This window comes from Paenarthrobacter sp. NPDC090522, from assembly GCF_044769225.1.
Taxonomy (GTDB): domain Bacteria; phylum Actinomycetota; class Actinomycetes; order Actinomycetales; family Micrococcaceae; genus Arthrobacter.
In genome coordinates, this window is the sequence record NZ_JBIVXL010000001.1 from 1 (window position 1) to 56,696 (window position 56,696).

At 63.8% G+C, this 56,696-nt stretch carries 53 protein-coding genes (1 of these 53 running past the window's edge); 21 read left to right on the forward strand and 32 right to left on the reverse strand.

The window, feature by feature from the left end:
- The first annotated feature begins 303 nt into the window (after positions 1–303).
- Together hxlA and ACIQT2_RS00010 are read left to right on the forward strand one after the other, a co-directional pair.
- Positions 304–942 (forward strand): 3-hexulose-6-phosphate synthase, encoded by a 639-nt coding sequence (gene hxlA / locus ACIQT2_RS00005; RefSeq protein ID WP_402942340.1) that lies wholly within the window; start codon positions 304–306, stop codon positions 940–942.
- A 32-nt stretch (positions 943–974) separates the two neighbouring features.
- Entirely contained in the window at positions 975–1,598 is a 624-nt protein-coding gene (locus ACIQT2_RS00010) for a helix-turn-helix domain-containing protein (protein ID WP_402942343.1), read from the forward strand.
- Between the two features lie 64 nt (positions 1,599–1,662).
- Here the strand turns inward: ACIQT2_RS00010 and ACIQT2_RS00015 are convergent, their stop codons facing one another.
- The 3 genes from ACIQT2_RS00015 to ACIQT2_RS00025 all read right to left on the reverse strand — a co-directional run bounded on the left by ACIQT2_RS00015 (position 1,663) and on the right by ACIQT2_RS00025 (position 5,134).
- Positions 1,663–2,952, reverse strand: a complete 1,290-nt coding sequence (locus ACIQT2_RS00015; protein WP_402942346.1) for an ammonium transporter — start codon at positions 2,950–2,952, stop codon at positions 1,663–1,665.
- A gap of 107 nt (positions 2,953–3,059) precedes the next feature.
- Positions 3,060–4,193: a tyramine oxidase subunit B gene (locus ACIQT2_RS00020; RefSeq protein WP_402942349.1), complete on the reverse strand. Its 1,134-nt coding sequence runs from the start codon at positions 4,191–4,193 to the stop codon at positions 3,060–3,062.
- 128 nt (positions 4,194–4,321) lie between these two features.
- Positions 4,322–5,134: an MBL fold metallo-hydrolase gene (locus ACIQT2_RS00025; protein WP_402942352.1), complete on the reverse strand. Its 813-nt coding sequence runs from the start codon at positions 5,132–5,134 to the stop codon at positions 4,322–4,324.
- 267 nt (positions 5,135–5,401) lie between these two features.
- Here ACIQT2_RS00025 and ACIQT2_RS00030 point away from each other — a divergent pair, with 267 nt between their 5' ends.
- Positions 5,402–5,608, forward strand: coding sequence for a DUF2945 domain-containing protein (locus ACIQT2_RS00030; protein ID WP_400332577.1), 207 nt, complete (start codon positions 5,402–5,404; stop codon positions 5,606–5,608).
- A gap of 79 nt (positions 5,609–5,687) precedes the next feature.
- The gene (locus ACIQT2_RS00035) at positions 5,688–7,436 is read left to right on the forward strand and encodes a pyruvate dehydrogenase (RefSeq protein WP_400332574.1); all 1,749 of its coding nucleotides are present in this window, start codon (positions 5,688–5,690) and stop codon (positions 7,434–7,436) included.
- 19 nt (positions 7,437–7,455) lie between these two features.
- On the opposite strand, the gene ligD is transcribed toward ACIQT2_RS00035, so the two are convergent.
- Together ligD and ACIQT2_RS00045 are read right to left on the reverse strand one after the other, a co-directional pair.
- The gene (gene ligD / locus ACIQT2_RS00040) at positions 7,456–8,700 is read right to left on the reverse strand and encodes a non-homologous end-joining DNA ligase (protein ID WP_402942355.1); all 1,245 of its coding nucleotides are present in this window, start codon (positions 8,698–8,700) and stop codon (positions 7,456–7,458) included.
- A 77-nt stretch (positions 8,701–8,777) separates the two neighbouring features.
- The gene (locus tag ACIQT2_RS00045; RefSeq protein ID WP_402942358.1) at positions 8,778–9,194 is read right to left on the reverse strand and encodes a Rid family hydrolase; all 417 of its coding nucleotides are present in this window, start codon (positions 9,192–9,194) and stop codon (positions 8,778–8,780) included.
- 98 nt (positions 9,195–9,292) lie between these two features.
- On the opposite strand from ACIQT2_RS00045, the gene ACIQT2_RS00050 reads away from it, so the two are divergent.
- The 5 genes from ACIQT2_RS00050 (at position 9,293) to ACIQT2_RS00070 (ending at position 14,594) form a co-directional block, all read left to right on the forward strand.
- On the forward strand, positions 9,293–10,165 hold the full coding sequence (locus tag ACIQT2_RS00050) for an ABC transporter ATP-binding protein (RefSeq protein WP_402942360.1): 873 nt from the start codon (positions 9,293–9,295) through the stop codon (positions 10,163–10,165).
- Positions 10,162–11,136 carry an ABC transporter substrate-binding protein gene (locus tag ACIQT2_RS00055; protein WP_402942362.1) on the forward strand — a complete coding sequence of 325 codons (975 nt, stop codon included), beginning with the start codon at positions 10,162–10,164 and terminating at the stop codon, positions 11,134–11,136. The genes ACIQT2_RS00050 and ACIQT2_RS00055 overlap by 4 nt, the downstream gene beginning before the upstream one ends.
- A gap of 12 nt (positions 11,137–11,148) precedes the next feature.
- Entirely contained in the window at positions 11,149–13,278 is a 2,130-nt protein-coding gene (locus tag ACIQT2_RS00060) for an iron ABC transporter permease (RefSeq protein WP_402942365.1), read from the forward strand.
- 104 nt (positions 13,279–13,382) lie between these two features.
- Entirely contained in the window at positions 13,383–14,015 is a 633-nt protein-coding gene (locus ACIQT2_RS00065; protein ID WP_402942368.1) for a dihydrofolate reductase family protein, read from the forward strand.
- A 96-nt stretch (positions 14,016–14,111) separates the two neighbouring features.
- Positions 14,112–14,594 carry a pyridoxamine 5'-phosphate oxidase family protein gene (locus tag ACIQT2_RS00070; protein ID WP_400332555.1) on the forward strand — a complete coding sequence of 161 codons (483 nt, stop codon included), beginning with the start codon at positions 14,112–14,114 and terminating at the stop codon, positions 14,592–14,594.
- A gap of 8 nt (positions 14,595–14,602) precedes the next feature.
- On the opposite strand, the gene ACIQT2_RS00075 is transcribed toward ACIQT2_RS00070, so the two are convergent.
- Complete coding sequence (locus ACIQT2_RS00075) at positions 14,603–15,421, reverse strand: hypothetical protein (RefSeq protein ID WP_402942371.1); 819 nt, start codon at positions 15,419–15,421, stop codon at positions 14,603–14,605.
- A 119-nt stretch (positions 15,422–15,540) separates the two neighbouring features.
- Between ACIQT2_RS00075 and ACIQT2_RS00080 the strand changes: the two genes are divergently transcribed.
- Positions 15,541–15,870 (forward strand): hypothetical protein, encoded by a 330-nt coding sequence (locus ACIQT2_RS00080; protein WP_402942373.1) that lies wholly within the window; start codon positions 15,541–15,543, stop codon positions 15,868–15,870.
- Between the two features lie 62 nt (positions 15,871–15,932).
- Here the strand turns inward: ACIQT2_RS00080 and ACIQT2_RS00085 are convergent, their stop codons facing one another.
- Both ACIQT2_RS00085 and ACIQT2_RS00090 read right to left on the reverse strand, forming a co-directional pair.
- Positions 15,933–17,744 (reverse strand): glycoside hydrolase family 15 protein, encoded by a 1,812-nt coding sequence (locus ACIQT2_RS00085; protein WP_402942376.1) that lies wholly within the window; start codon positions 17,742–17,744, stop codon positions 15,933–15,935.
- Positions 17,745–17,783: 39 nt separating this feature from the next.
- The gene (locus ACIQT2_RS00090; protein WP_400332545.1) at positions 17,784–17,930 is read right to left on the reverse strand and encodes a hypothetical protein; all 147 of its coding nucleotides are present in this window, start codon (positions 17,928–17,930) and stop codon (positions 17,784–17,786) included.
- Positions 17,931–18,101: 171 nt separating this feature from the next.
- On the opposite strand from ACIQT2_RS00090, the gene ACIQT2_RS00095 reads away from it, so the two are divergent.
- Positions 18,102–19,523, forward strand: a complete 1,422-nt coding sequence (locus ACIQT2_RS00095) for an FCD domain-containing protein (RefSeq protein WP_402942379.1) — start codon at positions 18,102–18,104, stop codon at positions 19,521–19,523.
- Between the two features lie 23 nt (positions 19,524–19,546).
- Here the strand turns inward: ACIQT2_RS00095 and ACIQT2_RS00100 are convergent, their stop codons facing one another.
- A complete protein-coding gene (locus ACIQT2_RS00100; protein ID WP_402942382.1) occupies positions 19,547–19,822 on the reverse strand; it encodes a hypothetical protein in 276 nt (91 codons plus the stop codon).
- Between the two features lie 285 nt (positions 19,823–20,107).
- Positions 20,108–22,501, reverse strand: coding sequence for an ATP-binding cassette domain-containing protein (locus ACIQT2_RS00105; protein ID WP_402942385.1), 2,394 nt, complete (start codon positions 22,499–22,501; stop codon positions 20,108–20,110).
- Between the two features lie 206 nt (positions 22,502–22,707).
- Here ACIQT2_RS00105 and ACIQT2_RS00110 point away from each other — a divergent pair, with 206 nt between their 5' ends.
- Genes ACIQT2_RS00110 through ACIQT2_RS00120 form a run of 3 tightly spaced genes read left to right on the forward strand, consistent with a single transcriptional unit; the run spans position 22,708 to position 25,695 of the window.
- Entirely contained in the window at positions 22,708–23,844 is a 1,137-nt protein-coding gene (locus tag ACIQT2_RS00110) for a type III polyketide synthase (protein ID WP_402942388.1), read from the forward strand.
- 47 nt (positions 23,845–23,891) lie between these two features.
- The gene (locus tag ACIQT2_RS00115) at positions 23,892–24,569 is read left to right on the forward strand and encodes a class I SAM-dependent methyltransferase (protein ID WP_402942391.1); all 678 of its coding nucleotides are present in this window, start codon (positions 23,892–23,894) and stop codon (positions 24,567–24,569) included.
- The gene (locus tag ACIQT2_RS00120; RefSeq protein ID WP_402942394.1) at positions 24,559–25,695 is read left to right on the forward strand and encodes an FAD-dependent oxidoreductase; all 1,137 of its coding nucleotides are present in this window, start codon (positions 24,559–24,561) and stop codon (positions 25,693–25,695) included. Before ACIQT2_RS00115 ends, ACIQT2_RS00120 begins: the two co-directional genes overlap by 11 nt.
- A 12-nt stretch (positions 25,696–25,707) precedes the next feature.
- Here the strand turns inward: ACIQT2_RS00120 and ACIQT2_RS00125 are convergent, their stop codons facing one another.
- Positions 25,708–26,112 (reverse strand): nuclear transport factor 2 family protein, encoded by a 405-nt coding sequence (locus ACIQT2_RS00125; protein ID WP_402942397.1) that lies wholly within the window; start codon positions 26,110–26,112, stop codon positions 25,708–25,710.
- A gap of 72 nt (positions 26,113–26,184) precedes the next feature.
- Between ACIQT2_RS00125 and ACIQT2_RS00130 the strand changes: the two genes are divergently transcribed.
- The gene (locus ACIQT2_RS00130; protein ID WP_402942400.1) at positions 26,185–26,859 is read left to right on the forward strand and encodes a peptide deformylase; all 675 of its coding nucleotides are present in this window, start codon (positions 26,185–26,187) and stop codon (positions 26,857–26,859) included.
- Between the two features lie 4 nt (positions 26,860–26,863).
- Here the strand turns inward: ACIQT2_RS00130 and ACIQT2_RS00135 are convergent, their stop codons facing one another.
- Complete coding sequence (locus ACIQT2_RS00135) at positions 26,864–28,876, reverse strand: S9 family peptidase (RefSeq protein ID WP_402942402.1); 2,013 nt, start codon at positions 28,874–28,876, stop codon at positions 26,864–26,866.
- A gap of 68 nt (positions 28,877–28,944) precedes the next feature.
- On the opposite strand from ACIQT2_RS00135, the gene ACIQT2_RS00140 reads away from it, so the two are divergent.
- From ACIQT2_RS00140 to ACIQT2_RS00155, 4 genes are all read left to right on the forward strand, one after another.
- A complete protein-coding gene (locus ACIQT2_RS00140) occupies positions 28,945–29,799 on the forward strand; it encodes a methyltransferase domain-containing protein (RefSeq protein ID WP_402942404.1) in 855 nt (284 codons plus the stop codon).
- 80 nt (positions 29,800–29,879) lie between these two features.
- The gene (locus tag ACIQT2_RS00145) at positions 29,880–30,341 is read left to right on the forward strand and encodes an NfeD family protein (protein ID WP_402942407.1); all 462 of its coding nucleotides are present in this window, start codon (positions 29,880–29,882) and stop codon (positions 30,339–30,341) included.
- 90 nt (positions 30,342–30,431) lie between these two features.
- On the forward strand, positions 30,432–31,412 hold the full coding sequence (locus tag ACIQT2_RS00150) for an SPFH domain-containing protein (protein WP_400332510.1): 981 nt from the start codon (positions 30,432–30,434) through the stop codon (positions 31,410–31,412).
- Between the two features lie 256 nt (positions 31,413–31,668).
- On the forward strand, positions 31,669–32,016 hold the full coding sequence (locus ACIQT2_RS00155) for an RNA polymerase-binding protein RbpA (RefSeq protein WP_397321881.1): 348 nt from the start codon (positions 31,669–31,671) through the stop codon (positions 32,014–32,016).
- An 83-nt stretch (positions 32,017–32,099) separates the two neighbouring features.
- Here the strand turns inward: ACIQT2_RS00155 and ACIQT2_RS00160 are convergent, their stop codons facing one another.
- The 18 genes from ACIQT2_RS00160 to ACIQT2_RS00245 form a co-directional block, all read right to left on the reverse strand.
- Positions 32,100–32,843 carry a polyprenol monophosphomannose synthase gene (locus ACIQT2_RS00160; RefSeq protein ID WP_400269490.1) on the reverse strand — a complete coding sequence of 248 codons (744 nt, stop codon included), beginning with the start codon at positions 32,841–32,843 and terminating at the stop codon, positions 32,100–32,102.
- Positions 32,844–33,196: 353 nt separating this feature from the next.
- A complete protein-coding gene (locus ACIQT2_RS00165; protein WP_402942411.1) occupies positions 33,197–34,837 on the reverse strand; it encodes an amidohydrolase in 1,641 nt (546 codons plus the stop codon).
- Positions 34,838–34,882: 45 nt separating this feature from the next.
- On the reverse strand, positions 34,883–37,834 hold the full coding sequence (locus ACIQT2_RS00170) for a DEAD/DEAH box helicase (RefSeq protein ID WP_402942414.1): 2,952 nt from the start codon (positions 37,832–37,834) through the stop codon (positions 34,883–34,885).
- A 24-nt stretch (positions 37,835–37,858) separates the two neighbouring features.
- Positions 37,859–38,653, reverse strand: a complete 795-nt coding sequence (gene tatC / locus ACIQT2_RS00175) for a twin-arginine translocase subunit TatC (protein ID WP_400332501.1) — start codon at positions 38,651–38,653, stop codon at positions 37,859–37,861.
- A gap of 50 nt (positions 38,654–38,703) precedes the next feature.
- Entirely contained in the window at positions 38,704–38,982 is a 279-nt protein-coding gene (tatA, locus tag ACIQT2_RS00180; RefSeq protein ID WP_400332498.1) for a Sec-independent protein translocase subunit TatA, read from the reverse strand.
- Between the two features lie 35 nt (positions 38,983–39,017).
- Positions 39,018–39,368 carry a hypothetical protein gene (locus ACIQT2_RS00185; protein WP_402942417.1) on the reverse strand — a complete coding sequence of 117 codons (351 nt, stop codon included), beginning with the start codon at positions 39,366–39,368 and terminating at the stop codon, positions 39,018–39,020.
- A gap of 9 nt (positions 39,369–39,377) precedes the next feature.
- The gene (locus ACIQT2_RS00190; RefSeq protein ID WP_402942420.1) at positions 39,378–41,384 is read right to left on the reverse strand and encodes a helix-turn-helix transcriptional regulator; all 2,007 of its coding nucleotides are present in this window, start codon (positions 41,382–41,384) and stop codon (positions 39,378–39,380) included.
- Between the two features lie 93 nt (positions 41,385–41,477).
- On the reverse strand, positions 41,478–41,873 hold the full coding sequence (locus tag ACIQT2_RS00195; protein WP_397321868.1) for an FKBP-type peptidyl-prolyl cis-trans isomerase: 396 nt from the start codon (positions 41,871–41,873) through the stop codon (positions 41,478–41,480).
- A 67-nt stretch (positions 41,874–41,940) separates the two neighbouring features.
- Positions 41,941–42,870 carry an FKBP-type peptidyl-prolyl cis-trans isomerase gene (locus tag ACIQT2_RS00200; protein WP_402942423.1) on the reverse strand — a complete coding sequence of 310 codons (930 nt, stop codon included), beginning with the start codon at positions 42,868–42,870 and terminating at the stop codon, positions 41,941–41,943.
- A 124-nt stretch (positions 42,871–42,994) separates the two neighbouring features.
- Positions 42,995–44,359, reverse strand: a complete 1,365-nt coding sequence (gene pafA / locus ACIQT2_RS00205; RefSeq protein ID WP_397321866.1) for a Pup--protein ligase — start codon at positions 44,357–44,359, stop codon at positions 42,995–42,997.
- A gap of 1 nt (position 44,360) precedes the next feature.
- Positions 44,361–45,068, reverse strand: a complete 708-nt coding sequence (gene prcA, locus ACIQT2_RS00210) for a proteasome subunit alpha (protein ID WP_400332487.1) — start codon at positions 45,066–45,068, stop codon at positions 44,361–44,363.
- A gap of 1 nt (position 45,069) precedes the next feature.
- The gene (gene prcB / locus ACIQT2_RS00215) at positions 45,070–45,879 is read right to left on the reverse strand and encodes a proteasome subunit beta (protein ID WP_400332484.1); all 810 of its coding nucleotides are present in this window, start codon (positions 45,877–45,879) and stop codon (positions 45,070–45,072) included.
- 79 nt (positions 45,880–45,958) lie between these two features.
- Entirely contained in the window at positions 45,959–46,162 is a 204-nt protein-coding gene (locus ACIQT2_RS00220) for a ubiquitin-like protein Pup (RefSeq protein WP_400332481.1), read from the reverse strand.
- A 118-nt stretch (positions 46,163–46,280) separates the two neighbouring features.
- Positions 46,281–47,900, reverse strand: a complete 1,620-nt coding sequence (dop, locus tag ACIQT2_RS00225) for a depupylase/deamidase Dop (protein WP_402943096.1) — start codon at positions 47,898–47,900, stop codon at positions 46,281–46,283.
- 50 nt (positions 47,901–47,950) lie between these two features.
- Complete coding sequence (arc, locus tag ACIQT2_RS00230) at positions 47,951–49,759, reverse strand: proteasome ATPase (protein WP_402942428.1); 1,809 nt, start codon at positions 49,757–49,759, stop codon at positions 47,951–47,953.
- 97 nt (positions 49,760–49,856) lie between these two features.
- Complete coding sequence (locus ACIQT2_RS00235) at positions 49,857–50,912, reverse strand: tRNA (adenine-N1)-methyltransferase (protein ID WP_402942431.1); 1,056 nt, start codon at positions 50,910–50,912, stop codon at positions 49,857–49,859.
- Positions 50,913–51,023: 111 nt separating this feature from the next.
- The gene (locus tag ACIQT2_RS00240) at positions 51,024–52,187 is read right to left on the reverse strand and encodes a site-2 protease family protein (RefSeq protein ID WP_402942434.1); all 1,164 of its coding nucleotides are present in this window, start codon (positions 52,185–52,187) and stop codon (positions 51,024–51,026) included.
- Positions 52,188–52,907 carry an HAD family hydrolase gene (locus ACIQT2_RS00245; RefSeq protein ID WP_402942436.1) on the reverse strand — a complete coding sequence of 240 codons (720 nt, stop codon included), beginning with the start codon at positions 52,905–52,907 and terminating at the stop codon, positions 52,188–52,190. It abuts the gene before it with no gap.
- Between the two features lie 122 nt (positions 52,908–53,029).
- On the opposite strand from ACIQT2_RS00245, the gene ACIQT2_RS00250 reads away from it, so the two are divergent.
- A complete protein-coding gene (locus ACIQT2_RS00250) occupies positions 53,030–53,935 on the forward strand; it encodes a PAC2 family protein (protein WP_400332464.1) in 906 nt (301 codons plus the stop codon).
- Between the two features lie 85 nt (positions 53,936–54,020).
- Here the strand turns inward: ACIQT2_RS00250 and mshC are convergent, their stop codons facing one another.
- Positions 54,021–55,301 (reverse strand): cysteine--1-D-myo-inosityl 2-amino-2-deoxy-alpha-D-glucopyranoside ligase, encoded by a 1,281-nt coding sequence (gene mshC / locus ACIQT2_RS00255; protein WP_402942439.1) that lies wholly within the window; start codon positions 55,299–55,301, stop codon positions 54,021–54,023.
- A 15-nt stretch (positions 55,302–55,316) separates the two neighbouring features.
- Positions 55,317–56,150, reverse strand: a complete 834-nt coding sequence (locus tag ACIQT2_RS00260; protein ID WP_402942442.1) for an undecaprenyl-diphosphate phosphatase — start codon at positions 56,148–56,150, stop codon at positions 55,317–55,319.
- Between the two features lie 51 nt (positions 56,151–56,201).
- Here ACIQT2_RS00260 and ACIQT2_RS00265 point away from each other — a divergent pair, with 51 nt between their 5' ends.
- A protein-coding gene (locus ACIQT2_RS00265) for an aldo/keto reductase (protein WP_397321849.1) crosses the window boundary here: on the forward strand, positions 56,202–56,696 show its 5' portion. The gene runs 432 nt beyond the window's last position; only the first 495 of its 927 coding nucleotides appear in the window; it begins with the start codon at positions 56,202–56,204; its stop codon lies beyond the right edge, outside the window.

Here is a 56,696-nt window from a genome sequence, read left to right on the forward strand (position 1 = left end):
CCCGCCAAAACATCGGCTTCATGCTCGAACCCCACGGCTTCTTCAACCAAAACCCCACCCTCAACCTCCCCACCACCACCAGCACCACCCAAACAAGTGACAGCGACACCTGCTGCCACAACGGGAACCAGCACCCGCACGGAAGCAAGTAAGTACGCAAGGGCGCCGGCGCGGAGCCACCACGGCTCCGCGCCACGTCCGTTTCAAACTTCCGGTCCCCGGTGCGGCAGCGGCAAAGTCGTCCGCTGCCGCTCCGGGGACCGGTTTCATTTCCACAGCCGTATCCCCTTTAGGAGCCACCTCATGAAACTTCAGGTAGCCATCGACCTCCTCACCACCGAAGCCGCGCTCGAACTGGCTGGCAAAGTCGCCAGGTATGTGGACATCATCGAACTAGGGACATCCCTGATTAAGTGCGAGGGGCTTGCGGTCATCACGGCCGTCAAGGAAGCCCATCCGGACAAAATCGTCTTTGCTGACATGAAGACCATGGACGCGGGTGGGCTGGAAGCCGACCTGGCATTCAGCGCCGGCGCGGATCTGGTCACTGTGCTTGGTGCCGCGGACGACTCCACCATCGCAGGTGCCGTCAAAGCCGCAAAAGCCCGGAACAAGGGTGTAGTAGTTGACCTGATCGGCGTCGCGGACAAGGTTGCCCGTGCCAAGGAAGTCTGGGGCCTGGGTGCATCATTCGTGGAGATGACCGGTGGCCTGGACGAGCAGCGAGCCCCGGGATTCGACTTGGATGCGCTGGTCCGTGCCGGTGTCGCATCCGGCGTACCGTTTTCGGTTGCCGGTGGCGTCAAGCCACGTACCATCGACGCCGTTCAGCAGGCGGGCGCGGATGTCGCCGTCGTCGGTGCCGCTATTCACGCAGCGCCCAACCCGACTGAGGTCGCAAAGGACCTCCGCTCGGCCATTATGTGGCGGCCTGCCGCCTAAGGTGTGGGCGGGACGCATCTATACTCAAACGCATGACAACTGGGCGGGCGGAAAAGGCCGAAGAAACCGTAGGGCACCAGGAATCAGAAGCCGCTCTCGGCGCCTTGGAGGGCGTTATCGCTGTCCAGGTGAAACGGCACAGGGTGGACGCAGGGATGTCGGCAGCGGAACTGGCGAACCGCACAGGTTTGTCCAAGGCGATGATCTCGAAGATCGAGTCGGCCAGCACTTCGTGTTCGTTGACTACCCTGCAGCGCCTGGCCCAAGGCTTGAACGTACCGGTGACGGCGCTGTTCCAAGGCGCGGACACCGAACGCGAAGCCACCCTGACCCGGGCCGGGGAAGGAAGCGTCACGGTCAGGAGCGGTACCCGGCACGGCCATGAGTACCGTTCCCTCGGTTCACTCAAGCGCCGCGAGCACGCCATTGAGCCCAGCCTCGTAACGCTGACCAGTGCTTCCGATGTCTTTCCGCAGTTCCAGCACCCCGGAACGGAGTTCATTTACATGCTCGAAGGTCGGATGGTCTACGGGCACGGGTCTTACGAGTACGAGCTCGCCACCGGGGATTCGTTGGTCTTCGAGGGCGAAGGTCCGCACGGTCCGCTGCGTCTGGTGGAGCTGCCTATTCGCTTCCTCGCGGTTGCAGCCCGCTGAAAGTGCATGAAGAGGGCGGCCTGGATGATTCTCCAGGCCGCCCTCTTCATGAACGCGACGCGCTTTAGGAACGGGAGGGGGAGCCGAGCATTTCGGGCTCTTCATCCACCAGGTAGGCCTCTTCGGCGTGGGCAGCAATGTCGATGCCGCGCAGTTCGTCTTCCGGCCGGATGCGCAGTCCCACGGTCACCTGAACGAGTTTTGCCACGAGCCAGGTTGCGGCGAAGGAGTACAGCAACACGGCTCCCGTAGCGAGGGCCTGGGTGCCGAGGAGGTCAAAACCGCCGCCGTAGAGCAGTCCGACCGCCTTGTTCGGAGCTGCTTCGGTGGCGAAGACGCCAATCAGCAACGTGCCAATGACGCCACCCACCAAGTGCACTCCCACCACGTCCAGGGAGTCGTCGAAGCCCAGGCGGAACTTCCACTCCACCGCCAGCGAACACACCGCACCGGCGATGGCTCCGATGGCGATGGCACCGATCGGGCTGACTGCGCCGCACGCAGGAGTGATGGCAACAAGACCGGCCACCAGCCCGGAGGCGGCGCCGATGCTGCTGGCGCGCCCGCGGCGGAGGCGCTCGACGGCGATCCAGCCCAGGAGCGCAGCGGCACCTGCCACTGAGGTGGTCAAGAAGACGACGGAGGCTGTGTTCCCGGCTGCGAGCGCTGACCCGGCATTGAAGCCGTACCAGCCGACCCAGAGGAGTCCTGCACCGACGAGGACCAGGGGCCTGCTGTGGGGGCGGACGTGTTCGCTCTTGGGCCATCCGGCGCTTCGGCCAAGGACCAGTGAGAGAGCGAGCGCGGCGACGCCTGCGTTGATGTGAACTGCTGTGCCACCGGCGAAGTCGATGGCTTTGAGCCCGTTGAGGATCCAGCCGCCGGTGATGCTGCCGTCGGGAGAGTTCAGGGCGAAGACCCAGTGGGCGACGGGGAGGTAGACCACTGTTGCCCAGAGTGCGGCGAACAGCATCCACGCGCCGAACTTCATGCGTCCAGCTGCGGCGCCGGCAATGATGGCGGTGGTGATGCCGGCGAAGAAGAGCTGGAACGCGGCGAACAGGGCCGGTGGGATGGCGGCGTTGGGGTCCTCGGCAAGGAGTTGTTCCAGTCCGAGGTACTGGGTGGGGTCACCGAGCAGCCCGGCGCCGCCGAGGGAGTTCCCGAACACCGCGGAGTAGCCGAACGCGGCCCAGAGGACGGCGACGATGCTGACGCCGCCGAAGCACATCATCATCATGTTCAGGATGCGTCTGGAGCCGACCATTCCTCCGTAGAAGAGGGCCAGGGCGGGGATCATGAGACAAACCAGGGCCGAGCTGACCAGCAGCCAGGCGACATTTCCCGTATCCATGGGAAACCCCTTTCGAACGGTTCTTGTTGGGTGCGGTGGATGGGGTTGGGTGTGTTGGTGTGCGTTGGGGGCGGGTGACTGCCGCCCCCAACGCAGGTCTGGAGGGGTTATGCGAGGGCGGGGGTTTCCCAGAGGTTCAGGACGGTGCCGATGTTCTTTTCGTCGGCGGTGCGGTAGAGCTCGGTGGCCCAGGCGACGTCTTCGATGGGCATGCCGCCGACGGAGTAGAGGATGATTTCTTCGTCGTCGCGGCGTGCGGGGAGTTTGCCGGTGGCGATGTCGGCGATTTCTTCGATCTTTGAGGCCGGGAGCTTCCCTTCTTCAAGGAGCCCGAACCAATGGGATCCCGGGATGCCCAGGATCTGGTAGGCGGTGGGGCCGTATTCTTCGAGCCAGGCCTGGTAGAGGCCTTCGGCGTCGATGACCAGGCGGGCGTCGCCTTGGAGGAAGTCGTCATCGAAGCGTGCCGCGGCAGGCAGGAGCAACAGGGCGCCGGGCTTGATGGCGTGCTTGGGGAAGTAGGGGAAGGCCTCGCTGCCGGCGGCGTCGGTGGAGGTGGTGGCCATGACGACGTCGGCGTCGGAGATCGCGTCCTCAATGGTTGCAGCCGGGGCAACCTTGGTGAGCTGGGGGAAGGTGGCCTGGGCCCAGTCGACGAACGCCTGGGTGCTGCCTTCGCTGCGGCCCTTGACGTAGAGGGTGTCGATGGAGGGGCGAAGGGCCAGGGTGGTCGAGAGGACGGAGCGGGCGATCACGCCGGGACCGACGACGGCGGCGACCTTCGCGTCGGCCTTGGCAAGGTGCTTGACCCCGACGCCGGGAACGGCACCGGTGCGGTACGCGCTGAGTAGGTTGGCGCTCATGATGGCCAACGGGGCGCCGGTGTCGCTGTCGTTCAGGACGAACACGTGGATGGAGCGGGGGAGGCCCTTGCCGCGGTTTTCGGTGTTGGAGCCGTACCACTTCACCCCGGAGGTACCGAAGCGTCCACCAAGGTAGGCGGGCATGGCCATGAAGCGGCGGTCCGGGCCGTCCTTGGGCATCCCTGTGAATTCGGGGGCTGCGGGGAACGTGATCATGGCCCCGTGGGAGTTGCCGTTCTCGCCGGCCATCCGGTAATCGCCTTGCCGGAGCAGGACAAGGGCTTCCTCCATGACGTCGGTGCAGCGGACCAGGTCGCCGACGCCGGCGTCGATCATGTCGGGTTCGCTGAGGTAGCGGAAGTTGATCTCGGTGGACATTGGTACTCCTTCGTGGATCATGTCATGAAACATTGATAACTGACATTCAACCCACATGGCGTTTCCGATCCATCAAGCGGAAGTTTCCGGCGTGTAACTTCTCCGCCCGGGGCGGACGCCAGGCCGCGCTACGTCAGATGGTCGAAATCCCCCCGCGCCCACGCGGCATGCCTCTCGGCAGACTTCCTCAGCACTGCCTTCGCTCCGGATGCAATGACGTTGTTGAAGTTTCCGTACATGCGGTCGAACTCAAGCCCACCCAGATCCTCCGCCAGGCGCAACGCCACTGTGCCGGACAAGGGAAGATGGTTTGGGTAACTGCGCATGAAAGCTACCGATCGGCGGTCCGGGTTGGGGAACACCGTATCGCCCGTCAGCAGAACGCCCCTCCCGTCAGCTCCGGCCGCCCAATGCACCACGGCACTGCCCGGAAAGTGGCCTCCGGCCTGATGGAGCGTCAGCCCCTCCGCGAGGCGCCGGCTCCCCGCCCACGAAACAACGTTCGGGTCATCGCGGCCCAGCCATTGCCGATCAATCTCCGGCACCAGGATGGGAACTCCACCAAGCCTGCGGGACCACTCCACCTGCACACCGAACATGTGCGGATGGCTCGCCGCAATTGCCAGGACGGGCCCGCGATCAAGCACGGCCCGCACGGCGGCGTCATCCACATAGCCAACCGGGTCCCAGATCACGGACCCCTCCGGAGTGACAACCCATTGGGATGTCTGTCCAATGCCAACTTTGGGTTCTACCCGAATACCCCAAAGGCCCGGCTCGTTTTCTCCAAACACCACCCGATGACCAGCCGCCGCCAGCCCGTCAAGGCCAAGCCACCGCTGGCCTTCCTCCAGGACGTACTGCCGCTCGTCGGCACAGATAGGGCACAGCTCCGGCGTGGGCTCCTCGCGCTCAACCCCACAGGTTCCACAGACCAACATCCCAGCGTTCCCTTCCACCGATTCCCCTGCACCCTCCCGCAGGCTGGATGCCCCACACTATGGCACCCCACGTTGCGCAGGAAGAGGCTGCCATTGCACCCGCATATGCCTCCAACAGAAATGACGGAACTGCTGCTGGGGGCTGCCGCTTCGTCAAGGGAGCTTCCGCCCCCAGCCCAACTCCACTAGCGTCGTCTGCGAAGGCCCCCACAGGTGCGCCTTCCAGCTATCCAGGCCCGGACTGTCCAGACCAAGCAAAGGAACACCATGGCACTGAGCAAGGGAACACGAGTGGAATGGAACACCTCCCAAGGCAAGACGCACGGCAAGATCGTGGAAAAGAAGACGAGCGATTTTCAGCTTGATGGCAACACCCACCGGGCCAGCGAAGATGAGCCGCAATACGTCGTGGAATCCGCGAAAACGGGCGCCCACGCAGCCCACAAAGGATCCGCGCTGACTGAACTGCCGTAGACGCGGCCGGAACACCGTTGAGCGAAGGCGGCTATATTGGCCCTGTCAGCCACCAAGCAAAACAGGGGAGTCTGCACACATGGCCAAGGAACTCGCCACCCAGCTCATTGAACAACTCCAGGCTGCGGGGGTGCAGCGGATCTACGGGATTGTGGGTGACAGCCTGAACCCCCTGGTGGATGCCGTCCGGCAAACCGGAGGATCCGCAAAAGGCGGCATCGACTGGATCCACGTGCGCCACGAGGAGGCAGCCGCGTTCGCTGCGGCCGCGGACGCGCAGCTGACCGGGAAGCTGGCAGTGTGTGCTGGCTCCTGCGGTCCCGGCAACCTTCACCTGATCAACGGCCTCTATGACGCCAACCGGACAGGCGCTCCGGTACTGGCCATCGCTTCCCACATACCCAGCAAGCAGATCGGCAGCGGATTCTTCCAGGAAACCCACCCTGACCGGCTGTTCAATGAGTGTTCCGTCTACTCGGAACTGATCAGCACGGCCGAACAGGCCCCAAGGGTCATGCACAGCGCCATCCAGAGTGCGCTGGCACTCGGCGGAGTGGCCGTCGTAACACTCCCGGGCGATATTGCCGGCCTCGAAGCCACAGCGCCCTCGCCCCTGCCGGCCACCTTCCGCCCTGCCTCCCTGATCCCCGATCCCACGAGCGTGCAGGGGCTCGCCGATGCCATCAACGACGCCGGCAAGGTCGCCATTTTCGCCGGGGCGGGCGTTGAGGGAGCGCACAGTGAGCTGATCGCGCTGGCCGAACTCGCCAAGGCGCCCATTGGACACTCCCTGCGGGGCAAGGACTTCGTCCAGTACGACAACCCGTTCGATATCGGCATGACGGGACTGCTTGGATATGGCGCGGCAGCGGAGGGAATCGAGGACGCTGACCTGCTGATCCTTCTCGGGACCGATTTCCCCTACGACCAGTTCCTGCCGGACACCCGCACGGCCCAGGTGGACAGGGCAGCACAGCGGCTGGGGAGACGGACCGACGTCGATCTCGCCGTACACGGCGATGTCCTGCCTACCCTCACCGCCCTGCTGCCCCTGGTGAAGCCGAAGACCAACCGACGTTTCCTGGACCAGATGCTCAAGAAGCACGATCGCTTGATGAACAAAGCCGTGGGTGCCTACACGCGGAAAGTGGAGAAAAAGCAACCGATCCACCCGGAGTACGCGGCATCGCTGCTGGACCAGACGGCGGCCGAAGACGCCATCTTTACTGCCGACACCGGAATGTGCAATGTGTGGACGGCCCGGTACATCAACCCCCTGGGCACGCGCAGACTGATCGGCTCCTTCCTCCACGGCTCCATGGCGAACGCCCTGCCGCACGCCATCGGAGCGCAAGTGGCGTTCCCGGAACGCCAGGTGGTCTCGGTTTCGGGGGACGGCGGCCTCTCCATGTTGCTGGGGGAACTCATCACGGTCGCCGCGCTCAAGCTTCCGGTGAACGTGGTGGTGTTCAACAACTCCACGCTGGGCATGGTGAAGCTGGAGATGCTGGTGGACGGCCTGCCTGACTTCGGCGTTGACGTTCCCGACGTCAACTATGCGGCAGTGGCCGCCGCCTTGGGATTCCATGCTGTCCGGGTTACGGACCCCGCGGACATTGAAGGGGCGTACCGCTCGGCATTCGCCCACCCCGGGCCGTCGCTGGTTGAGCTGATCACCGACCCGCAGGCGTTGTCCCTCCCGCCCAAGATTTCGGGCTCCCAGGTCATCGGCTTCGCCACCGCAATGTCCAAGGTGGTGCTGAACCGTGGGGCAGGGGAGGCGGTCAGCATGGCCCGGAGCAACCTCCGCAACATCCCACGGCACTAGCGGAACAAGGGGACCGGGCTCACGCTCCGGGCCGGCCGGGCCATTCCTTTCCGGCCCAGGGATCGTAGTTGGCGATCAGCTCTTCCTGCTCCGGGCGTTGTGCCTCCGGAACGTGCTGGAGGTTGATGCGGACGCGGTACCACAGGGAGCTTGAGCCGCGCATGCCGTCCACCAGGACATCGGCGGGGTGCAACTCCGCCACAACAGCTGCGTGGCGCGCCTTCCACTCTTCCAGCGCTTCGAGGGCTTCGGCCTTGGTCTTGGTCCGGGCCACTTCAATGAGCGGCATGACCGACTGCCGCCGTCCCGAACCATCACCCGAACGCGGAGCTTTCTCAGCCGGTCCCAGCTCGGCGGCCAAGGCGAGGAGCCGGTCCAGGCTACCTGCAGCGCCATCGATCCCTGCATGGGGATCCCCTTGTTTCGCGAAGCGCGCCGGTACGGTCAACACGGTGAATTGGCCGGGCCTGGCCGTCGCCAGCTCGTCCCAGGTAAGGGGAGTGGAGACCCTGGCGTCGGGGAGCGGCCGCACCGAGTAGGCGGAGGCCACCGTCCGGTCCTTGGCGTTTTGGTTGAAGTCAACGAAGACGCTCTCTCCGCGCTCCTCCTTCCACCATCGGGCAGTGGCGAGTCCGGGCGCCCGGATCTCCACTTCCCGGGCGAGCGTTTCGGCGGCGAGGCGCACGTGCTTGTGGTCGTGGTCCGGCGCAATCCGGACCAGGATGTGCAAACCCCGGGATCCGCTGGTTTTGGGCCATCCCACCAATCCAACGTCCTCCAGCACTTCCCCCGCAACGTAAGCAACATCCACGATTTGGGACCAATCCACTCCCGGCATGGGATCCAAATCGATCCTCAGCTCGTCCGGGTGGTCAAGGTCCTCGGCGCGTACAGGATGCGGATTGAGGTCGAGGCACCCCAGGTTCACCACCCACGCCAATCCTGCAGCATCCCGGATGACCGCTTCCTCCGCCGAGGTCCCGGACGAATAATGCAGGGTTGCCGTGTCGATGAAGGGTGGATGGTTCTCAGGAACCCGTTTTTGGAAGAACGGCTCGGCGTTGATGCCCTTGGGGAAGCGCTTGAGGACCATCGGACGGCCGCCCGCACCGCGCAATGCTCCTTCCGCGACGGCAAGGTAGTACCGCACCAAGTCCAGCTTGGTGATCCCCGGTTCCGGAAATACCACCTTGTCCGGACTTGAAATGCTGACATCCCAGTCGTCGATGGCCAGGATCTCGGGCGGGGTCTTTGACGGACTCATGGCGTCACGCTAGCAACGTTCGGACCCGTGAACCAGAGGAGTTGCCGAAGGCACCTCGCGGCACCCTCACGTAACAGTCAGTGCACGACGGCGGCTACCGCACTGATCTCCACCAGCGCCCCGGGAACACCGAGGCCAGCCACCCGTGCGGCCATGACCAGCGGTGGTTCATCCGACGCAAGCTCGGAAGCGATGGCGCCGTATCCCGCCCCGAGGTCCGCACCGTCCACAAAGAGCACGGTCCACTGCACCACGTCGGAAAGGGTTGCTCCGGCTGCGGCCAAGGCGGTGCGGGCGTTGGCCAAGGCACGGGCCGACTGTACTGCAACATCGTCCTGTCCAACGAGGTGGCCGTCCGCATCCACAGCATTCTGGCCTCCCACGTAAATGGTGGTTACGCCAGGCGGCACGATCGCGACATGGCTGAAAGCAGGGCTGTTCACGAGCCCTTGGGGACGAAGGCGCTGGACTGTAGGGAGCTGGTCAGAAGACATGCACGTAATGATGCCACCACCAGGCCTGGGTGTGACCTCGATAACAGATGAAGCCGCCGTTTTCTTAAATAAGGTAAGGCTAAGCTAATCTTCCATCTGTGATTGAGCAAACTGTGTTTGAGCAGGGAAAACAGGCCGGCCTCGAGGCCCACGACCTTGTGCTGCGCTACGGCGCCAAGGACGTGGTCCACGGTGCGGGCCTTAACCTGGAGCCCGGGCGGATAGTCGCCCTGGTGGGCCCCAACGGCAGCGGAAAGTCCACGTTGCTGCGGGCCTTGGCACGTTTGCATGCCACATCGTCGGGAAGTGTTACCGTCAGCCCCTCGGACGGTGAGGCAGTTGATGCCCTCATGATGAAGCGCAGCGATTTCGCCCGCCACGTGACGTTGCTCTCGCAGAGCCGCCCGGTGCCCCACGGCCTGAGCGTCCGTGACGTGGTCGAATTCGGCCGCCATCCGTACCGCGGACGGTGGCGGGCCGCCGACCCCGAGGGGGCTGCCGCCGTCGAACGCGCCATGCTGCTCACCGGCGTCGGCGACTTGGCCGGCAGGGGAGTCCACGAGCTTTCGGGAGGGCAGCTCCAGCGCGTGTGGCTGGCGAGCTGCCTGGCCCAGGACACCTCGGTGCTTCTGCTCGACGAACCGACGAACCATTTGGACCTTCGCTACAAGGTGGAAATCTTCGATCTGGTGTTCGACCTCGCCCGCGTCCATGGCGTAGCCGTCGGCGTCGTGTTGCACGACCTCGACGAGGCCGCGGCGTTGGCCGACCAGGTGGTAGTGCTCTCCAAAGGCCGCATCGCTGCGGCGGGTCCTGCACACGAGGCCCTCGACCCCGCCCTCCTCAGCGAGGTCTATTCCATCCCCATCGTTACCCATACTGATCCGCTGACCGGAAGGCTGCGCACCCGCGCAGTGGGCCGGCACAGCGAAACCCAACCCCTCACCAAGGAAAGGACCATGCGTCCATGAAAATCCCCAAGGCTTTGGCCGCTACGGCTGCTGCCGCGCTTCTCCTCACCGGCTGCGGCACTACAGAAGCACCTGCCGGTTCGGCCTCCAGTGGCGCCGCAGGCGGCGGTGCCATCACCGTGACCGACGCCCGCGGTACGGAGGTCAAACTCGACGGACCCGCCAAGCGCGTAGTCGGCACCGAATGGAACGTCGTGGAAAACCTCACGACGCTCGGCGTCATGCCCGTGGGTGTGGCCGACGTCAAGGGTTACAGTGCCTGGGTCACGGCCGGCAAGCTGGACAGCACGCCCAAGGACATCGGAACCCGCAGCGAACCCAGCTTCGACACCATCGCTTCCCTGGATCCCGACCTGATTGTCGCCACCACAGACCTGGCCGACCCGGTCATCAAGCAGCTTGAGGAGCTCGCTCCCGTTGTGGTGGTCAAGTCCGCCGACGCGAGCCGCCAGATCGCCCAGGCAGAGGACAACCTCAAGCTCGTCGCCAAGGCAACAGGCACGGAGAAGAAGGCCGATGAAGCCATCGCCGCGTTCGATGCAGCGGTGGCAAAGGGCAAGGCCGACCTTGAAAAGGCCGGGCTCGCAGGAAAGCGCGTGGCCTTCGCCGACGGTTGGGTGGCCGACGGCAAGGTTTCTGTCCGGCCGTACGTCAAGGGATCACTGCTGGCAGACATCAACACCGAACTTGGCCTGGTCAGCCCCTGGCCCATGGAAGGCGATCCCGCATACGGCCTGGCGTCCACCGACGTCGAGGGATTGACTGCCATCAACGCTGACAGCTTTGCCTACATCACCAACAACGCCGACGGCGACTTCACCGATGAGCTGACCAACAATGCGGTCTGGAAGTCCCTTCCGTTCGTCGCTTCCGGAAGCGTCCACCGCCTGCCGGACGGCATCTGGATGTTCGGTGGCCCGGCTTCGATGACGCAGTACGTCGACGCCCTGGTGGCATCCCTCACCAAATAGCACCGCCGCATCATGACCCAAACAGCACGGAGGCCCGCCATGACCGCTGCCACGGCCGTGGCGGGCGCTCCCGCCCCCGCTCCTGCAGGTTCCCGGCGCTGGTCCGGAACCGTCCTCGCCGCCGTGGCCGGCCTGCTGCTCCTGGTGGCCTTTTCGCTGATCCACCTGACGCAAGGGACGGCCGACGTCGGCCCTGACAAGTTGCTGGGGATGCTCACCGGCAGCGGCTCGGACCAGGCGACAGCGGTGTTGATCGCCTCCCGCGTGCCCCGACTTGTCGCAGGCCTCCTGGTGGGCGTCGCCCTGGGCGTTGCCGGGGCTGCACTGCAATCGGCAACCCGTAACGTCCTGGCATCACCGGATACCTTGGCAGTCAACGCCGGCGCGCATTTCGCGATCGTAGGCGTAGCGGCGTTCGGCTTGACCTTGCCCGCGCTCTTGTCCGGTGGAGTTGCCTTCCTTGGCGGCCTCGCCGCAGCCGTGCTCGTGCTGGCGCTCTCCGGTGGTGGAGCCAACGGCAACGGTGGCCCCATTCGCCTGGTCCTTGCAGGGACAGCGCTGGCGCTGGGGCTTCATTCGGCGACCAGCGCCCTCCTGCTGCTTTTCAGCCAGCAAACAACCGGGCTGTACGCCTGGGGACAAGGAAGCCTTGCCCAGTCCCGCAGTGATGAATTGCTGCAGTTCACGCCGGTGGTAGTGGTTGCTGTCGCCTTGCTCCTGGTACTGTCCCGCAGGCTTGACCTCCTGGGCTTGGGAGACGATGCCTCGAGGCTGGCGGGCGCGGATCCGCGCGTCGCCCGAGTGGCCGCCGTCGTGCTGGCTGTTGTCCTGTCCGCAGCGGCGGTGACCATCGCGGGACCCATCGGTTTTGTCGGGCTATGTGCCCCGGCCATCGTCCGCTTGCTGGCCAGCCGCCTCCGCGGCCTCGGCAGACACCGTTCCCTCCTGCCCGTTTCCGGGTTGGCCGGGGCGATCGTCGTGGTTGGCGCGGATGTCGCCGTACGAGGGCTGTTCGGCGCCCAGGCCGGCGTCGAGGTACCAACGGGCGCGGTGACCACCGTCTTTGGCGCAGTGTTCCTGGTGGCCTTGGCGTTGCGCATGACCGACGCCGGTCTCAGCGCGGCCGGGGATGCCCTGGCACGATTGCGCTCGCGCAGGTTTTTCAGGGGCGTCCTGGTGGCCTTGCTGGTGCTGCTGGCAGGGCTGCTGGTGGCCGGAGCTTTGCTTGGCGATGCCAAATTGCTGCTGGGGGATCTGACCAATTGGTTAACGGGGCAATCCGGAAACCGGGTCAATGCCATCCTGGGCACCCGGATGCCGCGGGTCCTGGCCGCGGTCCTGGCGGGTGCGGCGCTGGCCCTTGCCGGCGCCCTCATTCAGGCAGTTTCCCGGAACTCCTTGGCCGAGCCTGGCATCCTGGGTGTCTCGGGCGGCGGCGGTTTGGCAGCCATTGCGGTGATCACCACAGCACCACTGGCTGGAGCGTGGGTGGTTACCGGCTCGGCCTTGCTGGGCGCCGCGTTGTCCGCCGCCTTGGTCTTTGGCCTGTCCTTCCGCGGAGGCCTGCAGCAGAACCGGCTTGTCCTGATAGGAATCGGCGTCTCCGCGGGACTCGCAGCCATCATCACCGTCCTGCTCGTTTCAACGGATCCGTTCAACCAGACCAAGGCTCTGACCTGGCTTTCCGGGTCAACGTACGGGCGAAACTTCGCGTCGGTCCTGCCTCCGCTGCTTGCGCTGGTGATGGCCGTGCCCGTGCTGGCCGCCCTGCGGAGGGACCTCGACCTGATTGCCGTGGACGACGATTCGCCCCGCGTCCTTGGCATCCAACTGACGCGGTCCCGGTTGATTCTCCTCTCCGTGGCAGTGCTCCTGACCGCCGGGGCGGTTTCGTCGGTGGGCGTCATTGCTTTCGTGGGCCTCGTGGCTCCTCACGCTGCACGCACCTTGGTGGGCGCGCGGCACGCGCGCGTCCTTCCGGTGGCGGCCCTGATCGGCGCTTCCACTGTGGTCCTGGCTGACGTCATCGGGCGCACGATCATTGCCCCTGCCCAGATACCCGCCGGCATCACCACGGCGCTGGTGGGCGCGCCCTACTTTGTCTACTTGCTGTGGCGGTCCCGCGTGGATCGGAGTGCCTGAAACCGGCAGCGGTGGCCTGGCGGTGGGAGTCCTTGAAGGGCGCACGGCGGCGGCGGTAGCATAGCCGCCACCACACCCGAACGCAGCCAATCGAGGAGCCAACCATGGGTGAAAGTGCAGCGGAGAAAACGTCAGCCAAGTTGATGGTGGATCTCATCATTTCCTTGGACGGCTACGCCTCGGGCGAAGGCTGGCCCGGCTGGTGGGGGCTGGAAGGACCGGAATATTTGGCTTGGCTGGACGAAGAAGGAAAAAAGGACATCACCCTTCTTATGGGGGCCAACACGTATAAGGTCATGTCCGGCCTTTCCCAGCAGGCGGAGGACGGAGGCTCAGGGTTTTCCGACGACGAAGGTGCAAGCCTGACAGGGTTGGCAGCTATGCCCAAAATCGTCTTCTCCAAATCCGTGGAGGAACCGCTGGCCTGGCCAAACACCGAGCTTGTACGTGGGGATGCCGTGGAGGCCGTCCGGGAGCTGAAGCGCACCCGCACGGGAACCTTGAGTACCCTGGGCAGCCTCAGCCTGACCCGGTCACTGCTGTCTGCAGGACTGGTGGACCGTTACCGGCTGGTGGTCTTTCCCGTCATTACCGGCCGGACCGGGAGCGAGCGGATCTACGACGGATATCCGGACGTAGCCCTGGAACTCGTGGAGAGTCGCACCTTCGATGGGCGGTCCCAACTCCTCGAGTACGTTCCCACCCTGATCGAGGGACCGCCCCCGGGACGCCCGTGACCTGCCGCCTTCGCCTGCCCGACTAGTAAATAAGTAAACTTACTAATAGGCTGGCAAGCCGGGAGGGTCCCGGACAAACGGTGGAATGAGGCAACCATGAGTGAAGAGCAGGGCATCGCAAAAGTCACGGACATCATCAACCACACCAAGATTGGCATGTTGACCACCATCAACGAATCAGGGGCATTGGTCAGCCGCCCTTTGGCCGTCCAGGAAGTCCGTGATGACGGTGACCTCTGGTTCTTTACAGGCTTGGGCACCTCGCAGGTAGCCCACATCCGGGGCGACAGCAGGGTCAACGTCTCCTTCGGCAAGAACACCGAGTGGGTCTCCGTGGCCGGCACCGCGGAAGTGGTCACGGACAGGACTACCATCCGTGAACTCTGGAACCAGGCCGTAGAAGCATGGTTCCCTGACGGCCCCGAAACTCCTGAGGTCTGCCTGCTTCGGGTGGACTCCGACTCCGCGGAGTACTGGACCACTCCGGGCGGAACCGCTGCCACCGTCCTTCAATGGGTAAAGTCCAAAGTTTCCGATTCGCGGATGAGCGTCGGCGAGAGTGGGACGGTGGACCTCTAGGACCCCGGCTATTGCGGCAAGACGAGCATGTAGCCGGTAGGCAGGTCGGTGCTCCACCGCCGCGGTTCGCGGACCACGAACTGCGTGGCCAATTGTTCCGGATTCAGCAACGTGTCAGGGGCAGGTGAAGGGCCCCATTGGCCACTGCCGTAAGGGTACAGCGGATCCATGACCCTGATGCCGGTTACCTGGAACTCCGAATGCGACCGGGGATCGCCTACTGACTCGAACCCGCTCATCACCCATGCGTGGCGTCCACTCCACATCACCAGGCCAACTGGCCTGCCGGTGTAGGCCATGGCCCGAGCAGCGGTTCGCAGTGCGTCCTCGTAAGCCGGAATGCTCACCACCTTGTAGGGGCCCATGCCCACCTCCCCAAGCACCGCCGCCCAGCCCATGGGGTTGGCACCGTTGAAGGCGTTGGACGAACGCACCCGGGCCATCTCCCACAATTCGCCTTGTTGGGCCTGCCCTGCCCACGTGCCCTCGCCGCCCTTCCGGACCAGGTTGTGTGCCATCTGGATGCTCGCGGCCACGCACCACTCGAAGGTGTACTGCGGTACGAAATCGCCGTCCTCATAGAGGTTGAAGGTGAAGGGCTGCGGTTCAGCTATCTGGGTTGGCGCGGGAAGCGGTGCCGGGGTTGCCGCGGCGGTGGGTGACGCGTCGCCTGCCATGGCCGCTGCGGATTCGACCGGACCGGGCTGGCTGGCTGAGGCTGCCTGCGCGGGCGGGGGAGAGGGGAGGTCGACAGCCGGTGAGCAGCCCGACGTCAGGAACGCTGCAACAGCGACTCCGACGAAGAGACGGGCTGGGGTACCGGTCATGGTCGAACCAGTCTATTCCTGCCCTTGTGATGCAGGACAGGTATGCGTAGCGTGGAGGGATAGGCTCTTCGCCGATGCAGCCCGGCGGTTCCTGCCTTTCATCCCCCTTGGAGGCCGTCATGGCCACAGACAATTTCGCGCGCTTTATCCAGGAATCCCTGGTTATTGAAGAAGACACCGACGACGGCATGGATATCGATACCCTCTACGGCCTGTACATCAGCTGGTGTCGGATAACCGACATAGCGCGGGAACCAGAAACGCGATTCCTCTCCACTTTGCGCCGGCATCGGCTCCGTTGGGGCCGTCAGGACGGCGGCTGGGTCCTCGTGGGCCTGCGCATGATCGGTCCCGCTGCCCGGGACTATGTCACGTCCGGTGCAGTTCTTTCCCACGCCGGAAATGACGAGGTGTGGGAGCTTCCCTTGGAACCTGGCGCGGCCGCCTGACCGGCCGCCTCCGGCGGGTCAACCCACTCAGGAACCGTGCCGGAGCGCTCAGGGTGACGTACTTACACGGTCCTGGCCAGGCTGAGTAAGTCCACACCGTGGAGCGCATCCGCAGCGCGGACCAAGGCCAGATGCGAGAAGGCTTGGGGATAGTTCCCGGCCATCCGTCCTTCTTCTGTGTCGTACTCTTCGCTGAGCAGGCCAAGTTCATTGCTGAGCCCCACCAGCTGGTCCATGAGGCGTGTGGCATCGTCTTCCCTGCCTGTTCGGGCGTACTGTTCCACCAGCCAGAACGAGCAGGCCAGGAAGGGGTGTTCTCCGGGTTCCAAGCCGTCCACACCCGTCTCCGTCCTGTATCGCAGCAGCAGGCCGCCGTCGTTCAGCAGTTCGTCTTCCAGGCGTGCCACCGTACCCAGCATCCGTTCGTGGCGGTACGGCAGGAACCCAACCTGGGGCATGACCAGGAGGGCTGCGTCCGTTTGGGTTCCGCCGTAGGTCTGGGTAAACGAATTGAGCCCAGGGTTGAAGGCCCGGTCCATGATCTCTTCGCGCAGCTTTTCGCGGAGGTACTCCCAATGCTCGGCCGGGCCGTCAAGGCCGTGATCTCGAACTGCACGAATGCCGCAGTCGAAGGCGGCCCACATCATCACCCGTGAATGGGTGAAGAACCGTGGCTCACCCCGTATTTCCCAGAGGCCGTAGTCCTTGTCATCAAGGTGTTTCTCGACGAATCCCAGCAAGATCTGTTGCAGGGTCCAGGAGAAATGGTCCTCCTTGCCGCCAGCCATACGCAGTCTTTCCAGAGCCACCATGACTTCGCCAACCACATCGGCCTGGAACTGTGCCACGGCCGCATTTCCGATCCGCACGGGCCGGGAATCTGCGTACCCCGGAAGATGATCGAGAACCCGCTCCGGCAGGTCCCGTTCGCCTCCGATGCCGTACATGATCTGAAGGTCCTCCGGTTGGCCGGCCAGCGCCCGCAGCAGCCAGTCACGCCACTGCAATGCTTCGGTTTCGTAGCCATGCGTCAACATCGATTCCAAGGTCAACGCAGCATCACGCAACCAGCAAAACCGGTAGTCCCAGTTCCTGGAGCCGCCAAATTCCTCCGGGAGGGAGGTTGTGGGGGCGGCGACAATCCCGCCCGTTTCGTAGTTCGTCAGGGCACGCAGGACCAAGAGGGACCGCTTGACGGCTTCTCCGTAGTCGCCGTTGGAGCGGCAGTGGCTGCCCCACGTTGTCCAATAGGCAGTGGCCTGCTGCAGGGCGGCGTCCACATCGATTCTTGCCGGCGCCGGACGATGCGACGGAAACCAGGTCAACTCGAAGTCGACAATGTCCGACGCCGATACCGTGAACCCTCCTGCGTGACCGTGTGTGTGCGGTTCCGGAAGGTGCGGGCCGCGAAGGGCCAAAGCGTCCGGCCCGGCCAAGGCCTGGAGCATGGTCCCGCCGGAATCAAGGTCGTGGACTCGTCGCGTCCAGGGGACGATCTTCGCGTAGCCCGGACGAATGACCAGTTCCTGGTGCATTTCCACCACGCCCTCAAGCCCGGTGATGCGGCGCAGAACCGACGAGGTGGTGTGCCCTACCGGCATGAAGTCTGTGACCCGGACGGAACCCGTGGACGTACGCCAGTGTGTTTCCACGATGAAGGTCGAATCAACGTATGAGCGGCTAGTCACCACGGCTTCCGGGTCACCCGGGGCGAGCAACCACCGTCCGTGTTCATCAGTGCCCACCAGGGCGCTGAACTGCGCGGGGGAGTCGAACCTCGGGAAACATGCCCAATCCAGGCTGCCGCTACGGGAAACCAACGGCCCGGTCAGGAGATCCGACAGCAGTGCATAGTCCTCGATGGGATCGGCCATGGCTTTACTAAAACACACCCGGAAGCGTGAGGGGAGGGGCTACCTGGCGGCGCTCAGCGCCAACGGCGAGCAGACAAAGAACTGTGGCTGCTCAACCTGGGCGAACGGAACGACGATCCAGCGGCCACCATAAAACTCAACATAGGAGTCCTGGTTGCATTGTGCGTAAGCTTCTTCCCGCGTCATCGTCTTCTCCTTTCCTCATCTAGGTTTTAGACCACCACTACTGATCTGTGTCTGACCGGAACAGGTGCCCTTCTGCTCTTCGATTGGTACTCTTAACTATAGACTTTCATTGATAAGGGTCAATAGACATTCAAGGTTAAATGTCACTTTCTTCGAGGAGGACGAGTACCGGTGTCGACATGGAAAGAGCAACTGGCTTTCGCCCCGCTGGAGACTGCCGACAGGGGAGAGGAAGTCGCCCGGCGCCTTAGGCACGCCATAGAACTCGGCGTCCTCGAGGACGGATCCCAACTGCCGAGCGAAAGCTATCTGGCCACCAGAATGGGCGTGTCAACATTGACGCTTCGGGCAGCCCTGGCCGAATTGCGGGGATTGGGTCTCGTGGAGACCCGGCGCGGCAAGGGCGGGGGAAGCTTCGTCAAGGCCAACACGGGCGACGTCGCGCGGATGCAAAAACAGTCGGTCGGCACCTACTCCTTGGAGGATTTGCGCGACCTCCGCGAGTTCCGCGCGTTCCTGGCCGGCAGCGCCGCTGCGGCCGCAGCGGAGAGATCCAGTCGGCTGTCCCTGGCCCGCCTTGAGTACATGTCCGATGAAATCCGGACAAGCGAGCACCCGGCGGACGCGATCCGGGCCGACAGCAAATTCCACATTGAGCTTGCGGCGAGCTCCGGCTCCGTCAGGCTGACCAGGCAGGAAGCGGAGCTGCAAGCCGAGGTTGGCCCACTGATCTGGATGGACCCTGCACCCCGCAAGCAGGCCGCGGCCGACGATCACGCGCGGATCGTCGAGGCCATCAAGGCCGGCGACGTCGCGCTAAGCCGGCAGCTCGCCGAAGACCATGTGCGGCGGGACATGAACCTGGTCATCGACGAACGGTTGGAGCTGGACGTTTCGCCCATCGATACCAAAGGAAAGCCCCCGTCCGTGGACCGCGTCGTTACGGCCATCGAGACGCTTGCCGGCACTTTCCAGGGGATCGCCGCAGCCTCACTTCGAGACCTCGAGCAGGCAGTTCGCACCAGCATTTCCGCGGGCGTGAGCCGGGAGAAGGCGGATTCGGAGATTTATGCCGTGGCCAGAAGGTCACTGGCCATCGGGGTACCCCTCCTGTACGGCAACGGCTTCATGGCCGATCAGGAATTCTATGGGGAGGGATGGATAGCGTGGTGCTACGCGCCCACCGGCCCTGAGTCCCACCAACGGCTGTACATCGATATGGATCTCTATGAGGTGAACACCGTACCGTGGCTGCCGGGGGAGGACACGGAGGAGGGCGAGTACCACGTCAGCCACGCCTACGTGGACGCCAGCGGAACCAATGAGATTGTGATGACTTTCGGCAGGCGTATCACCGTAGACGGCCAGTACGCCGGGGTAGTGGGCGCCGATGTTTCGGTCAGCCAACTCCAGACTGCGTTCGAACCCCATCTGCGCGCATTGCCGCCCAACAGCTGCATCGTTGACCAGCATGGAGCAATTCTGGCAACGAACACCGGCCGCTTTGTAGGTGGAACCATACCCGTCGATTCCGGGGATTCACGTGAGCTGCCCGGCGTCCCATGGCGGCTCTGCATCGGCTACGCCGGTTAGACGCCGCGCGGGACTGACGGGAGTCAGTTAGCCCCGACCAACGCGTTGAGCCAAGCAACTTCGAGTTCCCTGCTGCTGCGGGGCTGGAACCTGGCGTATTCGCCACTGAATTTCGCGTCCGGTTCACTAAGACGCTGTCCATCCAACGTGACGAAGGGCAGCTCATCCAGGTACGCCACCCGCGGGAGCCGGGTGATGTTGAACTCCGTGATGCATTGCGAGCAGATCGGCGTCGCCCGGATGTACGCGTGGGCAGGGTTGGTCCAGCAGGTTTCGCAGTAGGCAATCTCGCCGGGCATGTTTTCCTCAGTGGTGGGCGCTGACGTGCACTGTCAATTCTCACAGCTGCCACCATGCGGTTTCGAGCAGGTGTGACCAGCCCCACGGTGTGACGTGGCACAACACGGAAGCACGTTCCGGGACAACTCAGAACGTTTGACCCAGACCCCGAGAGGCTGGACATGTCAGCGCCTCGGGGGATCCCAACTTCCCTCTACTTTACATAATGTAGATTATCGGCGTTTTAGACACATCACGGAGAGGGGCCGTCCCGCACAGCCGAAACGGCCCCAAATACGCTCGCGTCAGGCGCCTACGTAAGCCGCCAGGTGCTTCGCCGTCAGCGTCGACCTGCCAGCCACAAGCTCCGCCGGCGTTCCAGCGAAAACGATCTTGCCGCCGTCGTGCCCGGCCCCGGGTCCCAAATCGATGATCCAGTCGGCATGGGCCATGACCGCTTGGTGATGTTCGATCACTATGACGGACTTGCCGGACTCAACCAGGCGGTCCAGCATGCCGAGCAGATTCTGGACATCGGCCAGGTGCAGGCCCGTGGTGGGCTCGTCCAGGATGTAGATATCGCCCTTCTCGGACATCTGGGTGGCAAGCTTCAGGCGCTGGCGCTCACCGCCGGACAGCGTCGTCAACGGCTGGCCCAGCGTCAGGTATCCCAGTCCGACGTCGGCAAGCCGGTCCAGGATCTTGTGGGCTGCCGGCGTGCGGGCGTCGCCCTCGCTGAAGAACCTCTCCGCCTCATTCACAGACATTGCAAGCACTTCTGCAATATTGCTTCCGCCCAGCCTGTACTCGAGAACCGACGCCTGAAAGCGCTTTCCCTCGCATTCCTCGCACGTCGATTCAACGGTGGCCATGACACCCAGATCCGTGTAGATCACCCCGGCGCCATTGCATGTGGGGCAAGCACCCTCGGAATTGGAACTGAACAACGCCGGCTTCACGCCGTTGGCTTTGGCGAAAGCCTTGCGGATGGGTTCCAGGAGTCCCGTGTACGTGGCCGGGTTGCTGCGCCGCGAACCGCGGATGGCGCCCTGGTCGATGACAAGGACCCCGTCGCGCTTGGCCACCGATCCGTGCACCAGCGAGCTCTTGCCTGAGCCGGCAACTCCCGTCAGGACGCAAAGCACGCCCAGTGGAATGTCGATGTCGACGTCCTGCAGGTTGTTCGTCGAGGCGCCACGTACCTCAAACTGGCCCGTGGCAGGCCGGAATGTGTCCTTGATTGCGGCGCGGTCATCGAGGTGCCGCCCGGTAATGGTGTCGCTCCCCCGCAAACCGTCGAGGTCACCCTCGAAGCAGACGGTTCCACCTCCGGTACCGGCCCCTGGGCCGAGGTCTACGACGTGGTCGGCGATAGCGATGGTCTCCGGTTTGTGCTCCACCACCAGCACCGTGTTGCCCTTGTCCCGAAGCTGCAGCAGCAGCTGGTTCATGCGCTCAATGTCGTGCGGGTGGAGTCCAATGGTTGGCTCGTCGAAAACGTAGGTGATGTCCGTCAGGGACGAACCCAGGTGACGGATCATCTTTGTCCGCTGCGCCTCTCCCCCGGACAAGGTACCGGCGGGACGGTCCAGGGACAGGTAGCCGAGCCCGATGCCGGTGAAGGAGTCAAGCAGGTGCTGCAGTCCCTTCAGGAGGGGTGCAACGGATGGTTCGTCCAATGCCCTGATCCAGCCCGCGAGATCGCTGATCTGCATCTTGCAGACGTCGGCAATGCTCTTGCCCTGGATCTTGGACGATCGGGCCTCGGGACTCAGGCGCGTCCCTTCACACTCCGGGCACGTGGTGAACGTGATGGCGCGCTCCACGAACGCCCGGACATGCGGCTGCAGGGCATCCACATCCTTGGACAGCATCGACTTCTGGATCTTGGTAATGATGCCTTCGTAGGTGAGGTTGATGCCTTCCACCTTGACCTTGGTGGGTTCGCGGTAGAGGAGGTCGTGAAGTTCCTTCTTGGTGAACTTGGCGATCGGCTTGTCCATGTTGAAGTAGCCGGTCCCGCTGAAGATGCGACCGTACCAACCGTCCATGCTGTAGCCGGGCACGGTCAAGGCGCCCTCGCTCAGGGACTTGCTGTCATCGTAAAGCGCGGTGAGATCGAAGTCGCTGACCGACCCCATGCCTTCGCACCGGGAACACATGCCTCCCAGGCGGTTGAAGGAAGCCTTCTCGGTCTTGGTCTTGCCTTCGCCGCGCTCCACGGTGATGGCTCCACTGGCCTTGACGGTGGGGACGTTGAACGAATACGCATTGGGTGAGCCAATATGCGGATGACCGAGCCTGCTGAACAGGATGCGCAACATCGCGTTGGCGTCGGTTGCGGTGCCAACCGTGGACCTGGGGTTGGACCCCATGCGCTCCTGGTCAACAATGATGGCGGTGGTCAGGCCTTCAAGCATGTCCACGTCAGGCCGCGAGAGGGACGGCATAAAACCCTGGACGAACGCACTGTAGGTCTCATTGATCATGCGCTGCGATTCGGCGGCGATGGTTCCGAACACCAGCGAGCTCTTGCCGGAGCCCGAGACACCAGTGAACACCGTGAGCCGGCGTTTGGGGATGTCGATGCTGACGTCCTTGAGGTTGTTCTCGCGGGCTCCCTGCACACGGATGAGGTCGTGGGTGTCCGCTACGTGGGACCCCGAAGATTCCGTTTCCGTGCTCGCGGCAATGCTCATGATTTCTCCATCTGCCAGGCGCCGCTGCCTCGGCGTCGCCCATCCCCTGACCGGCCTGCTGCGGCCAGTACGTTCGATTCTCGTTCGTTGGCGCGGATGCGGCAACGGTACGTTCCACACTACTGGGCAGTATGCGCCGCTACGGTGAACACGCGGCAACAACCCGGGCCCATTGTCTTCGCGACCATACTCGCTAAGAATGAAGCATGCCGGTCTACATGAGGTCCCTCGAAACCGCAGTCCCGCCAACCATCCTTGTCCAATCGCAAGCTCGTGATGTTTTCGCAGCCCAACCGGGCCTGACCAGGCTTGGCTCCCGCCTTGTCACTACCTGCTTCGACTCCGCCGCCATCGATACCCGGTACACGGCCGTGGCCGAATTGAGCCTGGACGCCCATCCGGAAAATCCGCAGTTCTTCGACCTCGAAAGCAACCGCGTGCTGAGTCCCAGCACCAAGGCACGGAACGAAATTTTCGCCGTCGAAGCCACCAAACTCTTCATCGAGGCCGGCAAGGCAGCCGTGGCAGGTGCTCCCGGGATCGGCCTGGATGACATCACGCACGTCATCACCGTCTCCTGCACTGGATTCTTCAACCCGGGACCGGACTACAAGGTGGTCAGGGCCCTGGGCCTCCAGCCTTCGGTCCAGCGCTACCATCTGGGGTTCATGGGGTGCTACGCCGCGTTCCCGGCGCTCAGGGCTGCCAAACAATTCTGTGTGGCGGATCCATCGGCTGTTGTCCTGGTCATTTGTGCCGAACTGTGCTCCCTGCACGTGCGCACCTCCAACGATCCGGACACCATCATGGGTTCGGCCATCTTCGGCGACGGAGCCGCGGCAGCCGTCGTCACAGCCCGGGAACCCGAAGGGCCGGAGCCCGTCATCCGGCTGGATCACTTTGAGACCGTGCTGACCCCCGTGGGTGAAGAAGCCATGGCCTGGAACATCGGCGACGAAGGCTTCGAGATGGTCCTCGGTTCCTACGTGCCCCACATCATTGAAGATCACATCACGGGGGCCTTGGAACCGCTCCTCGCCAAGGAACCCGGGCTCAGCGACAAGCCCTACCGGGATATCACGCATTGGGCCATCCATCCCGGCGGACGCAGCATCCTGGACAAGGTGGAGTCCAAACTGGAACTGACGGCAGATCAACTTGTCCCCGCCCGGGAGACCTTGCGGGAGTACGGGAACATGAGCAGTGCCACGGTGATGTTTGTCCTCAAGTACATGCTGGACAGGCCAGCCCACGTGCGTGAGGAACTGATCTGCTCCATGGCCTTCGGACCCGGCCTGACCGTGGAGACGGGACTCCTGACGCTGGTCTCCCCCGCCCTGTGAGTCCGTGGGGGTCCCTCGCGGAGCGGGACCTGGATGCCGTGGAGGACATGGATCGCCCCGATTGTGACCTCCAGCGCCTCAACCGCAGCTACGCCCGCTTCCCCGTGGTGAACGCCCTGCTGTCCGGATGGCACAGGTTGTACCGCGAGCGGTTTGTACCACTTTTGCGTCTGCGGGAATCCGTCTCGGTACTGGATATCGGTTGCGGCGGCGGTGACGTCGCCCGCAGCCTGGCCCGCTGGGCATTGCGCGACGGTTTCGACCTTCGGGTGACGGCGATCGACCCCGACGAGCGCGCGTTCGCTTTCGCTTCGGTGGCCCGGAGCCTGCCAGGAGTGGAGTACCGGCAGGCCCTCAGCTCCGACCTGGTGGCGGAGGGGCGTGAATTCCACATTGTGCTGTCCAACCACATGCTGCACCACCTTGACGCTGCCAATCTGGCCGCCGTCCTGGGCGATTCGGAGCAGTTGGCCACCTCGATATCGCTGCACAACGACCTACGGCGCAGCAATGTGGCCTATGCGCTCTTTGCGGCAGGTTTCTGGCCGCTTGGCGTGGGATCGTTCATTTGCGGTGACGGCCTGGTCTCCATCAGGCGCAGCTATACCCCGTCAGAACTGCGTGCGGTGGCCCCCGACGGTTGGCGCGTGGAACCGAATGGCCCCTGGCACAACCTGCTTGTTCGGGAGGCCCGCTCCAAGGACGTCGGTGCGCGTGGAGCCTGACGTTGTTATTGTCGGGGCGGGCCCTGTGGGACTCTTTCTGGGGGTCCTCCTGCTGCAGCGCGGGAGGTCGGTACGCATTCTGGAACGCCGCACCGCGCGCAGCAACCGATCGCGGGCCATCGGTATTCACCCTCCTGCCCTGAAGGAGCTCCAGCGGGCGGGACTCGCCAGCGGGCTCGTGGCTGAAGGTATACGCATCCCGAGGGGCGTGGCGTACAGCAGGGGAAAAAGGGTCGCCGAATTGCCCTTCTCCGGAGATCCGGGCTTTCCGTTCATCCTTGCAGTTCCCCAACCGGTGACGGAACGGGTGCTGGAGGCGGCCGTCGCAGCGTTGGACCCGCAGGCACTTGTGCGTGGTGCCAACGTCCACACACTGATTGACGACGGCGGCACTGTCAGTATCGGAGCGGACTCACCTTCGGGAGTACTCGGCTTCCGGACCGGGCTGGCTGTAGCCGCTGATGGCGCCCATTCCAGGTTCCGTGAGCGGTTCGAGCCCGGCGCGCGGGCCCGGGACTATCCGGACTACTACCTCATGGGAGACTTCCAGGACACCACGGGGCATGGACATGACGCCGTCCTCTACCTCGAGCCGGACGGGATCGTGGAATCCTTCCCGTTGCCTGGTGGCGTGCGGCGGTGGGTGGTGCGGCTCGGCGCACCGGCAACAAGCCCGACGGCGGGTGGCCTGGCCGCGCTGGTCAGCGCCAGGACAGGCGCGGCGCCGGACCCGGCCACCAACACCATGCTGAGCGCCTTTGGCGTACAGTCCCGACTGGCTTCTTCAATGGTGCACGGGCGTGTGGTCTTGCTGGGCGATGCGGCGCACGAGATCAGCCCGATCGGCGGGCAAGGCATGAACCTCGGGTGGCTGGACGCCGCAGCCTTGGCACCCATCATCGATGCTTCGCTCGCAGGTGAGGAAGTGGGCAGAGACATCAGGCGCTTTGAACGCGCCCGTGGCCGCGCCGCCTCCAAGGCATCACGTCAAGCGGGGATGAACATGGCTTTGGGCAGGCCCATGCCGCCTTCAGCGCTGAGCGCCAGGAACAGACTCTTCGCGACGGCCCTTCGAGTGGGCTGCGTCTCCGGGCTGGTGGAGCGCCGCTTTACGATGCGCTGGTGAACCTTGCCCGACTCAGCTGCCCGTGTAGTAGCAGTCGTAGGTGTCCTGGCTGGCGATCAAACCGTCCCGCAGTTCAAAAACTGCGGTGCTCCGCGCGCGGATGGTTTCCCCGGCATCCCAGTGCGGGAGATCCAGAAGCAGGACGGCGGACCAGTTCATTTCCAGCACCACCCGGTTTCCTTCGGTAGTGGTCCGGACAACCTCGAACCTCTGCCCGGAAACGATTGCCTTGCTGTCGTCAGCTCCGGCCAAGGTCTCTTCGCGGGTGCGGGTGGAGCCCGTCTTGGACAGGGCATGGGGCCATTCGGTCAGGGTGAAGTCCTCGGCCAGGAACGGATCGATGTCGGCTCCTCCGCCGCCGGCTTCCACGGTCCTGACGAATCCAAGTACTACTTCCAGGGGGTCGCTGTGGCTCATCCGATGAGCCTAACCCACCTGCCGCGCCGCTCCATCCACCGGGCGGGCAGGCGGAACGGATAGGCTCACCTCATGACCCAGCACGTTCGGCCGCTGCACGGCCCCTCCACGGACTTCACCGCAACCGACATCCGGGACACAGCGCGGAGGCTCTTGGATATGGAGCCCCTGCCCCCGATCGTCCAGGCCGGTCATCCCGTGCTCCGCCAGCATGCAGCTCCTTTTGACGGGCAAATCGACGACGAAGAACTGCACGCCCTGATCGAGCGCATGCGTGAGGTCATGCATGCTGCACCCGGTGTGGGCCTGGCAGCGCCGCAACTCGGTCTACCCCTCCAAATAGCCGTCCTGGAGGACCAGTACCAGATAGAACCCGCATCGGCGGCAGCCAGGAACCGCGAGCCGTTGGAGTTCCTGGCCGTGCTGAACCCGTCGTACACGGCGGTTGGTCCTGAGAGCGCATCCTTCTACGAGGGGTGCCTCTCAGTCAGCGGCTACCAAGCGGTTGTCAGCAGGCCCTCCTCGGTACAGCTGGAGTGCCTCACGCCGGATGGTACCCCGTTTGAAGGCGTGTACTCCGGATGGCAGGCGCGGATCGTGCAGCACGAAACCGATCATTTGATGGGCACCCTTTACCTGGACCGGGCTGAACTGCGGTCGCTGTCCAGCAACGCCGAACATGCCGCCCGATGGTCCGGTCCCGGGATCGAGGATGCCCGGGCAGCCCTCGGCTTCCTCCGCAGCTAAACCATTAGTCCTCGCCGCGGTTCAGCTCGCTGGGCAGGTGCTGCGCCCACCAGGACAGGATGTGCTGGAACCGGGCCCTTCGGTGATGCGGGGTTCCTGAGCGCGACAGTTCGTGGTCCTCGCCCGGGAACACCAGCAGCGACGTTTCCACCCCGCGGGACTTCAGTTCCGAGTAGTAGCGCTGGCCCTGCTCGATGGGGCAACGGAGATCGTTCTCGCTGTGGATGACCAGCGTAGGAGTCCTCACGCCGCCAACCACGGCCATGGGGCTCTGGGCTTGCAGTTGTTCCGGGGTTCCGCCCATGTACTCGCCTCCGAAGAACCAGCCAATATCTGCCGACCCGTGGAAACTGACCGGGTCCAGGAAGCCGCGCTCCACAATGGCGCCCTTGAATCGATGGTCGTGGGCGATGGTCCAGGCAGTGAGGTAACCACCGTAGGAGCCTCCCATGATGCCCAACCGCTCTTTGTCCAGAACCGGATACTTTCGCAGGGCTGCGTCCAGGAAGGCCAGGACGTCCTGCATGTCCACGGTTCCCATCCGTTCCTTGATGGCCCGCCCATGGGCCTGGCTGTACCCGGCGGAACCTCGGGGGTTGCACATCACCACCGCGTATCCGGCCGCGGCATAGACCTGGGCTTCGTCGAAGAACGCGCCCGTGTACTGGGCGAACGGGCCGCCGTGGATGGCGAGGAGCACCGGGTGTGGTCCGGGACCGTCCGGCATGACCACCCAGCCGTGCACGGGGTTGCCGTCCTCCGCCGCGGCTTCAAGGTCCTGCGGTTCGCTGACTTGGGAATGGTTGCGGAGGTTTGCCGAGAAATTGGTCAGCAGCCGCAGTTCACCCCTGTCCAGGGAAGCTAGATCACCTACCGTAGAGGCGTCAGAGAAGCTGACTGCCATTTCTCCGTTGGCCGCCACTGTCGCTCCCAAAACCACGCGGGCACCGTGTACCAGCGGGATGATGCCGTCCGCTGCGACCTCCAGCAGTTCAACAGTGCCCAAGGCCGTGTTCAGGACCAGGACACTGTCCGGTCCACACGGCTGCAGGGGGCCTGAAACGTCAAGGTGCTCGGCATCGGTCAATGGCCGCGCCTCTCCCCCGCCCACGGGCATGACAAAGAGCACCGTGTTCCTGGCAACGAAGTCGATTCGCGATTCGCCCAGGTCCTGGGCGGTGTAGAAAAGCCACTCGCCATTCGTCGAGACCCGCACGGCGTTGACTGTTTGCGGGCTGTGGTTGGAGGGATGAACTGCTTCGGGCTGGCCGCCTTGGACGTCCAGCCGGTAGACGGAGGCGACCAGGTCGTCGTCGTGCGTTTCATGCAGCGCGGCCACAAAGTAAAGGTGGCGGCCGTCCGGAGCGAAGACCGGAGACTCATGGTCGGCGTCGCCAAAGGTGAGCTGCCGGGCCTGGGGAACGTCCGTGAAGGCGGCCTGGCTTTGTTCGTGGGCCGCCCGTCCGCGTGGACGGAACGCCGGCTCGCCACCGAGTTCTGGTACCTCCACCACGAACAATTGCTGGCGCTGGTCAGCGGTATAGCCCAAGCCGTTCATCCGGTACTGCTTGGAAGAGATGAGGCGCGGGTCTTCGCGCCCGGCCGTGACGTCGGCCACCGTGCCATAGCGACCGGGTTCGGGGACACGGGACGTAAAGACGATCCGGTGCGAGTCCGGTGCCCACTCGAAACCTCCCACGCCCGCATGCTGCCCGGTAATCCGCTGCGGCTCGCCTCCCGCGGATTCCACAACGAAGAGCTGCGGCTTGCCGTCCTGGTCGCTTCGCAGGAAAGCCAGTACCAACCCGTCGGGCGAGAAGGCGGGAGCGGTGTCCCTGAACCCGCGCGTAATACGCCGGGAGTGCTTGGCAGGGTCCAACGGCACGGTCCAGAGCTGGCCGACATAGGAATCGGTGTCAAAGTCCGGCCTGGTGACCGCGACGACGGCCCTGGTGCCGTCAGGGTGGATAGCGGGAGCGGAGACAGTATTCAGCAGTGGCAGTTGCTCGGGTTTCACGTGGGTGAGCCTAACCGCACACCCTGGATGCCGGGGCCTGACACTCCGTCGGCCGTAGGATTGAAGCCATGCTGTCCGACGCCATCGCCGCCCTTCGCTGTCCTGTGTGCCAGGGAACCTGCCACCTTGGCGAGGGTCCGCACCGGGCGATCCTGTGCAGCGCCGGCCACGTTTTCGATGCTGCGAAGCAGGGCTACTTCAATCTCTTGACCGGGAAGGGCACTGTCTTCGAAGCGGACTCCGCTGACATGGTGGCTGCCCGCCAGCGCTTCCTTGACGGAGGCCACTACGCCGAACTGGCCGGCACCATCGCATCCCTGGCGGCGGAAGCCATGCAGGGCCCGGATCCTGCTGTTCTTGATGCCGGGACGGGGACGGGCCATTACCTGCACGCCGTCCTGCACAAGACGCCGGCCACAGCAGTGGGACTGGATATCTCCAAGTTCGCCCTCCGCAGGGCTGCCCGCCTGAATCCCCAGGCCGCCAACCTGGTCTGGGACATCTGGCGTCCCCTGCCCCTCGCAGACCATTCCATGGACGTGGTCCTGGTGGTGTTCGCGCCGCGGAATCCACCGGAGTTCGCCCGCGTGCTGCGTCCGGGGGGCACCCTGTTGGTGGTCACCCCACGCCCGGGACACCTGGCCGAAGCGGCGGAACGCACCGGCATGCTGTCCATACAGGAAGGCAAAGAGGCGAAGCTGGCAGAGACCCTCTCGGAACACTTCCTGCCAGGGCGCACCATCAGCCTCGACATCCCGCTCGCGCTGGACCCGGGACAGCTGGCGGACCTCGCCTTCATGGGCCCTGCGGGCCACCATCTCGATTCGCACAAGACGCCGGGAACGGCCGACGGCACGGAATCCTTGCACACCACGGCGAAGTTCCAGATCGGTATCTTCAGGAGCCGGGAAACACGGCCCTGACGTGGGACTCCGCTCCGGGCTAGGATGGAAGGACAGCGACTGTGATCCCGTCCTCGGGGTCCGGGACCAAGGGGGAACAGATGTTTGAATGGCTCGGCGAAAACTGGTGGGCTCTCTGGCTCACGGTATTCCTCGCCTTCGCAGTGGTGGAGATGCTCACGCTCGACCTCTTCTTCATCATGCTGGGTGGCGGCGCCCTCGCCGGTCTCGTGGCGGACTTCGCGGGTGCCGACTTCTGGCTCCAGATCGTGATCTTCAGCGTAGTAAGCCTCCTGATGATTGCCTTTGTGCGGCCCGTGGCCCTCAAGCACCTCCGCAAGGGACCCGCCGAACAGCGCACCAACGTGGACCGCCTGATTGGACAATCCGCCCTCGTTATCGAGGCTGTGAGCGGGACAAGCGGCCTGGTCAAGATCGGGGGCGACGTGTGGACGGCACGCAGTACGTCTGAGGTCATTGACCCGGGTGCCACGGTCCAGGTCACCAGGATTGACGGCGCGACGGCGGTTGTCGCCTCGACTGCCGAAAACAGCCCGCTTTAGGGCACACCAAAAGTTTCTGCTGACGACCGCGGGTTGGCCCCGCACCGTTGAGCCGCATCAAACCACTCAATTGGGGAATGAAGGAGATGTATGGACGGCCTAGGAGGAACAGCGGCAGCCATAGTGCTGGTTGTTCTTGTCATATTTGTCATCATTGTGTTGGTCCGCTCGATCAGGATTATTCCGCAGGCACGTGCCGGCGTCGTTGAACGGCTGGGCAAGTACCAGCGCACGCTCAACCCGGGACTCACCATCCTGATCCCGTTCGTGGACCGGCTCCTGCCGTTGCTGGATCTTCGTGAACAAGTAGTGTCGTTCCCGCCGCAGCCGGTCATTACCGAGGACAACCTGGTGGTGTCCATCGATACCGTCGTCTACTTCCAGGTCACTGACCCCCGGGCTGCCACGTACGAGATCGCAAACTACATCCAGGCAGTAGAGCAGTTGACCACCACGACGCTCCGTAACGTCGTGGGCGGGCTCAACCTTGAAGAGGCACTGACCTCGCGCGATCAGATCAACGGTCAGTTGCGCGGCGTGTTGGACGAGGCCACGGGTCGCTGGGGCATCCGCGTGTCCCGCGTCGAGCTCAAGGCAATCGACCCGCCCCACTCCATCCAGGACTCCATGGAGAAGCAGATGCGGGCCGAGCGAGACCGGCGTGCAGCCATCCTCACGGCCGAAGGCACCAAGCAGTCGCAGATCCTTACGGCTGAGGGCCAGCGGCAGGCGGCTATCCTGGCTGCCGAAGGTGATGCCAAGGCAGCCATCCTGCGAGCAGACGGTGAAGCCCAGGCCATCCAGAAGGTCTTCGACGCGATCCACAAGGGAAACCCGGACCAGAAGCTCCTTGCCTACCAGTACCTGCAGACTCTCCCCAAGCTGGCGGAGGGTACCTCAAACAAGCTGTGGATCATTCCCAGCGAGGTAGGCGAAGCCCTGAAAGGCATCGGCGGTGCCCTTGGCGGGACCAATGGGGACTCCCCCGTCCAGGGTCTTTTCGGCGGCAGGGACGATGCCAAGGCAACGTCCGCGGAGCCGGCAGCCGAGCCTGCGAGGCCCGCGGAGTAGCACCAACGAATCGCGCCAGGAGCGGTCAGCCGGGAGGCTGGCCGCTCCTGGGGTTTAAGGGTTTTTGAGCGCCCGGCCCGTTTCCGCGTATAATGGGATATTTGTCCGGCTGGTTCAGCGTGGATGGAACATAAGAGCTTGGCCAGGCGTTGCAAATAGTGATGCAAGGTGTGCAGAAGTAGTCCGTGAGCGGCGAGACAACGGCTTACGGCTAGCGCAGGGTTTCCAGCCCTGCGAACAGACAGAGGGAGTAATCATGAGCGATCGCAGCCTGCGGGGCATGCGTCTTGGCGCCCAGAGCATGGAAACCGAATCCGGTGTCGAGCCGGCACCGCGCCAGCGGGTCGAGTACCGTTGCGAGGATGGCGAGCAGGTCTTCGTGACCTTTGCCGCCGAAGCCGAGATTCCCCCTGTTTGGGTTTCCAAGACCGGCAAGGAGGCGCTGCTGGTTGACGGCGAGCGTCCGGTCGACGCCAATGAAAAAGCTGTACGTACCCACTGGGACATGCTTCTTGAGCGCCGCACGCTTCCGGAACTGGAGCAAATCCTGGAGGACCGCTTGAACATCCTCCGTGAGCGCCGTGGAGAGCGCCGCTCCGCATAACGGAGCCTGCAGAGCAAAGGCCGGGCCCGGATCCCCTAGGGGGAACCGGGCCCGGCCTTTTCTTGTGGCCTGGTGGCCTCGGATTACTTGGCCGCGGCCGGCTGCTTGCCCGTGAGCTTCGCCCACCGCGCGGCGAGGCCCCACTTGGTGACGTTGATCATGGCTTCCACCACGATGTTGCCGCTCATCTTGGATGCCCCGAGTTCCCGCTCCACGAACGTGATGGGACGTTCTTCGATACGCAATCCGAGCTTGGCGACGCGCCAGGCGAGGTCTACCTGGAAGCCGTAGCCAACCGAGGCTACTTCATCCAGCTTGAGGGCCTCCAGGGTGCTCCGGCGGAACGCGCGGTATCCCCCGGTGACGTCCTTGATTTTGACGCCCAGCATGATCCGGGAATACGTGCTGCCAATGCGGGAAATCGCCTGCCGGTACAGCGGCCAGTTAACCACGCTCCCGCCGGGAACCCAACGGGATCCCATCGCAAGGTCGGCGCCATCCTTGATGGCATCCAGAAGCAGGGGCAACTGCTCCGGCTGGTGCGAGCCGTCTGCGTCCATTTCAACCAGGACGTCATAGCCCGCGGCGAGGCCCCATTTGAACCCGGCGATGTACGCGGCCCCCAGGCCTTCCTTGCCCTTGCGGTGCAGGACATGCACCTGGCTGTCCTCCGCGGCGATCCCGTCGGCGAGCTGTCCCGTACCGTCCGGGCTGTTGTCATCGACCACGAGGACGTCCGATTCGGGAACGGCAGCCCGAAGCCGGCCCAGTGTCTTGGGGAGCGATTCCAGCTCGTTGTAGGTGGGGATGATCGTCAGGACACGCAAGAAGAGGCCTTTCCTTGATGGAGCGGTCAGTGTGCCGGACCAGCATGGACGCTGGCGTTCTGGCGCAACTCTCCATTATAGGGTGAGGCGGCCACTGATAATTTGCGCATGTGTCAGTGCCCACATTCCCGTGCGGAGCAGCCGATGCTGTGGGCAGGTCCAACGGCCACAGTCCAGTCGATGCCCGGCGGGTATCCTGCCGGGCGGACTGTTCTCCAAGACCGTATGGACCTGCCCACACGCGTACCGCCCATGCTACCCGGCGAGGCAACGCCGTCAACCGCCCGATGACCTGCATTGACGGGCGTTGCCCCAGTTCAGCGGGGCGGTGGCTCCGGAAAATTCTTGCGGAATCAGCCGCGCAGGGACTCGTGCGCGAACAGTTCCTGGCCTTCGCGGACCGTTTGCAAACATACGGGGTCGCTGCCGGTATCCAGGGCCGGAAGCAGTGGCGTGCGGGCACGTGGATCGGTGCTCCACGACTGCACCCGGCTGTCTGCCACCTGCACCATAAGCTCCTCGACCTCCCAGACGGCGAAGCTCGCCGGTGCGCCCGGAACCAGTTGGCCCATGAGCGGATTGCGGTGTTTGGTGGCCCGCCACCCCGCTCGGGTGTGGCCCAGGAAGGCAGCGCGCGCCGAGATGCGCTGGTCAGGGTTGCTGTGTTCCAGGCAGGCCCGGATGCTTGACCATGGTCGAAGCGGAGTCACAGGGCTGTCACTTCCAAAGGCAATGGCAACGCCGCTGGCATAGAACGACGCGAAGGGATTCATGCCACGACTGCGGTCACCGAGCCGCTGCTCATAGAGCCCTCCCGGACTCCCCCACGCGGCATCGAAACCAGGCTGCACGCTGACAGTGATGGAATACTTGGCGAGCCGGTCCACCGATTCCTGGTCGGCCAGTTCGACGTGTTCAAAACGGTGCCCGGCAGCACGGATACGCTGCTCTCCGACTTCCGCTGCGGCCGCGTCGAGCGCGTCCAGCGCGGAAGCCAGTCCGGCGTCTCCAATGACATGGAACCCGGCCTGGATACCCAGCATGGAACATGCCGCCAGATGGCTCGCCGCCTCCTCAACGGACAGGTAGAGATTGCCACGGTTTCCGGGAGCGTCGGCGTAATCGGAGGCCAGTGCTGCTGTCCGCGAGCCAATGGACCCGTCGATGTTGAGGTCGCCGGCGAGCCCCAGCACCGGGGTTCCGAGGCCTTCCAGGATCTGCCGGGCGTTCTCCTCCGAGGAGGCCAGCTCACCCCAGTAGGGCAGGATCAGCGGGCTGCCGCCTTCCTCGTTCCAGGAGTTGGCCAACCGCAGATCGTCCGGCCGGCAAATATGGGGAGCGGACATTTCGGCCAGCGCCACATACCCGTTGCTGGCCGCTTCGCGGAGGGCTGCTTCCTGCAAGCCCCGTCGCGTGGAATCGTCGAAGTTCCTGGACGCGCTCCTGGCCGCCGTGTGTGCCGCCCGGACCACATGGGCTGTCCCGGTAAAGCCATCAAGCCCGCCAAGGCCCGCGGCCTTGATCAGTGCGGAAGAAACGAGCGACGAATGGACATCTATCCGCGACAAGTAGACGGTCCGGCCCCGGGCTGCCCGATCAAGCTCTTCCACGGTGGGCAGCGTGGAATCGTTCCACGTGGTTTCATCCCACCCGTGGCCCAGGATGGCAGCCGTGCCGGGCACTGCGGCAACGGCGTCGAGGACGTCGCGGGCTGACCGCGCACTACCTAACTGCAGTCCGGACAGAGCCAGGCCCGTTTCGGTCAGGTGGACATGCGAGTCCACGAAGCCCGGGGCAAGCAGGGCACCTCGGAGATCGATGATCTCCATGGTGCCATCCGCGATGGACGCAGCAGCCTGCTCAGAACCGACCCATGCCACAGTGTCACCGTCCACCACCATGGCCGTGGCAAAAGGATCCGCCGCCGTGTAGATGGATCCGTTGCGGTACATGGTGACCTTGGGTTTGCCGGCAGGCGCGCCTGGTTGGTTCATTCGCTGAACTCCTCGGGAAAGACGGTAATGAAATCGAAAAAGACGTCAGGCGACCGTGGAGTACGCCACGACGCCACGGCGGACCAGGTCGATGGACTCCCGGCAGATGCGGGCCAGCCGTGGGTCCAGCTGGGGAATCTTCGCCAACTGGTCCAACAGGTCCACCACCTGCTTGGCCCAGCGTACAAAGTCACCGGCCGCGAGGTCGGTCCCATTCAGGACATCCTGGAGGTGCCGGCCCTTGGCCCACTTGTACATGGGCCACATGAGGCCCAGTTCGGGTTCCGCCGTCAAGGGGAGCCGGTTTTGTTCCTCAGTGTCCTCCAGACGCGACCATTCACGGACCACGATGTCCACGGCGGTCTCCAGGGAAATGGAAGGCATTTTGGGCCGCAGGCCCCGGTCTTCGCGCTTGGCCTGGTACACCAAGGTAGTGGCAAAACACGCCATCTCCGCGGCGTCGAGGTCGTTGATTGCACCTTCCCTGATGGCTTGCGAGATGAGCAGGTCCTTCTCGCCATAGATCCTGCGAAGACGCTGGCCGTCGGCACTGATGGTGACCTTTCCGGCGTCGTTCGCTTCCAGGTAGCCGTACGAGGACAGGACATCGCAGACACGATCGAAGGTCTTGGCAATCGTGTTGGTCCTGCCTTGGATCTGGCGGACCAGCCCGTCGGTCTCCTTCCGCAGTTTCCACCAGCGCTCTGACCAGCGGGCGTGATCCTCACGTTCGCTGCAGCCGTGGCAAGGATGCGCCCGGAGGTTCCTGCGAAGCTCGGCGATCCGTTTCTCCTGCTCCTGCGTCCGGGAACCCAGGCCGAAGTCCTCATGCCTGCTGTTGCGCCGCTTGGGAGCATCGTCGCTGACAGCGTGGCGCATGGACGCTGCGAGGTCGCGCCGGGCCTTCGGCAGCTTGGCATTGAAGGACTTGGGAATCCGGATCCGGGTCACCGGGGACACCGGCGCATCCACGTCATGTGCGCCGATTCGCCGCAACTGGTTGTCCGAGGTCAGGATGGCGGGCCGCGGTTCACGCGCGTTGGGGTCGGCGTCAAGCACGACGGCGAACCCCGCCAACCTGCCGCTCGAAACGCTGATGACGTCCCCGGGGATGAGACGGGTCAGGGAATCGGACACCCTTGAACGGCGGGCCCGCTGGTTGTCCCGCGCCGCGAACTGCTCAGCATCGCCCAATTCCCGCCGCAGCCGGGAGTATTCGCCGAAGTCACCGAGATGGCATTCCATGGACTTGGCGTAGCCGGCCAGCGATTCTTCCCTGCCGCGGACTTGCCTGGCGAGGCCGACTACGGAACGGTCGGCCTGGAACTGCGCAAAAGAGGACTCGAGGATTTCCCGTGCCCTGGTGCGCCCGAACTGGGCAATCAGGTTGATGCTCATATTGTAGGTTGGCCTGAAACTTGAATTCAGGGGGTAGGTGCGGCGCGAAGCCAGTCCCGCCACGGCTGCCGGATCAGTACCGGGTTGCCACAGGACTACTGCGTGTCCCTCGACATCGATGCCGCGGCGCCCGGCCCGCCCCGTCAACTGGGTGTACTCCCCTGCCGTGATGTTGACGTGGGCTTCCCCGTTGAACTTTTCAAGCTTTTCCAGGACGACGCACCGTGCAGGCATGTTCACGCCCAGCGCCAGGGTTTCGGTGGCGAAAACAGCCTTAACCAAACCGTCCGCAAAGAGCTTCTCCACCACCTCCTTGAAGGTGGGAAGCATCCCGGCATGGTGGGCCGCGAAGCCCCTGACCAGGCCGTCGCGCCACCCCCAGAAACCCAGGACGTCAAGGTCGTCGGCCGGAATCTCCCGGCTGGCCTCGTCCACACGTTGGGCAATGATCTGTTGCTCACGTTCGGTGGTCAGCCACAATCCGGAGGCCGCACACTGTGCGACCGCTGCGTCACAGCCGGCCTTGGAGAAAATGAAGGTGATGGCGGGCAGCAGGCCTTGCCGGTTCAGGCTGTCGATGACCTGGGGCCTGCTGGCCTTCCGGACAGGACTGCGCTGTTCTGTGTTGCGGTCCTCCCGTTGCCTGTCCTGGCGACGCCGGCTGCGTCCGCCGTGGCCAAAGCGGCCGCTGAAGTTCATGCGGCTTTCCGAACGCGCCATGGCCAGGAGTTCGGGGTTTACCTCGAACTCCTGCCCGGACAGGGCCTGCCGGACTTTGCCTCCTGCTTGCTTGGACGGTTTGGCGAGGCTTGCAGCACGTTCCTCAGCGGCGTCTTCCGACTCGTCCAGGTCCGGGACCTCGGAATCGGGAATGGGCGGGGCGATCTCGTCAAAGGACGTGTCGCCCGCAAAGAGGTCCACGATTTCCCGACCCACCATGACATGCTGCCAGAGCGGAACAGGCCGATGCTCGGACACGATGACGTCCGTATCTCCGCGGACGGTGTCCAACCAGGCACCAAACTCCTCGGCATTGGACACTGTGGCGCTCAGAGAAGCCACCTGGACTTCGCTGGGCAGATGGATGATCACTTCTTCCCACACTGCCCCGCGGAACCGGTCGGCGAGGTAGTGCACCTCGTCCATCACCACGAAGCCAAGGTCACCCAGGGTTTCCGAATCGGCGTACAGCATGTTCCGGAGCACTTCGGTGGTCATGACCACCACCGGCGCCTCTCCGTTGATGGTGGTATCACCGGTCAGCAGGCCAACGTTGGCCGCCCCGTACTTGGCAGCAAGTTCAGAGAACTTCTGGTTGCTCAGCGCCTTGATGGGAGTGGTGTAGAACGCCTTCAATCCCCGTTGCAGCGCAAGATAGATGGCGAACTCACCAACGATTGTCTTACCCGCGCCGGTGGGTGCCGCCACGAGGACGCCCCGGCCCTCTTGGAGGGACCGGCACGCCTCACGTTGGAAGTCGTCCAGGTCGAAATCAAGGGAACGTGCGAAAGCGCCAAGATACGTCTTGGCTTCGGCCGTCCGGTTGGCTGCCGCCCGGTAGCGGTCTGATGGTGACGGAGACCCGGAGATGGAGGACATGCATCAAGCCTAGTGGCCGGAGGTCTACAGATTCTCCAGATCCGATGCCGAGGTGGCTATGTCCGCCGTGGCTTCCGTCTCAGCAGCCCGCTTGACGGCACGGCGTTCGCGCCGCCGGTCGTTGAAGATGCAGACGCCAATGGCTGAGAAGAACAGCACCAGCAATGGTCCTGCGAGGAGGAACATCGACAAGGCATCAGCGCCCGGTGCGGCAACGGCGGCCAGTACGAAGACCAGGAACACCGTGATCCGCCAAGCCTTCAGGATGGTCTTTCCCGAAACCAGGCCTGCCATGTTGATCCCAACCAAGACCACCGGCACAAGGAAGGCCAGACCGAGGAACAGAATCATGCGGGTGACGAAGTCGATGTAGTCGCGCGCATCAATAATGTTGGCAACGCCGGAGGGAGTGAACTGCGTAAGGGCCCTGACCACCTGCGGCGTCACAAGCCAACCAACCCAGACCCCGGCAAGGAAGAGCGGAACAGCCGCAGCCATGAAGCCCAGCGTGTACTGGCGCTCTTTCTTGGTCAGGCCGGGAGTGATGAAAGCCCACAATTGATAAATCCATATCGGGCTGGAAATCACCAGCCCGATCAGGATGGAAATCTGAAGCTTGAAATCAAAGGGCGAAGCAATGCTGTTGAAGTTGATGGTCGCAATTGCACCCGTATGCCCGGCGATTGAATCGACCGGAGACTTCAATGCTTCGAGAACCGGGTCATAGAGGAACCAGCCGCCAACGGCAGCAGCCACTACACCGATGGCAGCCTTAATTAGGCGGTTCTTGAGCTCTTTGAGATGGTCGAGCAAGGCCATCCGGGCTTCGGGATTGGCTTTGCGCCCTTTCGTCGCTACCACACTTCTTCTTAGACGCGGTTGGATGGCGGAACGTCAGTTTCGCCGCTGTTCTTGGACTTGGCGTCCGGGTGATCCACAACCCTGCCCTCTACGGCATCGGCATCGCTCGCAGAGTCCTTGGTCTCCGGCTTGCCGTCATTCTTCATTTCTTTGACCTCGGACTTGATGATCCGCATCGACTGTCCGAGGCTGCGCGCCATCGCTGGCAACTTAGGAGCGGCGAACAGCAGAAGAGCCACGATGATGATGATGACGATCGGCCAGGGCCCGTCAAATAGTCGTCCCATTGGGGAGGTCCTTTCCTTTTGGATACATCCTACGTCTATCTGAATTCTATGTCGTGCAGGGATTGGGGTTGGCCCCGCTCGGCTTTGCGCTGGACGCGCCGTTGGCGACGAACTTCCTGGCGGAAGGCTTTGGCCGTCAGGTAATCATGACGCATCTGCTCGGGCGAGGCAAAAACGGCAGAACCGGGCACCGACCTCTCGGACGTCGCGTCCACATCGGAGGTTTCCGTTGTTGGCGAAATGTTGCTGAAACGTTTACCCGCCTCGCCCAATTCGCGCACGGTAGCCATGAATTTCCGGAACAAACGGAAGCCCAGGGTGACATGCAAAAGCAGCGACAGGGCTATGAGCGCGATCCACAACAGGATCCAAGACCACCAAGGCATCTGAGTAGTCTAGCCAGCCGGGCTGGAAGTCGTGGCGCCATACTGCGCCAAGGCGGATTCTAGCCAGGCCCTTGACGCTTCCCTGAGCGGCCCGGGATCCAGGATCCGGGCTGTTCCACCGTGCTGGGCTATGAACATGGGCAGCCACTCCGGACTGCCGAAGCGCACTTCGGCGAGCAGGCCGCCGTCGGGCAGTTGAGCCGTGCGCTCCGCGTAGTAGTCGTCGGCAAGTCCGGCGCCCTGGCGGGTCAGCTGCAGCACTACCAAGGCGTCGTCGTCACTGGGAGTGAAGAGACGTGCCGGCACATCAGCGTCCGGAACCGCCTTCCGCGACACCGGCCGCCCGTTGGGCTCCAGGGACTCCACCCTGTCCAGCCGGAAGTTGCGGAGTCCTGATTTGCTGTGGCAGTAGGCCTCGAAATACCACGTATTGTCCATGGAGAAGAGGCGGAGTGGATCCACGTCCCGTTCACTGACTTCGTCCCGCTGCAAGGACAGATACCGCAGGCGGAGTTGCCTGCCGTCCCGCAACGCTTTGGTCACCGTGGCGAAGGCCTCCGACTGCTCGGGCTCCACAGAGGCTCCGGCCACTGCCCCCGCCAGTCTTCCAGCCTCGCCCGCGGCACCTGCCAACTTGAGCGTGACCGATTCAAGGGCGCTGCCCGCATGGTCTTCTTCAACACCGGCCAAGGCCGGCAGGTCTCCCAGCATGGCCAATCCCGTCAACAGCGCCGCGGCTTCTTCCTCACTGAATCGCACGGGACGGTTCAGATCCAGGTGTTCAGTGATGTACACGTGGTCGTTTTCCCACTGGATGTCCAGCAGGTCGTCCGGATAGCCTTCCGGCAGCCCGGAACAGATCAGGATCTTCAGATCGTCGATGAGGGCCTTGCGGGTGATCCCAAAGTGGTCTGCGACCTCCTGGATATGCAGCCCCTGGTGGTGTACCAGGAACGGCACCAGCTGCAGCATCCGGGTGAGCTGGTCCTCCGAGGTCCGTTTCCGCGCCCGGACAACCGGGGCGGAGGCGGGAAACTCAACGGCAACAGGTGGGGCGGCATCAAAGGCGGCCGCACCCTGAAGGCGACGTACGACGGCGGCGCGCAACCCGGCAGGCTCCCTCACCATGACGTGCGGCCCGTAGGAGGCCAGCTCCTCGGCCAACTTCTCCGGATCCCGGAAGGCGATCCGGAGTGTGTCGCGTCCGTTGGTGCCGGACATGGCCGAGCCGCGCTTCCGAAGGTCCAGCAACCGTCCCGCGTCCACGTCGAGGTGCGCTTCCTGGAGTGGAAGTTCCGTGAGGGAATTGAGCTCTGCCCTTGCATCGAAACCAGCGGGTGGGTCGAACCGGCTGGTGGCCATGACCGTGACGGCGGTGGTCATCCTGGACAAACGGAAGAACCTCTTCGCTGTCCGTCCGCGATCCAGGCCCACCAGATACCACTGGCCGAAGCGGCTGCCGAGGCCCCACGGTTCAACCTCACGGGTTTCCTCCCTGTTGGTGCTGCCGGCGAGGTAGCCAAAACGGATGGCCTGGCGTCCGTGCATGGCCGCCACTACGTCATCGAATGCCTGGCCCGCAGGCTTGACGCGCGGCTGGACTCCGGAAGGGAGCTCCGTGTCCGCGAACCCGCCTGCGGCCTGCAGCTTGCGCACGGCGTTCACCGCGGCATTCCCCAGGGCTGCACGCTCCCAGAGCTGCGAAGCCAGGAGAAGGACCGTCCCTTCAGCCGGGGTGAGGCTGACCTCGGGAAGCCTGTTCGAATCCTTCCCGATCCGGTATCTGGTTGAGGCGGGGTCATCCTCACCGAAACCGGTGTCCATCAGCGTCTCTATATCGAAGCCAAACTGCTTCAAGTCCACCTTGTCACGTTCGAACATGCGCCCAAAAGCCGCGTCATTCTCAGCGGAGCCACGGTAGACCGTCTCGCGCAGGACTGCGCGGCTCAACCCTACTTTGGTGTTGAGCAGGGCCAGGAGCAGGTTCAGGAGGCGTTCAGTGCGGGATGCGGACACTCTTGCTACGTTACTAAACACCCGTCGAAAAACAGCAAGGCGCGTCACCTGCCGGCTGAACCGGAGGTGACGCGCCTTGTGGTTTTGGTTGGCCTAGCGGACGGCTACGAGGTCCACCACGAAGATCAGGGCCTCGTTGGGCTTGATGGCTCCACCAGCACCGCGCGAGCCGTAGGCAAGCTCGGAGGGGATCTCGAGGCGGCGGCGGCCGCCAACCTTCATGCCCAGCAGTCCCTGGTCCCAGCCCTGGATGACCTGGCCTACGCCGACGCGGAAGTCCAGCGGTGCACCACGGCCCCAGGAAGCGTCGAACTCTTCACCGGTGGACCAGGCCACGCCAACGTAGTGCGTGGAAACGGTGTCTCCGGCCTTCGCCTCGGCGCCCGTGCCTTCGATGATGTCGGTGATGCGCAGTTCCGTGGGGACCTCGCCCTCAGGGAAGTCGATCTCCGGCTTGGTGCGGTCGTAATCGCGCTGTCCAAATGACATGGTTGCTCCTTGAAGTAGTCGGGTGTCAGGTTCCAGCCTAAGCCAGTGTCCGTCGTGCTGGCTCCTGTTACTTGACGCCGAGGATATCCACGACGAAGACGAGGTCGCCCTTGGCCTTGCCGGATCCTTCCGCGCCGTACGCGAGGTCCTGCGGGATGACCAGGAGTACGCGGGAACCAACGGTCTTGCCCGCAAGGCCCTGAGTCCAGCCCTTGATCACGCCGGACAGGGGGAAGCTGGCAGTCTTTCCGCTGTCAAAGCTGGAATCGAATTTCTCGCCGCCAACGAGATTAACGCCAACGTAGTTCACGGTCAGCGTATCCGTGGCCTTGACGGCCGCGCCGGTGCCCTTGATCAGGTCTTGTGCGATGAGCTCCTTGGGAGCCGCGACGCCGTCCACGGAGATCTCGGGGATGCCTTTGTCATTTTCCTTGACGGTGGGCAGGCCTGCCGGAGGAGTGACAGTTTCGCCTTCAGGCTTGTCGAGGGCCTTCGGAGTGTCCTTGGCGGAGAGCAGCTTGAAGACCACCAACTGCGTCGTGGCCGCCTCGCCGGTGGAGGCGTTTCCGGGCGCAGCGAAAGCGACGTGGGAACCGATCTTGGCGCCAACAATGGCGTTGTAGATTGCCGCGTTTCCAGACTTCAAGTCGTCATTAAGTTCGATCGGCTGGGGTCCCTGGGGATAGGTGTCTTCCAGGGTCTTGCCGTCGGTGCCGTCGACGGCGATGTACGCCAGCTCAGCCGTCTGGCCGGCCTTGATGGTCTCTCCGCCGCCCTCGTCAACAACCTTGACGGTGGGTTCGGTGACGGCCAGGGGCTTGGTGAAGTCGAGGCCGGGTGCTTTGTCGTCACCATTGTCGGACACCTTCAGCGAAGAGAGCTTGGAGACATCACCCGTTGACTGGCTGGTGGGCTCGGCAGCCGGTGTGCTTCCTCCTCCCCCACAGGCTGTCATGAGCAGAAGGGCAGGAATCAGTATTGCTAGGAGTCGTCGCACAAAAAGACACTTTCGTCGGGACAGAGGACATTCGGAATCGCAGGCAATCGCGGGGCGCGCTGCGTCCGATCAGGTGCCTCTTTGGAAAGAGACCAACATCCAGAGTAACCGGCGAAGCTGGGAGTCAGCTCATAGAGTCCAGCAGGGCGTCCACCCTTTCGTCCACGCTGCGGAAGGGATCCTTGCACAGGATGGTCTGGTGGGCACGGTCGTTGAGCTTCAAGTGAACCCAGTCAACCGTATAGTCGCGCCCAAGTTCCTGGGCGCGGCGGACAAAATCCCCGCGCAGTTTGGCGCGCGTGGTCTGCGGCGGAGCGTCCACTGCGTCCTTGACCTCGGTCTCCGTGACCAAACGGCGGGCAGCACCGCGTGACTGGAGGAGGAAGAACAGTCCGCGTTGGCGGGAGATGTCGTGGTACGTCAGGTCCAACTGGGCGATCCGGGGCGAATCGAGGCTGAGATCATGGCGGCGCATGTAACCGTCCATGAGCTTCTTCTTGATGGCCCAGTCCACTTCGGTGTCGATCGAACTGGTGTCACCGCTTTCGATGGCATCCAATGTGCGCGTCCAGAGGTCGAGGATCAGGGGGACATGGGGGTTGTGCGCACCGTTGGCCGCCACGAACTCCGTCACTTTGCCCAGGTACTCACGTTGGATGTCCAGCGCGGAAAGTTGCCTGCCGTTGGCCAAACGGACCAAGGCCCGGCCCGTCAGGTCGTGCGATATTTCGCGGATGCTCCGGATCGGGTTCTCCATGCGCATGTCCCGCATGATGACTCCGGCCTCGATCATGCGAAGGATCAGGTCCACGGTGCCCACCTTGAGGAGGGCCGTGGTCTCCGACATGTTCGAGTCGCCGACGATCACGTGCAGGCGGCGGTAGAACTCGGCATCGGCGTGGGGTTCGTCGCGGGTGTTGATGATGGGACGCGAACGGGTGGTCGCGGATGAGACGCCTTCCCAGATGTGGTCGGCACGCTGGGAAAACGCAAAGGTGGCGCCGTGCGGTGTCTTGAGGACCTTGCCGGCACCGGCGATCAACTGCCTGGTCACCAGGAAGGGAATGAGGATTTCAGCCAACCTGGAGAACTCTCCCCTACGCGGAATGAGGTAGTTCTCGTGGCTGCCGTAGGAATTGCCGGCGGAATCGGTGTTGTTCTTGAACAGGTACACCGTTCCGTTGAAACCTTCGGCGGCAAGCCGCGCCTGTGCTTCATCGACGAGGTCGTCCAGGATCAACTCCCCCGCCCTGTCGTGGGCGATGAGCTGGGCGAGGTCGTCACATTCGGCAGTGGCGTACTCAGGGTGCGAACCAACGTCCAGGTAGAGCCGCGATCCGTTGGTCAGGAAGACATTGGAGGACCTGCCCCAGCTGACCACTTTGCGGAACAGGTAGCGGGCCACTTCTTCCGGAGCCAGGGGCCGGGAGTCAGGGCTCGAATACGAGATTCCGAATTCGGTTTCTATGCCGAAAATCCGTTTGTCCATCTCAGGCCTCCTCAGTGATCAATTGCGCCATGTCCTCAGGGAGAAGGCGGCGGAAAGACCTCCGCGTTCCCCTGCTGCTCTCCGAGGCCCTGTGCAGGACAGCGGCCTCCACGGCGGTAGCAGGAAGACTTTCAACGTCCTTGTCCGCGGCCAGCGCCCGAAGCGCCAATCTCATGGCGCCGGCGAAGTCCAGTTCGGGATCCCAGGAACCCCGCACCACATCCGAGATTTGCTCGGCCACGCCACCCATCACTACGAAGCCATTTTCGTCCGCGATGGAACCGTCGAACGTCAGCCTGTACAGGTGGTCTTTGTCCTGGCGCAGCCCTACCTCGGCCACCGCGAGTTCAACCTCGAAAGGTTTCTGTTCAGCGGTGAACACGGCACCCAGGCTTTGCGCGTAGACACTGGCGAGCCCACGGGCCGTCACATCTTCACGGTCGTAGGAATAGCCCCGCACATCGGCATACCGCACACCTGCCTGCCGGAGGCTCTCGAACTCGTTGTACTTGCCCACTGCCGCAAAGGCGATCTTGTCGTAAATTTCGCCGATCTTGTGCAGGGAGGGTGAAGGGTTCTCTGCCACGAGAGCGATGCCTTCCGAGCAGGAAATCACGATCACCGACCGGCCCCTTGCGATGCCTTTCCGGGCGAAGTCCGCCCGGTCCTTCATCAGCTGTTCAGGCGAAACGTAGAATTGCTGCGTCATGTCAGGCCTCCCGTCCGGCGATGGCCCGCGATTCGACGATGGCCGAGGAAATCACAGCGAGGTCCCTTTCAGGAACCCGGCGGTGGCCCGCCCGGTTCACGGCATAGATCACGGGATACAGCTGGCGGACCGGATCCGGGCCACCCGTTGCGGAATCGTCATCCGCGGCGTCGTACAGGGCTTCGACGGCTACGGCCACCGCCGCTTCCTCGGAGAGATTGGGCTTCCATAGTTTTTTCAAAGCCCCGCGGGCGAAGACCGAGCCAGAGCCAACAGAGTGGTGCTCGTACTCCTCGTAACGCCCGCCCGTCAGGTCATAGGAGAACAGCCGCCCGGTAGCTGAGACGTGGTCGAAGCCGGCGAAGAGCGGTATGACGGCCATGCCCTGCATTGCCATGGGCAGGTTGCCGCGGATCATGGCGCCCAGGCGGTTTGCCTTCCCCACGAGGCTGAGGAGGGTGCCCTCGATCTTCTCGTAGTGTTCCAGTTCCACCTGGAAGAGGCGGGTGATGTCGATGGCGAGGCCTGCAGTGCCTGCAATTCCCAGGACGGAGTATTCGTCCGCCGGGAAGACCTTCTCGATATGGCGGCTGGCAATGACATTGCCCATGGTCGCGCGCCGGTCGCCGGCCATGAGGACTCCCCCGGCATACGTCATGGCCACGATGGTTGTGGCATGCGGCGCGGCGGGAACGGCGCCCGCCGGAAGGGATTGATTGAAGGGAAGAAGTTCGGGACGCGAGCGTTGGAGATGCTCCGTGAATGAAGACGTTGCCTGGGTGGCCAGGGGGCCGATTGATGGGTCCTGCATTGCTGCACTCCTTCGACTCGCGTTCCAATGCCCGGCGGCCTCTCGCCGAACGGGCTCTACATCCTGTGTCCGGGACCGGTTACTGGCCGCCCTTTTGGACGAATGCCCTGACGAACTCTTCGGCGTTCGATTCGAGCACGCCGTCAATTTCGTCGAGGAGGTCGTCCACGCCCTGGGTAGCGTCCGAAGCCTGGGCTTCGGGCGCCGCAGGCGGGGCCTCCGGTACGTCTACCTCGGCCTCGGTGTCCCGCGACTGCGGTTGCTGTTGCTCCTGACCTGCCATTTTCTTTCTCCCTACTGTCAGTCCCCCACATGGGGACTTCCTACTGCCATACTGCCACGCTGCGGGCTGCCGTGCCCGGCTTTGCCGGACCACCATTTTTGCCGTGCCGGGCGGTGTCCTAGGCCTTGGGCGGCAGGGGTGTTTGCCCCAGCAATTCGGCCAGGAAAGAACCTGCTTCACTGTGCCTGTCGAACAGCCCACCCGTGAGGGCCTGGGTGCCGCGGAGGGGTTCCCGGGTAGGGACACGCTGCAGTTTGCCAAGGCCCGGGACATCGAAGATCACGGAGTCCCAACTCGCCCCCACCACGTCCTTGCCGAACGTCGAGACGCACCGTCCCCGGAAGTAGGCCCTGGTGTCCGACGGCGGTTCGCCCACCGCCCTGGTGATGGCGGCGTCGTCGACGATCCGCGCCATGCGGTCCCGCGAGAGAAGCCGGTAGTAGAGGCCCTTTTCCGGCCGGATGTCGGACCACTGAAGATCCACCAGGCCCAGCCGGGCGTCTCCCCATTCGAGCTTGTCCCGGTTCCGGTAGCCCTCCAGGATGGATTTCTTGGCTACCCACTCCACGGACGCCGCTGCGGAGGAAGGATCGGTACCCAGCGCAGTGAGCGTGGCCTCCCACCGCTCGAGCACCTCGTAGCTATGGCCGTCGCCGGTCACGGAGTCAGCTACGCCCGTCTCCTGGGCCAGTTTTGCCGCGGCCTCGAAGTACATCCATTGAATGTCGAGCGCCGTGACGTGCCTTCCGTCAAGGAGCCTCACGGAGGTGGTGAGCGTTGTGTCATGGCTGATGGCCTGAAGTGCCTGGACGGGCTCGTGGACCTCGATCCTGGGTGCCTGTCCCGCTTCGATCAGGCTCAGCACCATGGCCGTGGTCCCGAACTTCAGGTAGTTGGACACCTGGCTGAGGTTCGCGTCGCCGATGATGACGTGCAGGCGGCGGTATTTGTCCGCCGTTGCATGTGGCTCGTCCCTGGTGTTGATGATGGGACGCCGGATGGTGGTTTCCAGGCCGACTTCGGCCTCGAAAAAGTCGGCACGTTGGCTGATCTGGTAGCCGGAGGTGGAGCTGTCCTGCCCTCGGCCAACTCTGCCTGCACCACAAACCACCTGGCGGGAGACGAAGAACGGCGTCAGCCCGCGGATGATGTCACCAAACGGCACGGAGCGCGGCATGAGGTAGTTCTCATGCGATCCGTAGGACACCGCCTTGTTGTCCGTGTTGTTCTTGTAAAGGTTGATCGGGGGAAGGCTGGTGTCCGCGGCAACCTTGCGAACCGTAGCCAAGGCAACCAGGTCCCCGGCAGCATCCCACGTCACCGCGTCACGGGGGTTGGTTACCTCCGGGCTCGAGTATTCGGGGTGTGCATGGTCCACGTAGAGCCGGGCACCGTTTCCGAGCACCATGTTCATGAGGAGTGAGCCGGATTCATCAGCCCCATCGAGTTCCAACTCCTGCCGCCCGTACGCCAAGGCGACTGCCTCGGCGTCGAGCACTGGCGGCTGGTCCGTGAGTTGGCTCGGATCGGCCGCCGAACGTTCCAGCGTCCAACCGCGGGCGTCATGCAACGGTTCTTCGTCCGTGTAGTCCCAGCGCGTTTCCGCGCCGCCGGCAGCACGCTGCCGGGTGACGGTGGCGTAGGCCTGGATGATGCGCGCGGACATCATGGTGGCGTTGGCGCCGGGGGCGGAAGGGGCATGGATGCCGTATTCCGTTTCCGAGCCCATCACCCGCATGGCGCCGCCTACAGGCAGTTTCTCCTGGGTTTGTCCCTCGGGCCGAGCTGTCACAGGTACTGGCCCGTGTTGGCGGTGGTTTCGATGGACTTGCCAGGCTCCTGGCCTGCCTTGCCCTGCACGATGGTGCGGATGTAGGTGATCCTTTCACCCTTCTTGCCCGAGATCCGGGCCCAGTCGTCCGGGTTGGTGGTGTTGGGCATGTCCTCGTGCTCGCGGAACTCGTCGACGACGGCCCGGAGCAGATGGTCGATGCGCAGGCCCTTCTGGTGGTTGGTCAGGAGGTCCTTGATGGCGTACTTCTTGGCCCGGTCAACCACGTTCTGGACCACGGCACCTGAATTGAAGTCCTTGAAGTAGAGCATTTCCGTATCGCCGTTGGCGTAGGTAACTTCCAAGTACTCGTTGGATTTCTCCGTGGAGTACATGGCCTCCACGGTGCGCTGGATCATGGCGTCCACGGTGGCCTGGACATCGCCGCCGTACTCCGCGAGGTCCTGGGCATGGAACGGCAGGTCCGTGGTGATGTACTTGCCGAAGATGTCTGCCGCAGCTTCGGCGTCCGGCCGCTGGATCTTGACCTTGACGTCCAGGCGGCCTGGCCGCAGGATGGCGGGGTCGATCATGTCCTCACGGTTGGATGCACCGATGACGATGACATTGTCCAGCCGCTCCACGCCGTCGATCTCGCTCAGGAGCTGGGGCACGATGGTGGTTTCGACGTCGGAGGACACCCCGGTGCCGCGGGTGCGGAACAGCGAGTCCATCTCGTCGAAGAACACCACTACCGGGCTGCCATCCGAGGCTTTTTCGCGGGCCCGGGAGAAGATGAGGCGGATGTGCCGCTCCGTCTCGCCGACGTACTTGTCCAGCAGTTCGGGGCCCTTGATGTTCAGGAAGTAGCTCTTGAGGTCCGTATTCCCTGCGCGCTCGGCTGCGCGTGCGGCCAGGGAATTGGCAACGGCCTTGGCAATGAGGGTCTTGCCGCAACCCGGAGGACCGTAAAGAAGGATGCCCTTCGGAGCCTTCAAGCCGTGTTCGCGGTACAGGTCCGGGTGCAGGAACGGCAGCTCCACGGCGTCGCGGATCTGCTCTATCTGCGGGCCCAGGCCACCGATGTCCTGGTACGTGATGTCCGGAACTTCCTCAAGGACCAGGTTTTCCACCTCGGCACGTGGCACCTTCTCCAACGCGTAACCGGTCCGCGAATCAAGCGAGAGCGCGTCGCCGACCTTGAGGTGCACGTTCTGCAGGGCACCGGAGAGACGGACCACCCGCTCTTCGTCTGCGCGGCCCACCACCAAGGCACGGTCCCGGCCAAGGAGTTCCTTCAGTGTCACCAGTTCCCCGGCGCGCTCATATCCCAGGCCAGCGACCACCAGGAGTGCCTCATTGAGGAGGACTTCCTGGCCCACGGCCAGCTGGTTGACGTTAACCAAGGGGCTGATGCCTACGCGCATCTTCCGGCCGGCATTGAAGATATCCACTGATTCTTCTGTGGCGGCCTGGCCCGAATTGCCTGCCGTTGGCTGCCTGCGCGGATTGATCTGGACCACCGTGCCAAAGCTGTACGGTGGCTGCCCCTCCTGCTCCAACGCGCCCTTCAGCCGGAGGATCTCGGCCTTGGCCGTTTCCAGCATGGAGACGAGCTTGGTGTTGTTCTGCGTGGCAGCGGCCAACTGGCGGTCGATATGGCGGAGTTTGTCCCGAAGGATGTTGATCTGCCGTTCGGCCACGGTAAGTTCACTCGAAGGGTCAGGCGGTTGGATGGCGGCAAGCCTTCGGCGGGCAGCCTCTTCCGCTGCTGCGTTTGCTTCTTCCGGCGTCGGCCGTCCAATGTCGTTGTTCGACGTATCCACGATTCATCAGCCCCTTCCTGCGCTTAAGAAGACCTTAGTCCCGAAAAGCTCAGGGTGCTGGGAGACATCCGGAATGCGGACCCTATTGTGACCTTTGTCAGTTTGTGACCGGCGGATCGTCCTGGACGTTGGTGCCGGCGATTGCGTCACGGGCCGCACGGCGAAGCTTCTTGTCCGAGACGGAACGCTCCCCCACGGCACCGGGCGTCCAGGCGTTCAAGTCTTCTTCGCTGAACTCGGTCTTGGACGGGCGGCGCTTCACGGAAATGCCTTGGACGCCGTCGGCCAGACGCCGGGTCACCAGGAGGAAACCGGTGTGGGCCACCATGCGGTGGTCGGGGCGGACAGCCAGTCCCTCAAGGTGCCAGCCGCGGACCATGGATTCCCAGGCGTCCGGCTCGGTGAAGCGTCCGTCGGCCCTGATGGCCTCCGCGGTCCGGGACAACTGGGTCACGGTGGCCACGTAGTTGATCCAGACGCCGCCCGGTGCCAGGACGGTTGCCACGGCTTCGAGGCATTCCCACGGCGCCAGCATGTCCAGGACAACCCGGTCCACCGACCCCGGGGCCTCAGCCTTGACCACTTCGTCCTGGAAGTCACCCAAGGAGATCTGCCACGCGGGGTGCGGCCCGCCGAAGATGGTCTCCACGTTTCCGCGGGCAATGTCCGCGAATTCTTCGCGACGTTCAAACGAGTGGAGGTAGCCGCCGTCGCCGACGGCCCGCAGCAGGGAGATCGAGAGGGCGCCGGAGCCGACGCCGGCTTCCACCACGCGGGCACCAGGGAAGATATCCGCCATGGTGACGATCTGGGCTGCGTCCTTGGGGTACACAACGGCAGCCCCGCGCGGCATGGAAAGAACGAAGTCCGAAAGCAGCGGGCGCAGCGTTTGGTACTGCTGGCCGATGTTGTTGCTGACCACCGAGCCGTCCACCTTGCCGATGATTTCATCGTGGTTCAGGAATCCACGGTGCGTGTGGAAGGCGCCGCCCACCTCGAGCGTGATGGTATTCATGCGGCCACGCTCGTCCGTGAGCTGGACGCGTTCGCCGACGCGGAAGGGTCCACGGCGCCGCGCAGCGCCGGTTGGTTGGGCCGCCGGGCTCGCGCCGGTGACGGTGGTGGCCGTTTCCGCGGCGGTTTCGCTGCTCATCTGGTGTTCCTCACTCCTGTGCGGCTGTGCCGCCATATATCGCTGCCCTGAGGGCGCCAAAAATTCGTCTGGATCTTTTCGGGCCGGCACGTAACTCTACCGGCTAAGGCGTCAGGCCCGCCCGCCTCCGCGGGCTTCTTTACCTGTTATGGCCGTCACCACCGCCTGCTGGCGGAGCAATCCGGTCACCATGCCGTTGTGGTCCACCACCGCATATTCGTTGCCGTCCAGTCTGGCCAGGTACTGGATCAGCTCCTGGCCCTTCGACCATTCCGGCACGTAGGCGCCGGCTGCGAGGGCGTGCGCCACCGCCGTGACCGGCGTCGTTTCCAACGCATAAGGCGGCACAGCGGCGGCCGCACTGGTGTCCACCACGCCCTGGGGCTTACCGTCCGGACCGCAGATCACGACGGCGGGACGTCCTTCCGGTGACATGGCCACCACGTCCGCGACGCTGGCGGAGTTGGGGATGCCGACGGCGGGATCGGCCAGTCCGCCGGCGCTCACCAGGTAGAGACGACTGCGTAGGCGACCATGCTGGATGGAACTGGATGCTCCCATCCAGAGGAAGCCGCAGACCAGCAAAGTGATCAACATGAGGTTAATGTCCAACCGCTCCCCGCTGAGGAAGGGCCGGGCAATGAACCAGAGAAACAGTGCTACCGCGATGACACGCCCCGACCACCCTGCGGCGATAGTCCCCTTGTCCTGGCTTCCGGTGGCCTTCCACACGGCTGACTCGACGAGGCGTCCCCCGTCCAAAGGGGTTCCGGGCAAGACGTTGAAGATGCCGATCAGGAAGTTGGCCCACATGAGAATGTTCGCAAGCATCTCAACGACACCGTGGAAGGCATGGCCGAACACAAACGGAGCCAACGCCCCGGCCAGGATGAAGTTTGACGCGGGGCCGGCCATGGCCACCACCACCGCACGGCCGGGCGATGCCGTGAAGTTCTGGAATTGCGTGTGCCCTCCCCAAAGATTGAGAACAATCTTCTCCGTTGGCCACTTAAACGCCTTGGCACTCAAAGCGTGCGCGAGCTCGTGAACCAACACGGACACGGCCAGCAACAGTGCGTAACCAAAGGCCACGAAGTATGCGCCAAGACCCAATCCAGGAAATTGAACCAACACGGCCGGACCGTAAACGATCACCGTAAACCCGGCGATCACGAACCACGAGTAAGCCAGGTACACGGGGATTCCGGCGATTTTGCCCAGGGGTATGCCGTCCCGCTTCGTGGCGGCATGGTGTGGCGCGGAGGGACTGCTCACTTAGTTGGCCCCTTCAAGCAGGTTTGCTGCTGCGAAGCGGTCAAGGACGAGGCCGGAGACGTCGGCGGCGGACCTGCCCACCAAGGTGTCCCACAGGACCATGCGGGGATCGTCCGGAAGGGGCACTTGGTGGGGAACACCGATGGTGACGACTCCCGATGCCATGGCCGCGGTGGCTCCCGGAACCGAATCCTCGAGCGCCACGCAGTGATCGATGGTCAGCGTTGGATCGTCCAGCCGCAGGCGGTCGACTGCCGTCAGGTAGGCCTCGGGATGGGGTTTGCCGTTAGTCACGGTGTCGCCGGTGACGAGGAACTCGAAGTACGGCTTGGGCAGGCTTTCCACCACCACGCCGGCCAAGGGGCCCTCGGACATGGTGACCAGGGCGCAGCGGACGCCGGCCTGGTGGAGATCCTCCAGGAGCTCGCGGGCCCCGGGCCGCCAGGGAACTTCGTTGCGGACCTGCTGGATCACCTGGGAGCTGAGGGTGTCAATGATTTCGCGCGCCTCGAGCCGGACGCCTGCCGCTTGCAGAATCGCAGCCGAGTGGAGCAAGGATTGGCCTACCAGCTGCATGGCCTGTTGGTGGGACCAGGAACCGCCGTGGGCCTCCACGAGGGCACGCTCAGCAGCAATCCAATAGGGTTCGGTGTCCACGAGGGTGCCATCCATATCCCAGAGCACGGCTTTGAGGAAGGGCTGGCTGGGTGAGGAATGCATGGCTTCAAGTCTACGTGGAACACGGAGCCAACCTTGCCGTGCTTGCGCTGTGGGCGAAGACCGGGGACGCGCCCCGGTGAAATGCCATGCATCCACGCGGGTCTTGGACGTAGGGTGAGTGGATGAACAGTGTGGACGGGACCCCCGAAGGACAGGACACCGTTGCGGAGCCCGAGCGTTTCCTCAAGGAACCCGCGGAAGGCCAACGTGTCACCGTAATGATCGCCGCGTTTGAAGGCTGGAACGACGCCGGAGAGGCCGCCAGCGACGCCTTGCACTATGTGAACAAGTTGTGGGATGGCAAGAAGGTGGGCACGGTGGATGCCGAGGAGTATTACGACTTCCAGTTCACCCGCCCCACCGTGCGGCGTACCTCGTCCGGCGCCCGCAAGGTGAAATGGCCGTCCACCCGGATCTACAAGGCATCCATACCGGACAGCAATGTTGACGTGGTGTTCGTCCTCGGCACGGAACCGTCGTACCGTTGGCGCGCCTACACCACTGAGTTGCTGGTCCACGCCGAAGCACTCAAGGTTGACTCCGTGATCCTGGTCGGGGCCTTGCTGGCCGACGTTCCGCACAGCCGCCCCATCCCCGTAAGCACCACCACTGAGGACAACTCCCTGCGCGAGCGGCTCAACCTCGAGGCCTCCCAGTACGAGGGACCCGTGGGCATTGTGGGCGTGCTGGCAGAGTTCGCCATGCTCGCCGGACTACCCACCGTTTCGCTGTGGGCCGCAGTCCCCCACTACGTTGCCCAGCCACCGTCGCCCAAAGCGCAGCTGGCGATCCTCCACAAGATCGAGGACCTGCTGCAGGTTCCCTTGGACAGCCGCACGCTGGCCGAAGAGTCAGAGGCCTGGGAACGAGGCGTGGATGAACTCGCCACGGAAGATCCGGAGATCGCGGCCTACGTTCGCCAACTCGAAGAAGCCAAGGACACGGCGGACCTTCCCGAGGCCTCCGGAGAGTCCATTGCCCGGGAATTCGAACGCTATCTCAAACGGCGGGGTAAGGAACGCCCCTAGGCGGACCGCTGGTACAGCTGCTGCCGGCAACGAAGCGGCCCTGACGGATATCCGTCAGGGCCGCTTCGTTTTACTGCACTTCGGTTCAGAGTTCGACGCCGAGCAAGGCGTTCAGGGCGTCCTTCACCAGGGCGCCGTCCACGGGTGAGGCTTCGGCGGCGCCTGCAGTGCGCGCCGATTCTGCCCAGTGGTCGACGGCGGCGATGGCACCTGGGGCGTTCAGGTCGTTGGCCAGCTCAGTGCGCATGGCTGCAATGAGCGGCATGGCCGATTCCGCAGGTGCCTTCAGGGCTGCCTCGCGCCACGTGGCCAGCCGCTGCTTGGCCTCAGCAAAACCCTCCGCAGTCCAGGACCAATCGGAACGGTAGTGGTGGGCAAGGATGGCCAGGCGGATGGCCGCAGGCTCTTCGCCGGCGGCGCGAAGCTTGGAAACGAGGACGAGGTTGCCCTTGGACTTGCTCATTTTTTCGCCGTCAAGGCCCACCATGCCGGCGTGGGCGTAGTGCCGTGCGAGGGGAACATGGGCCAAGGAGTAGGCGTGGCCGGCTCCCATTTCGTGGTGCGGGAAGATGAGGTCTGAGCCACCACCCTGGACGGTGAACGGTGCCGGGAGGTACTTCTGGGCGATCACCGTACACTCAATGTGCCAGCCGGGCCGGCCGTCACCGAGGCTGGCGCCCGGCCAGCTCGGCTCGCCCTCGCGGGCTACGCGCCACAGCAGTGGGTCGAGGGCCTGGCGCTTTCCCGGGCGGGCCGGATCGCCGCCACGCTCGGCGAACAGCTCCAGCATTTCCGCTTCGCCCAGACCGGAGACGTCACCGAGGGTCCAGGCATCGGTGGCGTCCGAGCGTTTGCCGGCCGTTTCGACGTCGTAATAGACGTCGCCGTCAGGTTCGCCATCCGCACCCTGGACCCGGTAAGCGACGCCGTCAGCGATCAAGCGCTCCACCGCAGGCACAATGTCCGGGATGGCCTCCACTGCACCGATGTAGTGGTCCGGAGCCAGGACATTGAGGGCATCCATGTCAGTGTGGAACAGCTCGATCTGGCTCGCTGCCAGCTCCCGCCAGTCCACGCCGGTGGCATTGGCCCGCTCCAGGAGGGGATCGTCAATGTCCGTCACGTTCTGGACGTAGGACACTGTGGTTCCGGCGTCACGCCACGCACGGTTGAGGAGGTCGAAGGCCACATAGCTGGCGGCGTGGCCCATGTGCGTAGCGTCATACGGGGTGATGCCGCACACGTACATGGACTGGTCCGCTTTGTGGCCGACCTCCACCACCTGCCCCAGGGCAGTATCGAAAAGGCGCAGGGACGCCGGGCTGCCGGGCAGCTCAGGAACAGGGCGGGAGATCCACGATTTCACGAGTCAACCTTAGTGCTAGGCGCTGATCACACCGAAACCGAGCAGGACATACAACGCCAAGCCCAGCAGGATCCTGTACCAAACGAACAACCGGTAGCTCCTGGTCGAAACGAACTTGAGGAACCAGCCAATGATGACGTAGCCCACCACGAAGGCGATCACGGTGGCCAGGGCAGTCTCGGGGAGACCGTAGGGGCCGGCGAGCCCTTCCTTGGAGACGGTCTTGTACAACTGGTAGAAGCCACTGCCGAACACCGCGGGGATCGCAAGGAGGAAGGAGTAGCGGGCGGCCGCCTCACGCGTGTAGCCCATCAGGAGGCCGGCAGTGATGGTGCCCCCGGAGCGGGAGACGCCTGGGATCAACGCCATGGCCTGGGCGAAGCCGTACAGGATGCCGTGCTTGTAGCTGAGCTGGGAAAGGTCCCTTTCCTGCTTGCCTATGGCATCCGCCACCGCCAGGATCATGCCGAAGACGATCAGCATGGTGGCAACGATCCACATGCTGCGGAACACGGATTCGATCTGGTCCTGGAACAAAAGGCCCAAAATGACGATGGGCAGGCTGCCGAGGATCACCAGCCACCCCATCCGCGCGTCGGGGTTGTTCCTGGCGACTTTGCCGGTCAGGGAACCGAACCAGGCGCGAATGATCCTGACGATATCCCGCCAGAAATACACAATGACGGCGGTTTCCGTGCCGAGCTGCGTAATCGCCGTAAACGCGGCGCCGGGATCGGAGGCATTCGGGAGGAACGAGCCCACAATCCGCAGGTGCGCGCTCGAAGAGATCGGGAGGAATTCGGTGAGGCCCTGCACCAGGCCCAGCAAGGCAGCTTCTATCCAGTTCACGTGAATAGACCCTACGTCATGAAGTATGGGAACTCCCCGTAAGCTATCAGCATGCAGCAGCGTTATGTCGGAAACAGTGGGTTCCGGGTGTCCTCTTTGTCGCTTGGAACCATGTCCTGGGCACAAGAGACGGACGAACAGGAAGCCGCCGCCCTCCTGCATGCCTTCGTGGACGGTGGCGGGACCGTGATCGACACCGCCGCGTCCTACGCCCAGGGTCAGGCCGAAGCGATGCTCGGCTCCATGCTGGGAGACGTGGTTGCCCGTTCCGAAGTGGTCCTTTCCACGAAAGCCGGCGTGTCCAGTTCCGAATCCCGTCGCAGCATCAACGCTTCGCGGGGTGCCATGCTGGCTGCGCTGGACGCCAGCCTGGCGCGGCTGGGGACGGATTACATTGACATCTGGTTCGCCCACGAGTGGGATCCGAACGTTCCCCTCGAAGAGACCCTGTCTGCGCTGGAACTGGCCCAGCGGACCGGTCGGGCACGCTATGTGGGAATTTCGAACTACAACGGCTGGCAAACAGCCAAAGCTGCGGCGATTGCC

Excerpts from the sequence above, each read along its gene's own strand:
- ACIQT2_RS00130 (WP_402942400.1), top strand. The coding sequence starts at position 26,185 with ATGACCCAGCACGTTCGGCCGCTGCACGGCCCCTCCACGGACTTCACC.
- ACIQT2_RS00030 (WP_400332577.1), top strand. The coding sequence starts at position 5,402 with ATGGCACTGAGCAAGGGAACACGAGTGGAATGGAACACCTCCCAAGGC.
- ACIQT2_RS00110 (WP_402942388.1), top strand. The coding sequence starts at position 22,708 with ATGCCGGTCTACATGAGGTCCCTCGAAACCGCAGTCCCGCCAACCATC.
- ACIQT2_RS00105 (WP_402942385.1), bottom strand. The coding sequence starts at position 22,501 with ATGAGCATTGCCGCGAGCACGGAAACGGAATCTTCGGGGTCCCACGTA.
- ACIQT2_RS00065 (WP_402942368.1), top strand. The coding sequence starts at position 13,383 with ATGGGTGAAAGTGCAGCGGAGAAAACGTCAGCCAAGTTGATGGTGGAT.
- ACIQT2_RS00170 (WP_402942414.1), bottom strand. The coding sequence starts at position 37,834 with ATGTCCTCCATCTCCGGGTCTCCGTCACCATCAGACCGCTACCGGGCG.
- ACIQT2_RS00085 (WP_402942376.1), bottom strand. The coding sequence starts at position 17,744 with ATGGCCGATCCCATCGAGGACTATGCACTGCTGTCGGATCTCCTGACC.
- ACIQT2_RS00185 (WP_402942417.1), bottom strand. The coding sequence starts at position 39,368 with ATGCCTTGGTGGTCTTGGATCCTGTTGTGGATCGCGCTCATAGCCCTG.
- ACIQT2_RS00140 (WP_402942404.1), top strand. The coding sequence starts at position 28,945 with ATGCTGTCCGACGCCATCGCCGCCCTTCGCTGTCCTGTGTGCCAGGGA.
- ACIQT2_RS00075 (WP_402942371.1), bottom strand. The coding sequence starts at position 15,421 with ATGACCGGTACCCCAGCCCGTCTCTTCGTCGGAGTCGCTGTTGCAGCG.
- ACIQT2_RS00070 (WP_400332555.1), top strand. The coding sequence starts at position 14,112 with ATGAGTGAAGAGCAGGGCATCGCAAAAGTCACGGACATCATCAACCAC.
- ACIQT2_RS00015 (WP_402942346.1), bottom strand. The coding sequence starts at position 2,952 with ATGGATACGGGAAATGTCGCCTGGCTGCTGGTCAGCTCGGCCCTGGTT.
- pafA (WP_397321866.1), bottom strand. The coding sequence starts at position 44,359 with ATGGACAAACGGATTTTCGGCATAGAAACCGAATTCGGAATCTCGTAT.
- ACIQT2_RS00115 (WP_402942391.1), top strand. The coding sequence starts at position 23,892 with ATGGATCGCCCCGATTGTGACCTCCAGCGCCTCAACCGCAGCTACGCC.
- prcA (WP_400332487.1), bottom strand. The coding sequence starts at position 45,068 with ATGACGCAGCAATTCTACGTTTCGCCTGAACAGCTGATGAAGGACCGG.
- ACIQT2_RS00195 (WP_397321868.1), bottom strand. The coding sequence starts at position 41,873 with ATGTCATTTGGACAGCGCGATTACGACCGCACCAAGCCGGAGATCGAC.
- tatC (WP_400332501.1), bottom strand. The coding sequence starts at position 38,653 with ATGGCCTTGCTCGACCATCTCAAAGAGCTCAAGAACCGCCTAATTAAG.
- ACIQT2_RS00035 (WP_400332574.1), top strand. The coding sequence starts at position 5,688 with ATGGCCAAGGAACTCGCCACCCAGCTCATTGAACAACTCCAGGCTGCG.
- ACIQT2_RS00125 (WP_402942397.1), bottom strand. The coding sequence starts at position 26,112 with ATGAGCCACAGCGACCCCCTGGAAGTAGTACTTGGATTCGTCAGGACC.
- ACIQT2_RS00090 (WP_400332545.1), bottom strand. The coding sequence starts at position 17,930 with ATGACGCGGGAAGAAGCTTACGCACAATGCAACCAGGACTCCTATGTT.
- ACIQT2_RS00020 (WP_402942349.1), bottom strand. The coding sequence starts at position 4,193 with ATGTCCACCGAGATCAACTTCCGCTACCTCAGCGAACCCGACATGATC.
- ACIQT2_RS00055 (WP_402942362.1), top strand. The coding sequence starts at position 10,162 with ATGAAAATCCCCAAGGCTTTGGCCGCTACGGCTGCTGCCGCGCTTCTC.
- ACIQT2_RS00245 (WP_402942436.1), bottom strand. The coding sequence starts at position 52,907 with ATGCATTCCTCACCCAGCCAGCCCTTCCTCAAAGCCGTGCTCTGGGAT.
- ACIQT2_RS00060 (WP_402942365.1), top strand. The coding sequence starts at position 11,149 with ATGACCCAAACAGCACGGAGGCCCGCCATGACCGCTGCCACGGCCGTG.
- ACIQT2_RS00025 (WP_402942352.1), bottom strand. The coding sequence starts at position 5,134 with ATGTTGGTCTGTGGAACCTGTGGGGTTGAGCGCGAGGAGCCCACGCCG.
- ACIQT2_RS00235 (WP_402942431.1), bottom strand. The coding sequence starts at position 50,912 with ATGAGCAGCGAAACCGCCGCGGAAACGGCCACCACCGTCACCGGCGCG.
- ACIQT2_RS00165 (WP_402942411.1), bottom strand. The coding sequence starts at position 34,837 with ATGAACCAACCAGGCGCGCCTGCCGGCAAACCCAAGGTCACCATGTAC.
- ACIQT2_RS00250 (WP_400332464.1), top strand. The coding sequence starts at position 53,030 with ATGAACAGTGTGGACGGGACCCCCGAAGGACAGGACACCGTTGCGGAG.
- prcB (WP_400332484.1), bottom strand. The coding sequence starts at position 45,879 with ATGCAGGACCCATCAATCGGCCCCCTGGCCACCCAGGCAACGTCTTCA.
- dop (WP_402943096.1), bottom strand. The coding sequence starts at position 47,900 with ATGCGGGTGATGGGCTCGGAAACGGAATACGGCATCCATGCCCCTTCC.
- ACIQT2_RS00080 (WP_402942373.1), top strand. The coding sequence starts at position 15,541 with ATGGCCACAGACAATTTCGCGCGCTTTATCCAGGAATCCCTGGTTATT.
- ACIQT2_RS00145 (WP_402942407.1), top strand. The coding sequence starts at position 29,880 with ATGTTTGAATGGCTCGGCGAAAACTGGTGGGCTCTCTGGCTCACGGTA.
- ACIQT2_RS00220 (WP_400332481.1), bottom strand. The coding sequence starts at position 46,162 with ATGGCAGGTCAGGAGCAACAGCAACCGCAGTCGCGGGACACCGAGGCC.
- ACIQT2_RS00010 (WP_402942343.1), top strand. The coding sequence starts at position 975 with ATGACAACTGGGCGGGCGGAAAAGGCCGAAGAAACCGTAGGGCACCAG.
- ACIQT2_RS00150 (WP_400332510.1), top strand. The coding sequence starts at position 30,432 with ATGGACGGCCTAGGAGGAACAGCGGCAGCCATAGTGCTGGTTGTTCTT.
- hxlA (WP_402942340.1), top strand. The coding sequence starts at position 304 with ATGAAACTTCAGGTAGCCATCGACCTCCTCACCACCGAAGCCGCGCTC.
- ACIQT2_RS00155 (WP_397321881.1), top strand. The coding sequence starts at position 31,669 with ATGAGCGATCGCAGCCTGCGGGGCATGCGTCTTGGCGCCCAGAGCATG.
- tatA (WP_400332498.1), bottom strand. The coding sequence starts at position 38,982 with ATGGGACGACTATTTGACGGGCCCTGGCCGATCGTCATCATCATCATC.
- ACIQT2_RS00045 (WP_402942358.1), bottom strand. The coding sequence starts at position 9,194 with ATGTCTTCTGACCAGCTCCCTACAGTCCAGCGCCTTCGTCCCCAAGGG.
- ligD (WP_402942355.1), bottom strand. The coding sequence starts at position 8,700 with ATGAGTCCGTCAAAGACCCCGCCCGAGATCCTGGCCATCGACGACTGG.
- ACIQT2_RS00100 (WP_402942382.1), bottom strand. The coding sequence starts at position 19,822 with ATGCCCGGCGAGATTGCCTACTGCGAAACCTGCTGGACCAACCCTGCC.